The sequence below is a fragment of the Sphingomonas rhamnosi genome (assembly GCF_036663615.1).
Lineage (GTDB): Bacteria > Pseudomonadota > Alphaproteobacteria > Sphingomonadales > Sphingomonadaceae > Sphingomonas.
This window is the reverse complement of record NZ_JAXOJJ010000001.1, coordinates 957,107-1,010,750: the sequence shown is the minus strand read 5'-3', so window position 1 is coordinate 1,010,750 and position 53,644 is coordinate 957,107. Positions and strand designations below refer to the sequence as shown.

Sequence of the window (53,644 nt, the reverse complement as noted above, 5' to 3'; positions counted from 1 at the left end):
GCGTTCATTCTGAGCCATGATCAAACTCTCAAGTTTATGTCACGATAAAGCCGCAGCGGAATTCCACGACCAAACCGCTCATCTCAAGGAGCCGCTCTGCACAATATTCTTCAGACGACCACCGAAGCGCGAACACCACAATGACCGTCCATTACGTATGGATACGTGAAGGACATATGAGAACGACTTAGCTTTAAACGATTACCCGATGCCTTGAAGCCACCGAGAACCGCAAGCCGCCGCCCACATGTCCCTTCATCTAAACCTACAATGTCAAAGAGCCGACAAAAATACCCGACGCTCGGTCAACCTCCCTTTCAGAAGGTCTTGAGCGCCGATGATGTTTGCGACTGCAGCGAAGAAACCGTGAGGCCGTCCGCTGCGGTGACACCCATCTAGGTGGGGTAGCCCGGTCGGTCAACGGCTTTTTTGCAGTTCCGTTGCATTTTTTGGTCAAACCCGCGGACCGGCGTTCTTAAGCGCTTGTGAAGCGCCCCTGCGCTACAGGCGTCGCCCATGGATAGCCCCGCTCCCATCGCGCCCTCTCCCGTTATGCCTGATCCGGTGGCGCCCGCCGGGGATACGCTGGCTACGCAGGTCCGCAGCGCCGTAATCTGGCGCTCGGGCAGCCAGATCCTGTCGCAGCTCGTACAATGGGCCGCCACCTTCCTGGTGATCCGCATCCTGGCGCCGTCCGACTACGGCCTGTTCGCGATGTGCCAGGTGGTGCTGACCTTCATGGCGATGCTCAACGGCTATGGGCTGGCGAGCGGACTGATCCAGCAGAAGGAGATCAGCGCGCGCGAGGTGCGGCAGCTGTTCGGGATGCTGATCGTGCTCAACGGTGGGCTCGCGCTCGCGCAGTTGCTGGTGCTCGCGCCCCTGGCCTCAGCCTATTACCGGCAACCGATCGTCGGCGATATGCTGCGGGTGCAGGCGTTGCTGTACCTCACGACTCCGTTCATTGCGCTGCCCTATGCGCTGCTGTCGCGCGCGATGGATTTCCGCCACCAGGCCAAGGCGAACATCGTCGCGTCGATCGCCAGCGCGAGTACGGCGCTCGGCGGCGCGCTCTATGGGCTCGGGGTGTGGACGCTGGTTATCGCGCCGATCGTGCTGTTCGGCGTGCGCGGTGCGATGATGACGTGGAGCGCGCGATCGCTGGTATGGCCAAGCTTTGACTTTCGCGGCGCGGGAGGAATCGCGCGCTATGGCGGCGTGATGGCCGCGGGGCAGCTGTTCTGGTTCCTGCAGAGCCAGGTCGACGTGTTCATCGCCGGGCGCAGCTTTTCGCCGCACATGCTGGGGATCTACACGACCAGCCTGTTCCTGACGCAGATCTTCGTCGCCAAGTTCGTGCCGCCGCTCAACGAGGTCGCCTTCTCCGCCTATGCTCGGATGCAGGCCGATACCGATGCGATCGCGCGCGCGTTCGTCCGCGCGGTGCGGATCGTGATGGTGGTGGCGATGCCCTTCTATCTCGGGCTCGCGGCGACCGCCGAGCCGCTGGTGCTGACCGTGCTCGGCGAGAAGTGGCGCGAGACCGCGCAGGTCGTGCACCTGCTCGCGCTGGCGATGCCGTTCATGACGCTGCAGGTGCTGTTGACCCCGGCGTGCGATGCGCGCGGGCGGCCGGGGATCGGCGTGCGCAACGGTGCCTATGGCGCCGCGATCCTCGGCACCGCGTTCCTGGTCGGCGTGCAATGGGGCCCGACCGGTATGGGGCTCGCGTGGATCGCGGCCTACCCGCTGTATCTGGCCATCAGCGCTTGGCGATCCCTCCCGGTGATCGGCGCAGGCCTTCGCGACGTGGTCGATGCGGTCGCGTCGCCGACGCTGGCGGCGATCGGCATGGCGCTGGTGGTGGGGCTGGTCGACGATGCGCTGCCGCCGATCGCGGTGGGGGTGCGGCTCGGGGTGCTCGTGATCGTGGGCGCGCTGGTCTATGGCGGCTGGATGCTGGTCTTCTCACGCCCGGCGGTGCGCGAACTGATCGCGATCGTGCGCAAGCGTCCGGTGCCAGCCTAAGCCGGCTAGACCGACTGGATATAGTCGCGCATCGCAGCGGCATCGGCCTCGATCCGGTCGATCCGGTATTTGACGAGATCGCCGATCGAGACGAAGCCGATCAGCCGCTCGCCATCTATCACCGGCAGATGCCGGATGCGCTGCCGCGACATCAGCGAGAGCGCGCCGATCACCGGTTCGTCGCGGCCGACCGAGCGGACCGGAGCGGTCATCACCGCCCGCACCGGCTGGTCGAGCGCCGCGGCACCATCGGCCTTCAGGCAGTGGATGACGTCGCGTTCGGAGAAGATCCCGATGACCGCGCCATGCTCGACCACCGGCGCCGCACCGATGCGGTTTTCCGCGAGCAACGCCACCGCCTGCATCAGCGTGTCGTCGGGCGCGAGCGACAGCACGTCGCCGCCCTTGGTCTGCAAGATCGCCGCGATCGTCATCTCCGCTCTCCGCTCTGCCTGGCGTCTATCGCGCCGAGGGGAGACAATCATGTTTGGCGGGCGAAGGGAAGCGGTCACGAAAAAGCCCGGCATCGCGCAGGGCGACACCGGGCTTTTGGACCATTCAGGCGGTGCGGTCAGCCGGCCTGAACGTCGCTCGACGCGGCGCGGAGGCGACGGCGGCGGGGCTTTTCCTCGCCTTCGTCGTTGGTCGCCGCGGGCGCAGGTGCGGGTGCAGACGACGCGCTGATCCCGAGCGACGCCGGCAACCGGTCGGCGTCGGCGCCGGCGGAAACCGGTGCGGCCTCCTCGGCGCTGCGATCGCGCGGCGGGCGGCCCCGGCGGCGCGGCTTTTCCTCGACCGGCGCGGTGGCGGCTTCGACCAGATCGGGCTGGTCGTTGGCGGGTCCGGCGGTCAGGGGGAGCGACGGCTCAGCGGCTTCCGCGTCAGCGCGCGCGGGCGTTCGCGGTGCGCGCGGCGCCCGGGGCTGTGCATCGCGATATTCGCCACGTGGCTCACGCACCTGCGTATCGCGCTGCGAATTGCCTTGCGGATCGCCCTGCGTGTCGCGCGTGTTGTCGCGGGGCTGCTCGTCGCGGCCCTCGTTACGCGCTTCGTTGCGCGGCTGCTCATCGCGATTCTGGCGGGGCTCGCCGCGCGGACGGTCATCACGCGGACGGTCGTCACGCTGGCGGTCGTCGCGCTTCTCGCCGCGCTGCGAATCGTAGCGCGGACGCTCGTCGCGATCCTGGCGCGGCTGATGGCCGTTGGCCTCGCCGCCTTGCTGCTCGCCGGCGCGGATCGGTTCGCCCTCGTCGGCGTAATCGTCGTCGCCGTTGATATCGAAGGGCTGCTGGATGCGCGGCCGCGGCGCGTGCTGCGGCTGGCTCTCCTCGAGCCGGGTGCGCTGCTCGCTCAGCACGCGGAAATAATGATCCGCGAACTGGAGATAATATTCGATGTTGACGCGATCGCCCTGCATCTGCGCGTCGCGCGCCAGATTCTTGTACTTCTCGTACAATTGGGTCGCATTGCCGCGCGCGCGGCTGTCGATACGGTTGCCGGTATCGCGCTGGCCGCCACCGCCGCCCTGACGCGGGCCACCGCCACCCCCGCCGCCATTACCGCCGCCGCCATTGTTGTTGCCACGACCGCGACGGCGGCCGGCTTGCCGGTTGTTGATCAAGCTGGTGTTCCTGTGTTCAAGAAAACTTCGGTCCTCAAACCAAATTTCGGGTCTCGCCCCCCGGTCTCCCGACCGGATGCGAACCCTAGCCGCGCCCAAAAAGGGGCGTCGGACCTGCCATGGCCGCCGGACTCGAACGACTTCATGGCAAAGGATGCGAGCCAACGCTCACGATCAACAAACTGTCGAGATTGCGTGCCCCTCCCCGCTTGATAGCGGCCGGCATGCCTGTCCGACAAGCGAAATGTGGCGTGCATGGTCGATTGTTCAAGTGGCGGTGATCGCACGCGGATTGCCGCCCAGGTCATGGTGAAGCGCGGTCGTCAGCCGCTGCGCCGCGAACAGCGCAGCGACCGCGTCGCCCTGCGTCGCGCCGATCTCGACCACCACGAGACCGCCGGGCGCGATCAACGCCGGCAGCTGGCGCGCGAGGATGCGGTAATCGTCAAGGCCGTCCGCACCGGCGTACAGCGCGGCGTGCGGTTCGTGATCTTGCACCTCGCGCGGGAGCGGTTCGGCGGTGCCGATATAGGGGGGATTGGCGAGGATCAGGTCGAACCGGCCGGCGATTGCCGAAGCCCAGTCGCCACGGATGAAGTGGGCGCGGTCGGCCATGGCGAGGCTGGCGGCGTTGGCTCGGGCGTACGCGAGCGCGTCGGCGGAATATTCGACCCCCAGGCCCTGCGCGGGCCATTCGGCGAGCGCGGCGAGCAGCAATGTACCGGGGCCGGTGCCGAGATCCAGGATGGTTGCAGGCGCGCAGGTGCCGAAATGCGCCTGCGCGGCGAGCAGCAGTGTCTCGCTGTCGGCGCGAGGCACGAGCGCGCCGGGACCGACGGCGAGGTCGATCGACCAGAAGCCGCGGGTGCCGGTGATATAGGCGATCGGTTCGTGCCGCGCGCGCCGGTCGACGAGCGCGGCAAAGGTGTCGGGAACGGTGTAGCGGTCGGGGTCGATGAGGATCGCGCTGCGGTCCACGCCCAGCGCGTGGGCGAGGAGGAGTTCGGCGTCGAGGCGCGCGGTGGGGGAGAAGGCGAAGCGCGAAGCCGCCGCTGCGATCGCAGATTTCACCTCACCCGTCATGCCGGACGTGTTCCGGCATCCATCCATCCTCTCGGACGATCGCTCCTGAGGCACGATGGACCCCGGAACAAGTCCGGGCTGACGGAGGGTCTTGCCGTGCCAGCCCGTGTCACGAGTCCAGCTGCGCCAAGCGATCCGCCTCGTCCTGCGCGCTGAGCGCGCCGAGCAGTTCGCCCATGTCGCCGGTGATGATCTCGGGCAGGCGGTGGAGCGTCAGGTTGATCCGGTGATCCGTCACCCGACCTTGCGGGAAATTGTAGGTGCGGATGCGCTCCGAGCGATCGCCCGAACCGACCATCGATTTGCGCGCGCCTGCCCGCTCCGCGTGAAGCCGGTCGCGTTCCTGTTCGTAGAGCCGGGTGCGCAGCACGCGGAGTGCCTTGGCCTTGTTCTTGTGCTGCGACTTCTCGTCCTGCTGGATCACGGTGAGCCCGGTCGGGATATGGACGATCCGCACCGCGCTGTCGGTGGTGTTGACCGACTGGCCGCCGGGACCGGACGAGCGATAGACATCGATCCGCAGATCCTTGTCCTCGATCTTGACGTCGACCTCCTCCGCCTCGGGCAGCACCGCGACGGTGGCGGCGGAGGTGTGGATGCGGCCGCCGGCTTCGGTGGCGGGGACGCGCTGGACGCGGTGGACGCCGCTCTCGAACTTGAGCTTCGCGAACACGCCCTGCCCGGTGACGCTGGCGACGACTTCCTTGAAGCCGCCCGCGTCGGACGAGGAGCCCGAGATCATCTCGACGCGCCAGCCCTGCGATTCGGCATAGCGCTGGTACATGCGGAACAGGTCGCCCGCGAACAGCGCCGCCTCGTCGCCGCCGGTGCCAGCGCGGATTTCGAGCATCGCCGCGCGCTCGTCGGCTGCATCGCGCGGCAGCAGCGCGAGCGCGAGCTTGCGGTCGGCGGCTTCGAGCAGCTGGCCGTTGGCGTGGAGTTCCTCGGCGGCCATTGCGCGCATCTCGTCGTCGGCGTCGCCGGTCATGAAGGTCAGGCTCTCAGCCTCGGCGCGCAGGCGACGGACTTCGGTCGCGGCCTGCGCGACGGGTTCGAGCTCGGCATATTCCTTCGACACCGCGACGAAGCGGTCGGAGGGGAGGTCGCCGGTCGACATCTGCGCCTGGAGTTCGTCGCGACGCGCCTCGATCGCGCGGATCCGGTCGGGGGAGATGGTCATGCCCTGCCCCCATCTGCGAACGCCGCCACATTCGTCATGCCAGCGAAGGCTGGCATCTTTGTGGGGCGGGTGCTGCGCGCACCAACAGGGAGATCCCGGCCTTCGCTGGGATGACGGGACATGGGTGTGCTCATCGCACCGCCGCCGCAAGGTCGGCGAACGCTACCTCCGTCTGCGTACCCGTATCGAGCGCCTTGACCGCTGCGACACCCTTGGCGAGCTCGTCGTTGCCGAGGATCACCGCAAAGCGCGCGCCCAGCGCGTCGGCCTTCGCCATCCGCGCCTTCATCTTGCCCTTGTACGCCATCTCGACCGCGACGCCCGCACGGCGAAGATCGGCGACGATACCGGTAGCGCGAACTTCGGCATCGGCCCCCATCGGGACCACGACCGCGTCGATCCCAGCCACCGCCGGTTCGTCGAGCAGCATGGCCAGCCGCTCGACCCCAGCCGCCCAGCCCACGCCCGCCGTCTCCGGCCCACCCAACGAGCCGATCAGCCCATCATACCGCCCGCCGGCTAGCACCGTGCCCTGCGCGCCGAGCCGGTCGGTGACGAACTCGAACGCGGTGTGGCGGTAGTAATCGAGGCCGCGTACGAGCCGCGCGTTGCGTTCCCACGCCACGCCCGCGGCATCGAGCCCTGCCGTCACAGCGTCGAAGAACGCACGGGCGTCGGGCGTCAGATACGCGTCGATATCGGGCGCGCTATCCGCGATCGGGCGGTCGCGCGGATCCTTCGAATCGAGGATGCGCATCGGGTTCTTGTCGAGGCGGGTCAGGCTGTCCTCGGACAGCTCGCCACGGTGCGCCTCGAAATGCGCGACCAGCGCCGCGCGCCAGGCGTCGCGCGTCTCGGCGTCGCCCAGCGTGTTGAGCTGCAGCGTGACGCCGTCCGAAATGCCGAGCTCGCGCAGCAGCTGGTCGGCGAGCACGAGCAGCTCGACATCGGCGGCAGGCTCGGGCGCGCCGATCACCTCGGCATCGATCTGGTGGAACTGACGGAAGCGCCCCTTTTGCGGACGTTCGTAGCGGAACACCGGGCCGCTGGTGGTGAGCTTCAGCGGTGCATATTGCTGCCAGCCTTCGGTCAGATAGGCGCGCGCGATGCCGGCGGTGAATTCGGGGCGCAGCGTCAGCGAATCGCCGCCGCGATCCTCGAACGTATACATCTCCTTTGACACGACATCGGTGGTCTCGCCGAGCGAGCGCGCGAACACCGCGGTGCTCTCGAACACCGGGATGTCGATGCGCTGGAAGCAGTAGAGTGCGCGGACGCGTTCGAAGGTCGACAGGACGTGTGCGAAGCGGCGCTGTTCGTCGCCGAAAATGTCCTGGGTGCCGCGGATGCGGCGCGGTGTTTCTGTTCTTGCCATGGTGCGCGCGTATCTAGGCGACGCCACCGCGAAGCGCTAGCACCCGGCCATGGCAGGCATTTATCAATCGCTCGGCCGGCGCATCGCGCCGCCCCGTTTCGTGCTGTTCGTCCTGGTGATGATCGCAGGGCTCGCGCTGGCGGTGCCGGCTTTCGGCTTCGGCCGTGGCACGATGATCGCGTTCGACGTCGCCGCGGTCGTCTTCCTGGGATCGGTCGCGACTCTGCTGGGCAGCGAAGCGGAGGGGATGCGCAAGGCGGCAGAAGCCAATGATGCCAACCGCGCGCTGCTGCTGGGGCTAAGCGTCACCGTCAGCATCGTCGTGCTCGTCGCGGTGGCGAAGGAACTGCAGGGCAAGACCGACACGCTGTCGGTCGTGCTGGTGATCGCGACGCTTGCGCTGGCGTGGCTGTTCTCGAACACGGTGTACGCGCTGCATTACGCCCACACCTTTTATATGCGCGGCGACGACGGCACGGATCGCGGCGGCATCGACGTGCCCAAATGCGACAAGCCCGATTATTGGGACTTCCTGTACTTCAGCTTCACGCTGGGGATGACGTTCCAGACCTCCGACGTCGAAATCACCTCGGCCTATGTCCGCCGTGTCGTCACCGGCCAGTGCCTGGCGGCGTTCGTGTTCAACCTGGGCGTGGTCGCGTTCACGATCAACGTGCTGGGCGGCGGCTAATCTTATCACTCCCGCGCAAGGGCGGGGGACCAGGAACTGCGTGCGCTACCCGGCCTAATTCTGGACTCCTGCCTTCGCGGGAGAACGGTTGGCCGCAGACTCCGCCGCTGCATAGGACTGGACGCCTGCCCTTTCGCGCGCTTACACTTTCCGCATCGTCTCTCTGCCGAAAGTCCCGCCCTTGATCCGCAAGCTCATTACCGCGACCCTGCTCGCGTCCGCCGCCCCGATTTTCGCCCAGGTTCCCGCCGGTAATACCGCGCCGCAGCCGGTGCCGTTCGTCGACACCATTCCCGACGCGGTCGACACGCCCTATCCTGGCACGCTGCTGCTCGATGTCGATGCGACCGATACCCAGCGCGGCATCTTCCGGGTCAAGGAAACCATCCCGGTCGCCAAGTCGGGGCCGATGGCGCTGCTGTTCCCGAAATGGCTGCCCGGCGCGCATAGCCCGCGCGGCGAGATCGAGAAGCTCGCCGGTTTGGTGATCCGCGCCAACGGCAAGGTCGTGCCGTGGACGCGCGACCCGGTCGACGTCTTTGCCTTCCACATCGACGTGCCCGCGGGTGCCAAGACCGTGGTGGCTGAGTTCCAGTTCGTCTCCGCGACCAAGCCCGACCAGGGCCGCGTGATGATGACGCCGACGATGATCAGCCTCGAGCCCAATCTCGTCAGCCTCTATCCGGCCGGCTATTTCACCCGCCAGATCCCGATCAAGATGACCGTGACCTATCCGACCGGCTGGACCGCGGCCGGCGCAGTACCGGCCAAGGTTGCTGGCTCGGTCTACAGCTACGACACGACCAACTACGAGATCCTGGTCGATTCGCCGACGCTGGCGGGCAAGTATGGCAAGGTCTGGCCGCTGAGCCCCAAGGTCGATCTCAACGTCTTCGCCGACAGCATGGGCCAGCTCGCCGCCACCCCGGCGCAGATCGACGCGCACAAGCGCCTCGTCGACCAGGCCGCCAAGACCTTCGGCGCGCAGCATTATGATCATTACGAGTTCCTGCTGTCGATCACCGACCAGCTCGGCGGGATCGGCCTGGAGCATCACCGGTCGTCCGAGAACGGCGTGCGTCCCGGCTATTTCACCGAATGGGAAACCGGGGCCGCTGCGCGCAACCTGCTGCCGCACGAGTTCTCGCACAGCTGGGACGGCAAGTTCCGCCGCGGCGCCGACCTGTGGACGCCTGATTTCCGCATGCCGATGCGCGATTCGCTGCTGTGGGTCTATGAGGGCCAGACGCAGTTCTGGGGCTATGTGCTGCAGGCGCGCTCGGGTCTGGTCAGCAAGCAGGACACGCTCGACGGCTATGCATCGATCCTCGGCTATTACGACGCGTCGCAGGGCCGCCAGTGGCGTCCGCTGATCGACACCACCAACGATCCCGTCATCTCCGCACGCCGTCCGAAGGGCTGGACCAGCTGGCAGCGTTCGGAGGACTATTACAACGAAGGCCTGATGGTCTGGATGGAGGTCGACGCGATGCTCCGCCAGAAGTCCGGCGGAACCAAGTCGATCGACGATTTCGCCAAAGCCTTCTTCGGCGTGCGCGACGGCGATTATGGCGAGCTGACCTACACGTTCCAGGATGTCGCCGCGACGCTCAACGGCATCGTTCCCTATGACTGGGCAACGTTCCTCAACACCCGCCTGACCGAGACCGGCCAGCCCGCACCGATCAACGGCTTCGCGATGAACGGCTACAAGCTGGTCTACACGCCCGAGATCACCGGCTACATGAAGCAGGCGGAGAAGACGCGCGGTACCGACCTGTCCTATTCGATCGGGCTGGTGATCAACAAGGAAGGCGCGGTGACCTCGTCGATCTGGGGCAGCCCAGCGTTCAAGGCGGGCGTCGACGTCGGCAGCGAGATCGTCGCGGTCAATGGCGAGGTCTATTCGTCCGACCGTATCAAGGCCGCCATCCTCGCCGCCAAGGGAACAAAAGAGCCGATCCGGCTTAGTGTAAAGAGCAGCGACCGGCTGCGCGACGTCATGGTCGACTACCATGATGGCCCGCGCTATCCGCGCTTGCAGAAGGTCGGTACGGGCGAAGGCGGGCTGGACCGGCTGCTGACCCCGCGCTGATCCAGAGGCTCATCTCGCGGTGCCGGTCGCTCCCTCGAACGGAGCGCCGGCATCGTCACATTCGGAAAGGACCACCATGCGTATCGACCTGATCCCGACGGGAAAGAATCCCCCGGAAGACCTGAACGTCATCATCGAGGTCCCGACCGGCGGCGAGCCGGTGAAGTACGAGTTTGACAAGGCGTCGGGCGCGCTGTTCGTCGACCGCATCCTGCACACGCCGATGCGCTACCCCGCGAACTACGGGTTCGTGCCCCACACGCTGTCGCCCGACGGCGATCCGCTCGACGCGCTGGTGATCGCACGCTCGCCGTTCATCCCGGGCTGCGTCGTGCGCGCGCGGCCGATCGCGGTGCTGAACCTCGAGGACGAGGCTGGCGGCGACGAGAAGCTGGTCTGCGTGCCGGTGGACGCGGTGTTCCCATATTACGCGAACATCGGCGAGCGCGGCGACATGCCGGAGATCGTGTTCGAGCAGATCGAGCATTTCTTCACCCACTATAAGGACCTGGAGAAGAAGAAATGGGTCCGCGTCGGCAAGTGGGGCGACGCCGAAGAGGCCAAGCGCGTCACCGTCGAGGCGATCGAGCGCTACGAGGCCGAAAAGGCCAAGGGCGAAGAGCCGATGGACGCGGACGACGCCGCAGGGCGCTGATCGGGTGACGGCGTCTCGGCCCTTCGACGGCATCCGCGTCCGCGCGGAACAGGTCGGACTGTTCGAGACGCCGATCCTGCACGGGCGGCTGGCCGACGCCGACGCGATGACCGCCGCGCTGCGCGATGCGATCCGCGCGCGGCATGCCGCCGTGCCGAGCCTGTCGCGCTCCAATATCGGTGGCTGGCATTCGGCCACCGACATGCTCGACTGGGGCGGCCCCGCCGCCGCCGCGCTAGCCGACACCGCGGTGAAGATGGCCAAGCGCTGTTCGCATTTCGAAGGGCGCGACGCGAACGCGCTCGAATGGACCGTCAAGATGTGGGCGAACGTCTCGCCGCCCGGCGCGCTCAACATGAGCCACGCGCATCCCGGGGTGCTGTGGGCCGCCGTCTATTATGTCGACATGGGCGAACCCGGATCGGAAGGCGGCGAGCTGTTCTTCGAGGATCCGCGCTTCCCGGTCCCGTTCATGCGGATGCCGGGCTTTCGCCTCCGCGGGATCGACGGGCAGCCGCAGCCGGTCGAGCACCGGATGCCGACCAGAGCGGGCGACCTGGTGCTGTTTCCCGCCTGGCTGCGCCACGGCGTACGACCGCATGGCGGGACCGGCGACCGCATAGCGATTGCGATGAACATCGACGTGACCGGCTGATACTAATCAGTCACCCCGGCGCAGGCTGGGGTCTCACGCGGCTCCTGACCCGCGCCTGCCTCGGGAGATCCCAGCCTTCGCTGGGATGACGGATGGATAGGATACCGCGTATCACCGCCCCGCGAGCGCGTGCAGCGCGTCACCATCGACGCGCTGCACGGTCCATTCCTCCTGCCCGACCGCGCCCAGCGCCCGATAGAATCGGATCGCGCCCTCGTTCCAGTCGAGCACCGACCATTCGAACCGCGCACAGCCGCGATCGAGCGCCAGCCCCGCCAGATGCCGCAGCAACGCCGCGCCGACACCGGCCCCGCGCGCCTCGGGCGTCACGTACAGATCCTCCAGATACAGCCCACGCCGCCCCTTCCACGTCGAGAAATTATGGAAGAACAGCGCGAAGCCGACCGGGCCCTGCGGTCCGTCGGCGATCACCGCCTCGGCGGCGGGGGTCGCGCCGAACAGCGCGTCGGTCAGCATCGCCTCGGTCGCCTCCACGGCATCCGGCTCGCGTTCGAATTCGGCGAGGTCGCGGACGAAGCGCAGGATCGTCGGCACGTCGGCCGCGGTCGCGGATCGGATCAGGGTCATGCAGCCGCCTCGGTCGGGGGAATCGGCATCGGCTTGCCGCGCAGGGCGGCCAGCGATCCGGTGATGATGAGCAGAGCGCCGCCGACCGTCCAGCCCGACACGCGTTCGTCGAACACCAGCCAGCCGAGCAGCGCCGACCAGACGAACGCGGTATATTCGACCGGCGCCAGCACCTGCGCCTCGGCGCGGCCATAGGCCCAGGCGAGCAGCACCGCGGACACCGAGCCGAGCGCGGCCGCGCCAAAAATTTCGGGCAGGCGCGCGACATCGGGCACGGCGGCGAACCACGGCGCGCCGATCAGCAGCAGCGCGGACAGCACGATGCTGGTGAACAGCGCGACCTCGAGCGGGTCCGCGACCTGCGCCTGGCGCCGCAGCAGGATCAGGCTGCCGGCATAGAGGATCGAGGCGACGACGATCGCGACCGAGCCGAGCACGGTGTCGGTCGAGGCCTGCGCCTGGACCTGTCCCGCGGCGATCGCCAGCACGCCCAGGCTGGCGACCAGCGACCCGAGAATCGCGCCGCGCGCGATCGTCTCGCCGAGCACCACCGCGGCGAGGAACAGCGCGATCAGCGGCGCGAGGAAGGTCAGCGCGACGCCCTGCGCCATCGGCACGCGCACCAGCCCCCAGAAGAACAGCAGCACCGACAGCCCGCCGACGACCCCGCGCGCAATATGCAGACTCATCGCCGCGCGACCCGGGAGCGCTTTGCCGCGTGCCACGAAGATCGGCGCGAGCAGCACGACGCCTGCCAGCGACCGCCACAGCACCGCGCTGTACGCGCCGCTGACGATCGCCATGCCCTTCATCAGCGCGTCCATCGCCGAATAGCTGGCGATGCCGATCGCAGCGATAGTGAAGGCGGTGGCGGGACGGGTCACGCGAGCCGCTTAGCCGGACGCGGACCGGGCGTCACGCCCGGCCGTCGCCAGGACGAGGCTTCAACCGCTTGCGGGCAATGGCCCCAGCCGGGCAGCATAGATGGTCAGCAACGCCGCGCTCGCCACCGCATTCCACAACGCGTCCAGGCCGAACAACGGATAGACCGTCGCGCCCGCGACCGCGCCGACCATCAGGCCCAGCCACAGCAGGAGATAGGGCACCCACCCCAGCCGCGGTCCTCCGGAACAGGCGACGGCGAGATGCTGGCCGATCTTGACCAGCGTTCCCGTCATATAGGTCACCCCCACGCTCACCTCGCCGTCGCGCTGGAACACCGCGTTCGCCGCGCCCATCGCGGACGCCATCAGCAAGGTCGCTGCCGCAGACTGCGCAATCACCGTCTCGACCAGGCTCGCAAGCGTCAGCAAAACGGAGACGAGCGCGAGCACGGCGGGCTTGCGCCAACGCCCGCCGATCGCACCCGCCCCGGTTCCCGCCATTACGCCGATGACGAACGCCGCGATCAGCCCGCCGGCGAAGAGGCTGCCGTGCACCGAGGTCGCGGCGCCGACCGCCATCCGCGTCGAATTGCCGCTCATGAACGACACGAACATGCCGCGTAGTTCGAGGAAGCCGAGCGCATCGACGAATCCGGCGAGGATCGCGAGACCGATCGCGAGCAACCGGTGCGGCTGTTGGTAGCGGCGCATCGCCGGAAGCTTAAGCGGTGACCGCGAAACCGACAGCGTTATTCCGGCGGCGATCGAAAATGGATTGGCAGCCCCCGCCTAACCCGGATATTCCGCCATCGTCCCCGATCTGAACTCCGCGCACGCCGGGGGCGTTGGAAGCGCATGACACAAGACCTGTTGCCAGCCGCGTTGGCGCACCCGCCGGTCCACCGGGCCAAGGCCGCGATCCGGTTCGGACGCCGCGGCGGAATGTCCGCGTCCGTCAAGATCACGAGCGGTGGGATCCTGTCGATCGGGGCGCTGGTGTCGGGGATATTGCTGTCGACCGCGGTGCTGGTTCACACCTCGGGCCGCGCGCGGCGGGCGCGGTCCGAGGACTGATCAGGCGGCGACCGCCGCCAGCGCTACCGCGTCCGCCGCTTCGATCTCGGCGGCCTTTGCCTCGACCAGCTGGACGATGTGGTCGACCATGCCGGCGTCGGCGATGTGGTGGTCGGTGACGCCCGCCAGATAGACCATGTGCTTGCCCGCGCCGCCGCCGGTGATGCCGATATCGGTCTCGCGCGCTTCGCCGGGGCCGTTGACGACGCAGCCGAGCACGCTGAGGCTCATCGGCGTGCGGATGTGCTGGAGGCGTTCCTCCAGCGCCTGGACGGTGCGGATCACGTCGAAGCCCTGGCGCGCGCAGCTCGGGCAGCTGACGACGCGGACGCCGCGATTGCGGATGCCGAGCGCCTTGAGGATCTCGAAGCCGACGCGGACCTCGTCCTCGGGCTCGGCCGACAGCGACACGCGGATGGTGTCGCCGATGCCGTACCAGAGCAGGCTGCCCATGCCGATCGCTGACTTCACCGTGCCGCCGACGAACCCGCCGGCTTCGGTGATGCCCAGGTGCAGCGGGCAATCGACCTGTTCGGCGAGCTGCTGATAGGCGGCGACCGCGAGGAACAGGTCGGACGCCTTCACCGCGACCTTGAACTCGTGGAAGTCATGGTCCTGCAACAGCTTGATATGATCCATCGCGGATTCGACCAGCGCGTCGGGGCATGGCTCGCCGTATTTTTCGAGCAGGTGGCGCTCTAGGCTGCCGCCGTTGACGCCGATGCGGATCGCGCAGCCATTCGCCTTGGCGGCGTCGACGACTTCCTTCACGCGGCTTGCCGAGCCGATATTGCCGGGGTTGATGCGCAGGCAGGCGGCACCGGCGTCGGCAGCTTCGAGGGCGCGCTTGTAGTGGAAATGGATGTCGGCGACGATCGGCACGCGGCTCGCGCGGACGATCTGCTTCAGCGCCGCGGTGGATTCGATGTCGGGGCAGGACACCCGGATGATGTCGACACCCGCGTCTTCGCAGCGACGGATCTGGTCGACCGTCGCCTTGACGTCGTCGGTCGGGGTGTTGGTCATCGTCTGCACGGTGACCGGCGCGTCGCCGCCGACGGGGACGTTCCCCACCATGATCTGGCGGCTCTTGCGGCGGACGATGTCGCGCCAGGGACGAATGGACATGGCCGCCATATAGCAGTCGCGGGTTGCGGTTCAAAGTCAGGACGCTACCGATCGCGCGATGATTGCGGCCCCCGTCCCCCTCCGCCCGGCGCGCCACCGGCATTTCGGCATGGACTGGCTGCGGATCGGCGCGTTCGCGCTGCTGATCGTCTATCATGTCGGGATGGTGTTCGTGCCGTGGAATTTCCACGTGAAGTCGCTCCATGTCGAGGACTGGGCGACGCTGCCGATGCTCGCGACCAATGCGTGGCGGCTGACGTTGCTGTTCGTGGTGTCGGGCTATGCGAGCCGCGCGCTGTTGGCGCGATCGAGCGTCGCGCGGTTCTTCGGCAACCGCTGTTACCGGCTGCTGGTGCCGCTGGCGTTCGGAATCGTGGTGATCGTACCGCCGCAGCCCTGGGTCGAGCTGGTCACCAAGCACGGCTATACCGCCGATTACTGGACGTTCTGGACGCGCGACTATTTCCGCTTCGGAACGCTCGGCGGGCTGGCGCTGCCGAGCTGGAACCATCTGTGGTTCGTGGTCTATCTGTGGGTCTACACGGTCGCGCTGACGATCGGCGTGGCGGTGGTGCGCGGGCCCTGGCTGCAGCGCGCGTTCGACCGGGTGTTCGGCGGCGTCCTGGTGCTGGTGCTGCCCGCCGCGTGGCTCGTGTTCGTCCATGGCTGGTGGTTCCGGATGGTCGGCGAGAGCCAGGCGCTGTTCGGCGACTGGGTCGCGCACGTCACCTATTTCCCCGCCTTCCTGTTCGGCTTCGGCCTCGCGCGGTCGGAACCGGCGATGGCGGCGATCGCGCGCTGGTGGAAGGTCGCGGCGGTGGTCGCGGTGCTCGGCTATGGCGTCGTCATCGGGGTCGAGCTGTACTGGCCCGCCGACAGCGGCCCGCCGCGCTGGGCCTATGCGCCCTACGGCGTCGCGCATGCGCTGGAGCAATGGGGCGCGATCGTCGCACTGATCGGGATCGCCGAGATCTACTGGAACCGCGACCACCGGCTGCGACCGATGCTGACCGAGGCGGTGTTTCCCTTCTACATCGTCCACCAGACGATCATCGTGCTGGCGATGTACGCGCTGCTCGGCGCCGGGCTGCCGGGGTGGGCGGAGTTCGCGCTGATCCTGGCAACGACGGTGATCGGCTGCGTCCTGTTCTATCGGATCGGCCGACGGATCCCGCTGGGCCGCCCGCTGATCGGGTTGCGGCGGCATCTGCGCCGATCCCCCACCATCCTGTGAAAGCATGACCATGACCTGGACGCTGATGATCCATGGCGGCGCCGGCCGCCTGACGCGCGAGACGCTAACCCCGGCGCAACATGCCGGCGCATGCGAAGGCCTTGCGCGGGCGCTCGATGCGGGGTCGGCAGTGCTTGCCGCGGGGGGCTCCGCGGTGGACGCGGTCGAGGCGGCGGTGAAGACGCTGGAGGACGATCCGCACTTCAATTCGGGGCGCGGCGCGGTGTTCACGCATGACGGCGGAATCGAGCTCGACGCCGCGATCATGGACGGCGCGACGCGCGCGGCGGGCGCGGTGGCGCAGGTCAGCGCTACGCGCAATCCGGTGGCGCTCGCCCGCGCGGTGATGGAGGACGGGCGGCACGTGCTGCTCGCGGGCAAGGGCGCGGATGCGTTTTCGCTGGAGCGGGGTGTCGAACAGGCGGACCAGGACTGGTTCGCGACCGACGAGCGCCGCCGCCAGTTCGCCGAGCTGCAGGCGAGCGGCGACACGTTCGACGTCGGCATGAAATACGGCACGGTCGGCGCGGTGGCCTGCGACGCCGACGGCCATGTCGCCGCCGCGACCTCGACCGGTGGCGTAACCGGCAAGCGCTGGGGCCGGATCGGCGATTCGCCGATGATCGGTGCGGGGACCTGGGCGGACGAGGCCTGCGCGGTGTCGTGCACCGGGTCGGGCGAGTTCTTCCTGCGCGTCGGCGTCGGCCATGCGATCGCGGCACAGGTGCGGTTGCTGGGCGAGGACATCGCCACCGCGGCGGCGGCGGTGATGGCGGAGGTGACCGACCTCGGCGGTACCGGCGGGGTGATCGTCGCAGGCACGGACGGGAGCGCGGCGTGGCACTTCACGACGCCGGGGATGAACCGTGGGCGGGCCGATTCGCGCGGCGTGCGCGAGGTCGCGATCTACGGAGACGATTAGTGACGTACACCGTCACCCCGGACTTGTTCCGGGGTCCATCGTGCCGCGTAATCGAACGCTGGGGATTCGCGGCACCATGGATGCCGGAACAAGTCCGGCATGACGTAGAGATATTAGCACGCTAGGGCCCACCCATGCTCCGTATCGTTTTGCCCGCCGCGCTGCTCGCGCTCGTCGCCACCAGCCCGGCCCGGGCCTATTGGGAATATGGCCACCAGACGATCGCGCAGATCGCCTATGCCAACGTCACGCCGCGCACCAAGACCGCGATCCGGCGGATCCTGGCAAAACAGGCGCTGCTCGAAACCCCCGAATGCCCCGCCGGCACCATCGAGGACGCCAGCGTCTGGGCCGACTGCATCAAGCCGCTGAAGAACGCCGCGGGCAAGCCGCGCTTCGGCTATGCGTATAACTGGCACTTCCAGGACGCCGACGTCTGCGCGCCGTTCGACCTGACGCCGAGTTGCAAGGACGGCGACTGCGTGTCGGTGCAGATCGAGCGCGACGTAAAGCTGCTGCGCAACAAGGCCACGGCCCCCAAGGCGCGCGTCGAGGCGCTGGCGTTCCTGATCCACTTCGTCGGCGATCTGCACCAGCCGCTCCACGCCGGGGACCGCAACGACAAGGGCGGCAACGACCTGAAGGCGGATTACGGCATCTATGGCCCGCCGCGGTTCAACCTGCATTCGATCTGGGACGGGCCGCTCGCCGAGCGCGCGATCTCGACGCCGCCGTCGTTGGTGCGACGCTATCCCGCGGCCGAGCGCGCGCGGGTCGGCAAGGGGAATGTCACCGACTGGAGCCGCGAAGGCTGGCAGGTCTCGCGCACCGCCTATGCGGCGGCGATCGGCGGCGACGGCTGCGGGCCGGTGCCGGCGCGCGCGAAGCTGGACGAGACGACGATCGCGAAGATGGCGCCGGTGTCGCGCGAAGAGGTCCGTCGCGGCGGGATTCGGCTGGCGAAGCTGCTCGACGAAGCGCTGGGGTAACGCGGCGCCGTCCTCCCACGAAAGCGGGAGCCCGGGGCCACATGCGATATCGCGCGTGACTCCTGGACCCGCGCCTGCGCGGGGGAACGGCGACGACGAACTAGTTCAGCACCACCGTCACGGCGCGGCGGTTCGCCGCCCAGCTCTGATCGTCCGAGCCCATCGCCACCGGGCGTTCCTTGCCGTAGCTGATCGTCGTCATCCGCTCCGACGGCACGCCCTTGGCGGCGAGATAGTTCTTGGTCGCATTGGCACGGCGGTCGCCCAAAGCGAGGTTGTATTCGCGCGTGCCGCGCTCGTCGGCATGGCCCTCGATCGTGATCCGCACGTTCGGATAGCGCGCCAGCCACTGCGCCTGGCTGTCGAGGATCGCGCGGGCGGTCGAATCGATGTCGTACATGTCGAGCGCGAAATTGACCGTGTTCGACTGGACCGAGCGCTGGAAGTCGGCGTTCGAGCCCGGCACGACCGCACCGTTCGCCGAATCGCCCATACCGCTACCGTTGCCCTGATCCGTCGCGCCGCTGTCGACGGGTGCCGGCGGCAGCACCGGCGGGCGCTTCTTGGCGCAGCCGGCAACCGCGAGCAGCGCAGTCGCCGCGAGCAGCGTGTTGGTAAATCTGGACATTCGCATTCTCCCGTAGTGATGGCCCCGTTCGCACCCCCGGTAACAGATTTACGGGCGCAGCGGACCCCAGGCCGGATCCGATCCGTCGAGCGGGGTCGGAATCTTGCGTTCGTTGACCCCGGTCAGATCGACCGACCAGAGATCCGCCTTGCCGCCGCTGCCGCGACCCGAACGGTAGAAGTTGATCACGCGGCCATTGGGCGACCAGCTCGGCCCCTCGTCCTGCCAGTCGTCGGTCAGCAGCTTCTCGCCGCCGCCGCTGGGGCTCATGATGCCGATGCGGAAGCCGCCGCCGAGCTTGGTGAACGCGATCAGATCGCCGCGCGGGCTCCACACCGGGGTCGCATAGCGGCCGCCGCCGAAGCTGATCCGCTGCTGGTTCGAGCCGTCGGCGTTCATCACATACAGCTGCTGCCCGCCCGAGCGATCGCTCTCGAACACGATTCTGGAGCCGTCGGGCGAATAGCTGCCGCCAGTGTCGATGCCGGGCGAGTTGGTCAGGCGCTGCGGCGCGCCCCCTTGCGACGACACGCGGTAGACATCGGTGTTGCCGCCCTGCGCCATCGAGAACAGGATGTTGCGCCCGTCGGGCGAGAAGCGCGGCGCGAAGGTCAGGCTCGCATTGGCGACGACGAGCCGCTGCTTGCCCGAGCCGATGTCGTAGACATAGATCGCCGGGCGATCGTTGACGTAGCTCATGTACACGATCGACTGCTGGTTCGGCGCGAAGCGCGGGGTCAGCACGATCGACTGGCCGTTGGTCAGGAAGCGGTGGTTGGCCGCGTCCTGGTCCATGATCGCGAGCCGCTTGATCCGGCGTCCCTTGGGGCCGGTTTCGGAGACGTAGACCACGCGGCTGTCGAAATAGGCGCCCTCGCCGGTCAGCCGCGTATAGACCATGTCGGCGCATTTATGCCCGGCGCGGCGCCAGTCGGACGGCGAGACGACGAAGCCCTGGCGGGTCAGTTCGACCTTCGAGAACACGTCGTACAGATAGCAGCCGACGGTGAGGTTGCCGTCGCCATTGGCGCGGACGAATCCCTGGACCAGCGCCTGCGCGCCGGTGCCGCCCCAATAGTCGAACCCGGGGGCGGTGACTTCGGGATAGGCGATCGGGCGCAGCTGCCCGGGGCTGAGCGGCGTGAACAACCCGGAATTGCGCAGGTCGGTGTTGACGATCTCGGCGAGCTGGCGCCCGAGAACGTCGGTCGACCCGGCGGGGGTCGAGACCACTGCCGTGGTCGGCATCGCCGGGATCGCGATCGGCATCGGCGCGGAGATGCCGCCGGTGACCGACACTTCGAGCGGCGCCGAACCTTGCGCGGCGGCGGCATCGGTGGGTGCGGCTTGCGGGTCGAGCGGCGGCGGCGCGGCGTCCTGCGCGAAGGCGGGCGCCGAGAGCGAGAGACCCGCGAGGGCGGCGATCATGCTGAAACGAATCATACGCATCCCTTTATCATACCGTTCGACCACGTGCGTCGCTGCACGCTTAGCAAGCACCACCCCGGCGTAGGCCAGGGCCCAAATGGGAAGGTCGAAGTAACGTTACGCAGGCTCCGTTACAAACGTCACCCAATTGGGCCCCGGCCTCCGCCGGGGTGGTGGCCGTGTCCGGCGCCGCCATCATCACCGCAGCTGCCAGCTGTAATTGATGTTGTTCCACCCGCCATTCGCGGTCGAGTAGAACTCCGCCGGCAGCTTCAGCGGCGAACAGCCCTTGAACGCGGCGACGCCGAGATCGGCGACGCGCTGCGCATAGCGACGGTTCTCGTCGTCGACGCCCGTTTGCCCCACCTGCCGCGGTGTCGCGGCGAGCGTGCCGTCCTTGTTCAGGCGCAGGTTGAGCTTGGTCACGATCTGGTTCGCGCCGGGGCCCGGATTGACCTGGCGATCCGCGCAGGGCTGGATCTGCCGCGCGATCGCCTGGACGATCGAGGCCATCGCGCGCGCGTCGATCTTGGCCGCGCGCGGCGCCTCGGATTTGCTCGGCGACGGCTGGTCTGACAGCCCTTTCAGGAAATTGTCGCCGAGCCGCGATCCGCGTGGCCGCGCATTGGTGGCGGTCGCGGTCGATCCGCTGCCCTTGGCCGCGGCGGGCTTGGCCTTGGACGACGATGCGGATGTCGACGCCTTGCCGGTCGCCGACGTGGACGCCGACGGCTTCGCCGCCGATTTGGACGTCGCGGACTTGGCCGGCGTGGCCGCTTTGGTCGGCGCCGATTTGGCCGGCGTCGGTTTTGCCGGTGCAGCCTTGGCGGGCTCGGGCTTGCGGACCGGCTTGGGCTTGGCGGCGGGCGCCGGTTTCGGCACGGGCTTGGGCTCCGGTTTCGGCGGCGTGGGCTTGGCCGGCTTCGCAGGCGCAGGCTTGGGCGGCGCCGGCTTGGGTTTTGGCTGGGGCTCGGGGGCCGGCGCAGGCGGCGGCGCCTGCGGGGTCGGCTCGGGCTCGGCCTCCTGCGGCTCGGGTGGCGCGGCGTCCTCGGGCGCGCCGACGTCGGGCGCGACTGATTCGGCGGGCGGGCTCACGCTCTGCGGTGCGGTCGCCTCCAGCGCGACGTCGGGCACCAGGCTGATCTCGATCGGCTGCTGCTGCAGCTTGGCGGGGTTGGGCGTCGCCAGGAAGCCGACCGACAACAGCCCGAACAGCACCGCATGGCCGACGATCGCGACGCCAAGGCCGATCTTTTCGGTACGGTCCATCAGCGCACGACCATTAGTTTGCGGCGTCCCCGCCGCCTTCGACCGTCACCAGCGCGACGCGGTTGAGCCCGGCGCGGTTGAGCTCGCCCATCACGCGCATCACGCGGCCGTAATCGAGTTTCCGATCGGCGCGCAGGAACACCTGCGGCTCCTGCCCGACCGCACGGCTGGCGGCGATCGCGGCGAGCCGGACCGGCAGGACATCCTCGCCGATCTCGTCCTTGTCGATGAACACGCGGCCGCTCTCGTCGAGCGAGATCTCGACCGGTTTCTGCTCCTGATCGAGCGCCTTCGCGCGAGCATCGGGCAGGTTCACCGGCACGCCGGCGGTCAGCAGCGGCGCGGTGACCATGAAGATGATCAGCAGCACCAGCATGACGTCGACCAAGGGCGTGACGTTGATGTCCGCCATCGGCGCGCGCCGTCCCCGACCCCGGTTGGAGGGAAGGTTCATCGCCATCAGCAATCCTCCCCGGCACGGGGAGCGGGACCAGCGAAGCTGGTAGAGGGGGCGGTCGGCAGGCGGAGCGCTACGTGGAGAGCCCCCTCCACCCCGCCGCTACGCGTCGCGGTCCCCCTCCCCGTACCGGGGAGGATTTCCAGGCCCCTCACCGGCTGCCATCCAGCTGGCGCGAGAGCGTGGTGTGGAAACCGTCGGCGAAGCGGTTGAGCGCGGCTTCGATGCGGTTGATGCCGTGGCTGAAGCGGTTGTACGCGATCACCGCGGGAATTGCGGCGAACAGGCCGATCGCGGTCGCGAACAGCGCTTCGGCGATCCCCGGTGCGACCACCGCCAGCGACGAATTCTGCGCCGATGCGATGCTCGTGAAGCTGCGCATGATGCCCCAGACGGTCCCGAACAGCCCGACGAACGGTGCCACCGAGCCGACCGTCGCCAGGATGTTGAGCCGATCGGACAATTTGTCGATCTCGCCCGCGGCCGCGGCGCCCATCGTCGTTGCGAGCCGTTCGCGCGTGCCGTTCTTGTCGATCGTGCCGCCCGCGGTCGAGCGCCGCCATTCGGTGACACCAGCGGCGAAGACGCGCGCCGATGGCAGATCGTTCTCGCCTTCGGCCTTGTAGAAGGCGTCGATGTCCTCGGCCTTCCAGAAGTCGCGCTCGAACCGGACCATCGCCTTGCGCGTCCGGCCGATCCGCCGCCAGAACGCGATGATCAGCGCCCAGGTCCAGATGCTGGCGAGCAACAGCCCCGCCATGACGAACTTCACCACCCAGTCGGCCTGGAGGAACAGCGCGACCGGCGACAGCGTCGCCCCGTCCATATTGAACACCGGATTCATGATTCCCCCTGCCAAACGAGGCGTTCGTAGATGTCGGTCCAGGCGCGCGGTTGCCGTTTCGGACGACCGCCGGGCGCAACCAGCGCCACGACGATGTCCGCTTCGGCGAGAAGAAGCGCCTCGCGCATGACTCGTTGATGAATGGCGACGCTGGCCGCGCGCGATTGCGTCAGCCGGGTGATGACGACGAGGTCATCGTCGAGCCTGGCCGGCGCCGCATAGCGGATGTTGAGGCTGGCGACGGCATAGGCGCCCTCGCCTGCTTCATGGGTGGCGCGCTGGTCGATGCCCGCGACGCGCAGCATGTCGGAGCGCGCGCGCTCCATGTAGCGCAGATAATTGGCGTGATAGACCACGCCCGACAGGTCGGTATCCTCGAAATACACGCGCACTGGAAAGCGGTGCTCGCGTCCGTCGAAGCGGCCTCCCGTCGGCATGTCCTGTCCCATCGGCGACCCGTTAACCGAACCGCGCCGCGGATCAAAGCGATTGGGCAGGATTTCGCGCGGTGTCGTGCCCCTGCGACGGCAGGAGCCCGGTGGCTTATTGAAACACGCTCGGATCGAGCTTCAGCTGCGGACGCGGCGCGGCTGGCACGCTCGGCTGCGAGACCGGCTGCAGGCGTGCCTGGGTGACCGTCAGTGTTGAGGTGTTCGCCGCATATTGGCGCGCCGCCACCAGCGGAGCGGGCACCGGCCGCGCCGGCGCTGCCCGACCACGCCATGCATCATAGGCGCGGTAGAAGTCGGTGAACGGCGCCTCCAGCTGCGGCAGCCGCTCGGCCGCGAAGGCGGGCATCCGGTCGGGCGTCACGCTGGCGCCGTCGGCGAGTACGCCGCTGGCCGCCGTGCAGAAGGCATCGCGCGCCGGGCTCTGCGAGAAGAAATTGTAGAGCCGCGTCATCGAATCGTCGTAGCGATCCTGCCAGTCGCCGCCGCCCGCCTTGTATTCCTTGGAATAGGTCGCCTCGGCGGTGGTGAGCACCGGCTTCTGCGCGGCCAGCATCGCATTGTAACCGGCGACGATCACCGCCTCCTGCGGCCCGCGGCAGGCCAGCGCGGCAACGTTGAGCGCGGCGCGCAGGTGCCAGATCTTGGCCGCGGAGGTCAGATTGCGGTTGGGGGTCGGATACGAGCCATCGGGAAGCGCGACGGGAATGACCATCCCCGGGAACGCGCCCTTGGGCATCGCCGGCGCGGGAACCGGGACCATGATCGGCGGCGGCGTGACCAGCGCGACTTCACGTGGCGAACATCCCGCGAGGAGCGCAGCGGCGGTCGCGGTGACGGAAACGGACAGCACAACACGATTCATCGACATCACCTCACTGGCCCCCCGGCCCGATACTGGTGACAGGACAAGGTTAACAGCGGGTAAGCCCGCAGAACAACGGCACGATTTTACCAGCCGCCCGTTGTGCGCGAAGCCGCCTTCACCGTCCGTGGAGCAAGCCCCCGGATTGGAGCCACCGTTCATCATGTCCGAAGCCACGACCCTCGCCGCGCAGGCACCTGTGCTGCAGGAGCATTATTTCGGGATTCTGTTCGGGCTGGGCACGATGATCCTGCTCGTCGCCTGGGCGCCGATCGCGCTCAAGAAGCTGCCCTTGTCGCTGCCGATCATCTGCGTGCTGATCGGATACGCGGTGTTCTCGGTCGCGCCGTTCTCGGCCTGGGCGCCGCATCCCGACAAGATGCCGGGGCTGGTCGAACGCGCCACCGAGCTGATCGTAATCGTCTCGCTGATGGGCGGCGGCCTCAAGATCGAACGCGTGATGGCGTGGAAAAGCTGGAACGTCACCTGGCGGCTGCTGGGGATCGCCATGCCGCTGACAATCGTGCTGGTGATGTGGCTCGGGCACGAACTCCTGGGACTCGGACTGGCGACCGCGCTGCTGTTCGCAGGGTCGCTGGCACCGACCGACCCGGTGCTCGCGGGCGACGTGCAGATCGCGCATGACGAGAACGAGGAGCAGGCCGAGGCGAAGTTCGCGCTGACCAGCGAGGCGGGGCTGAACGACGCGCTCGCCTTTCCCTTCATCCATCTCGCGATCGCGATCTCGGCGGCGGGCGGCCTGACGAGCGCGGTGCTGTCCGACTGGGTGGTCAGCGACGTGCTGTGGAAGCTATCCGCCGGTCTTGTCGTCGGCGGTGCGCTCGGCTGGGTGGTCGGCTTCATCCTGTACCATTTGCCGTCGGGTACGCGGCTGTCGAAGACGGGCGATGGCTTCATTGCGCTTGGCGCGACGCTGTTCGTCTACACCGCGACCGAATTCGCGCACGGATACGGCTTTCTCGCGGTGTTCGTCGCCGGTCTGATGATCCGCCGCGCCGCCCAGGGGCATGATTTCAACAAGCGATTGCACGATTTCGCCGACGAATCGGAGCGGCTGCTGATGATGCTGTTGCTGCTGATGTTCGGCGGGATGCTGGCGGCGGGGCTGCTCGACGGGCTCGGCTGGCGCGAAATGCTGTTCGCGGCGATCATGCTGCTGGTGATCCGGCCGCTCGCGGGGTGGATCAGCCTGATCGGGGTCGAGCGCCCCAGGCTCGAGCGCGCGATCATCGCGTTCTTCGGGATCCGCGGGCTGGGGTCGGTCTATTATCTCAGCTACGGGTTCAACCATGCCGAGTTCGCGTACGAGTTCAGCCTGTGGGGTACGTTGGGGTTGATCATCGCGGGGTCGATCCTGATGCACGGCGTGCTGGTGACGCCGGCGCTGAACCGGCTTCACCTCCACTATCGCGCGCTGGGGATCGTCAAGAAGACGCCAGTCTAGTCAGGCGGCGCGCGCCTCCAGCGCGCTGGCGGCTTCGGCCATCAGCGTCGCAATGATGTCGGCGACCGGCTCTTCCTTCTTGACCATGCCGACCGACTGGCCGGCCATCACCGAGCCATGTTCGATATCGCCGTCGATCACCGCGCGGCGCAGCGCGCCGGCCCAGTAATGCTCGATCTGCAGCTGCGCCTCCATCATCTCGACGCGGCCGGCATCGAGATGCCCGGCGACCTCGCGCTGCTTGGCAGTGAAGAGTTCGCCGCCGGCATTCTTGAGGGCGCGCACCGGGATCACGGGCAGGCGCGGATCGAGCTGGACGCTGGCCACCGCATCGCGCGCTGAGGCGCTGATGAACGCCTTCTTGAAATTGGGGTGCGCGATCGATTCGGTGCCGCAGACGAACCGCGTGCCGAGCTGTACACCCGCCGCGCCCTGATCGAGATAGCCGGCGATCGCCTCGCCACGGCCGATCCCGCCGGCGACGAACACCGGAACCTGCTCGGCGATCTCGGGCAGCATCTCCTGCACCAGCACGCTGGTCGAGACCGGGCCGATATGGCCGCCGGCCTCCATCCCCTCGATCACCAGCGCGTCGACGCCGCTGCGGATGAGCTTCTTGGCGAGCGCCAGCGCGGGGGCGAAGGCGATGACTTTCGCGCCCGTCGCCTTGATCGCATCGATGCTGCCCTTGGGCGGCAGGCCGCCGGCGAGGACGGTATGCGTGACCTGGTGCTTCGCGCAGACATCGATCAGCGCGAACAGATCGGGGTGCATGGTGATCAGGTTCACGCCGAACGGCTTGTCCGTAAGCGCTTTCGTGGCGGCGATCTCGGTGTCGAGCAACGCCGGGGTCATCGCGCCGCACGCGATCACGCCGAAGCCGCCTGCGTTGGAGATGGCGGAGACTAGGTTGCGCTCGCTGACCCACGACATCGCGCCGCCGAGGATCGCGACCTCGGACCCGAGGAACGCGGCGCCGCGCGCCATCCGGCGGGCGAGGCGATCGGTGCCGATGCTCATGCGCACAATCCTGACTGATAAAATTCCGTCATCCCAGCGAAGGCTGGGATCTCCCGGTAACATAGCGCGCCCTCGCCGCACGAGATCCCAGCCTTCGCTGGGGTGACGGAGGGGGCTGGGGTAACGAGGGAGGCGGACGTCAAGCCGCATCCTCTGCATCGAGACCGTACGCCGTATGCAGCACGCGGACGGCGAGTTCGGTGTAATCCTCTTCGATCAGCACGCTGACCTTGATCTCCGACGTCGCGATCGCCTGGATGTTGATGCCGCGCTCGCCGAGCGTGGTGAACATCGTCGCGGCGACGCCGGCGTGGCTGCGCATGCCGACGCCGACCACCGAGACCTTCGCCACGCGCGTGTCGTGGACCACGGTGGCATAGCCGATCGAGTCCTTGGCCTTGTCGAGCACGTCGAGCGAGCGCGCCAGGTCCGCCGCAGGGACGGTAAAGGTCACGTCGGTCGACTTGGCCCCGCCGGTCGCATGCGCGACGTTCTGCACGATCATGTCGACGTTGATGCCGGCATCGGCGAGCGGCGCGAAGATCGCGGCGACCGATCCGGGCCGGTCGCTGACCTGCGTCAGCGTGATCTTCGCCTCGTTCTTGTCGTGCGCGATGCCGGTGATGAGCTGGCGTTCCATGTCGTCGATTTCCTCTTCGCTCACGATCAATGTGCCGCGATGACCGTCGGTCGTATCGCCATCCTCGAACGAGGACAGCACGCGCACGCGCACGTTTTCCTTCATCGCCAGGCCGACAGAGCGGGTCTGCAGCACCTTGGCGCCGACGCTGGCGAGTTCCAGCATCTCTTCGTACGTCACCTTCGACAATTTGCGCGCCCGCGGCACGATGCGCGGGTCGGTGGTGTAGACGCCGTCGACGTCGGTATAGATGTCGCAGCGATCGGCCTTCATCGCCGCGGCCATCGCGACGGCCGAGGTGTCGGAGCCGCCGCGGCCGAGCGTGGTGACGCGCTGGCCGTCGGCGACGCCCTGGAAACCCGGGATTACCGCGACCACGCCGTCGGCGAGGCTGGCGTCGAGCGCGGCGGTGTCGATCTCGCCGATACGCGCAGAGGCGTGGGCGTCGGACGTGTTGATCGGGAGCTGCCAGCCGAGCCAGCTGCGCGCGGGCACGCCGGCGGCCTGCAAGGCGATCGCGAGCAGGCCACTCGTCACCTGTTCGCCCGCCGAGACGACAACGTCATATTCCTTGGCATCGTACAGCGACGAGGCTTCGCGGCAGAAATTGACGAGCCGGTCGGTCTCGCCGGCCATCGCCGAGACGACGACGGCGACCTGGTTGCCCGCATCGACCTCGCGCTTGACGCGCGCGGCGACGTTGCGGATCCGTTCGATCCCGGCCATCGACGTGCCGCCGAACTTCATCACGATACGGGCCATGGACAGCGCAAATCCCTTTGGGTCGAAGCGGCGGCCCTGATAGGAAGCGGGCATGACGGTGGCAAGTACGACGATCGACGCGCGGGAAGCCGCGCATTTCGGCGCGATGGCGCAGGACTGGTGGGACCCCAAGGGCTCGTCGGCGATGCTGCACAAGCTGAACCCGGCGCGGCTGCGCTATATCCGCGAGCAGGTGGACGCGCATTGGGGCGGCGATGCGGTCGGCTTCACGCCGCTTGCTGGGCGTCGCGCACTGGATGTCGGATGTGGTGCGGGGTTGCTGTGCGAGCCGCTGGCGCGGCTGGGGGCGGCGGTCACCGGGATCGATGCGGCGCCCGAGAATATCGCGGTGGCGGAGGCGCATGCGGCGCAGAGCGGGCTCGCGATCGACTATCGCGCCTGCGGGGTCGAGACGATGACCGGCCAGTTCGACCTGGTCACCAGCCTGGAGGTTATCGAGCATGTCAGCGATCCGGCGGGGTTCGTGCGCGGACTGGCAGGAACGATCGCGCCGGGCGGGCTGCTGATCCTGTCGACGCCGAACCGGACGCCGCTGTCGCGGCTGGCGCTGATATCGGTGGCGGAGGGAACCGGGCGGATCCCGCGCGGCACGCATGACTGGAACCGGTTCCTGACGCCCGACGAGCTGACCGCGTTGCTGGCGGATGCCGGGCTGCGGGTGACGGATACGCGCGGGCTGGTGTTTTCGCCGGCGACCGGGTTTGCGTTGGGCGCGTCGACCGCGCTCGATTACTTTATCACGGCGGTGAAGGCGTAGGCTCCGGCTGTGCTTCACCGTCGGCCCCACCCCGGCGAAGGCCGGGGCCCAATTGGGGAACGTTGCCAACGGAGCGCTGCGCTTCATTGCACAGGCCTTGCCAATTGGGCCCCGGCCTTCGCCGGGGTGGCATGATGCAGCCCCGCGTTTGCCAAGATTGTTCCCCCGCGAAGGCGGGGGTCCAGTCTGGGTCCCCGCCTTTGCGGGGACACATGGCGGGGTGGGCAGCACTCGCGGTCCTTTTCATCGCGTTCGCGTTGCTCCGCCCGGTCGACCATGACGAGAGCCAATATGTCGCCGCCACGGTCCTGACCGCACACGGGCTGCTGCCGTACCGCGACTTCGCCTATCTGCAGACGCCGCTGCAGCCGTTCCTGTTCGCGCCGATCGCGTGGGCTGCGGGGCCGTGGACTTGGCCTGCATTGCGGATCGCCAACGCATTGCTCGGCCTCGCAGCGGTCGGCTTCGTCCACACCGCGCTGCGCGCTGCTGGCGTCCGCCCTGCCACAGCGCTTGCGGTCGCCGCGTTGTTCGCGAGCTGCGACATCCTGCTGTTCGGGATCGGCACCGCGCGCAACGACGCGCTGCCCGCCGCGCTTCTGGCCGCGGCGATCTGGGGACACGCGCGGGGGAACGCACCGCTGCTGATCGGCGCCTGCCTAGCGGCGGCGGCGGCGGCGAAGATCTCTTATGCGCTCCCGGCCGCAGCCTATGGTTTGTACGCGCTGACGCACCGCGGGCATCGCTGGCCGCTGGTCGCGCTAGGCGCGGCGCCGGTGCTCGCGTTCGTCGCCGGGACCTATGCGCTCAGCGCCGAGGGATTCCTGTTCGGCACGGTGCACTTTCCCGCACGCGCGCCCGCCGAATTCTACGCGTCGCGCCCGTGGAAACTGTCCTGGGCGGCCAAGGCCGTCGATACGCTCAAATTCCTCGCGCTCGGCACCGCATTACCGGCGCTGTTCGTCGTCGCGCGCGCGGCATGGGCACGGCGAAAGGCTGGGGTGTATGACTGGCTGATCGTCGCGGGGGCGGTCGCCGCGCTGCTGCCGTTCCCGACTTGGCGGCAATATCTGCTGCCCGTGCTTTCGCCGCTGTTCGTCGGCTTGGGGTTAGCCTGGGCGGAGCGGCCACCGACCCGCCGTACCGCCATGCTGTTCGCAACGTTCGCTCTCATCGGCGTGATCCCGTCGATCGTGGCGGTCGCGGAGTCCGGTCGGCTCTCGCTCGCCGCGGCGCTGCGCGAAGGCCGCGCGGTGAAGCGTACGCTCGACGCCAATGCCCTGCCCGGCCCGATCGCGACGCTCTCGCCCGAGATCTTGCCGATGACCGGGCGGCTGCCCGATCCCCGCTTCGCCGCCGGTCCGTTCTACTTCCGCAGCCACGGCCTGCTCGATCCGGCTGCCGAACGCCGCCTGCACCTGATGTCGCGCGACCGTGCGGGGTTCGCGCCCGGAACCGTCATCCTCACCGGCGGCGAATCCGAAGCGACCGCAGGCGACCCTGCGCTCGACGCGGCGATGGCGCGCGGTCGACGAATCCGCGTGTCGGACCGGTTCAGCCTGTACGTGACGTCCGCTTCGCCGCCACCAGTCCGGCATAATAGTCCATGAGCTCGACGGCGTGTTCGCGGTCGCTGCGCACCTTGCCCGCCGCGACGCATGCCGCGCGGCGCAGCATCACCGAATCGCGCGCGTACAGCCGCCCGATCGCGTCCGCCGCCGCACCGGCATCGCGCGCCGCGTAGAGTTCGCTGGTCAGCGGATCGGCGACCTCGGCGCAACCGCCGCTGTCGGGGACGATCAGCGGCAGGCCCGACGCCATCGCCTCCGACGCGACCAGCCCGAACGGCTCGGCCTCCGATCCGTGGATCAGCGCGTCGCAGCTCGCCATGATCCGCGCGAGCCGTTCGCGGTCATAGACCGGCGCGAACATGCGGATGTGCGGCGATCCGCCGATCCGCCGCTCGATCGCGCGGCTCTGCGCGCCGGTGCCGATCAGGATCAGCCCGATCGGCAGCGTCGTTCCCGCGCGCGTCGCGGCGTCGACCACCAGCGGCCAACGCTTCTCGCCGTGGTGCCGGCCGAGCCCGAGCAGAAGCATCGCATCCTCGGGCAACCCGCATTGCGCGAGCAGCGAGCGGCGCAGACGGGGATCGCGCAAGGTCGGCGAGAAATGGCCGCGCTCGATCCCCAGCGGCATCGCCGCGTCGATCCGCAGCCCACGCGCGCGGAGCCGTTTCTCCAGCGCGGGGCCGTTGGTGACCACCGCATCGTATTTGGCGAGGAAGCGGCTCATGTAGCGGCTGTACCAGGCGAAACCCTGTTCGATCCGGTCGTGGCTGGCGATTCCCGAGAACCAGCGCTGGGCGTATGCCGCGATATTGTCGTTGTGCATGAAGAAGACCTTCACGGCGTTACGGTCCCAGCCGCCCTGCCAGTCGCCGACGAACCAGGCGGGGCGCCACGGCGAACAGCATTCGACGACGTCGGGGTCGAGATCGTCGAGCACGTCGTGGATCGCACCGGCATCCCAGAACAGGCCGTAATTGCTGTCGAACGGCATCGCCGGTGACTTGAGGTAGATGATCCGCCCGCCGCCGGGCCTGTCCTCGATCCGGTCCTCGCGGCCCGGCGCGACGACGATCAGCTCGTGCCCCAGATCGGCCAGGATCCCCATCTTGCGGTCGATATAGGTCCGCACCCCGCCGCCGGCGGGCGAGTAGAATTCGTTGACGTCGACGATCCGCATCGCCGTTCAACCCGGATCGACCGGGCCGAAACCGCCCAGTCCGCGCAGATATTGCAACCGGATATGCGTGACGGTGATCCCCGACCCGACATCGATCAGCGCCTGCCCGACCTTCGGGCGCGCGCGACCGAGCTTCACGTTGCCGGGGAAGCCCGCGCCGTCGCTCCAGAAGCTGAACTTGTTCTTGCCGTCGCGATTGTGGACCAGCAGCAACGCATAGCGACCGGGCCGCGGCACCCGCAGGCATAGCGCGATCGCGCCCGCGGCCGGCGTCGTTACGCTGATCCGTCGAAACGTCTTGCCGGCGGCCAGCAGATCCTTGTCGGGTTTCAGGAAATCGGTTTCGTTGGCGGGATAGAGCTCGAGCTTCAGGTCGCCGGTGCGGTCCTTCAACCCGGTCGCATCGACCTGGATCGCGGGCCCTTCGCTGGCGCGACAGGCCGCGGCGTCGGGACCGAGGATACCTTGAGTCGCGGCCGGTCCGGACGCCAGCAATAGACACAGACCGAGGCGCTTCATGCGGACTTCCGGGTGGCGAGCGCGTGGAGGCTGAACAGCGCGATCAGCACGACATGGACGAGCAAGGTCAGCGCGGCGGTGAACGCGATCAATTCGGACAACGTCCGGTCCTGCCCGATCAGCAGGATCGCAAAATTGGCGAACAACAGGTCCTTGTTGGGCACCAGTGGCAGGCGCGACACCAGCAGGCGGCCGGCCGCGAGGAACAGCCACATCCCCACCGACACCCCCGGCAGCGCGAAATGCCAGGCCAGCGCAATCAGCACCGATCCCACCACCAGCCGGACGCAGTGCACGCCGAACACCCACCACAGGCTGGTCCGCGGCAGCGAGAAGACGCGGCGCGAGAACAGCAGGAAGGGCAGCGACATCCCCAGCGTGATCGCCGCCGACCCGAGCACGATGCGGAACTGGTCGGGGTTGAGCAGGCTGCGGCCGAGCGGGAGCGCGACCGCGATCATCGCCAGTGTGATCGCGTTGCCGGCGATCGCCGAGAGGATGCTGACGTCCTTCACCGCGCCGAACGGCGCCGCCACCATCCGCGCGCGCGACCGCGCCCAGGAATAGAAATAGGCCTCGCCCGAATAGCCGAACACGACTTCGTTCGCGATCCGCTTCTTGATCAGCGCGACCAAGCCGCCGATCGGGATTCCCCAGAGCCGCCGGAAGATGATGTAGTCGCCGGTCGGCAGCGACATGTAGAGCGCGGCGAAGCAGAGATAGAAGCGCGGATCGTGCGGCAGCGAACGGCTGAGCCCGGCCAGCCCCTGCCCGAACAGCTCGCGCGCCAGCCCCGCGATCATCGCGAGCGTCAGCACGCCGCCGATGATGGCGGGCCAGCGGCTGCGAATCGTCTTGAGCGGCTCGAGCCCGGCAATGTCCGCCGGTCCCCGTCCAGTGTCCGCCACGCGGCTAGCCAATCGTTCGTCCTCGTTCGCCCGGGCGGCCAGCTGCGCCGCCCGGCCCTTAAGCACGCAGTTTATGGCACCCGCATGAACATAGTTCCAATCGGTCGCATTCTCGGCTCTACCCGCCTTGCGATGCCGACCGCCGATCACATCCTGAGCTATGCGGAGGACCTGCGCGGCGGCGGGGTCGAGCGCGCGCAATTGCGCCTGATCCGCGCCTGGATCGCCGCCGGACGGCACGTCACGCTGCTGCTCGGGTCGGACGCGGGGCCGCTCGCCGCGGAACTGCCGCCTGGCGTTGCGGTGGTGACGGGCATGACCTGGCGGACACTGCCCGGCATGGTCCGCGATGCGGCGCCTGACATCATCTTCTGTCCGGGCAATCACTATACCGGGCTTGCCGCCTGGACCCGGCTGCGGCTGGGTGCGGCGTGTCCGCCGATCGTTGGCAAGATGTCCAACGCGCCGGTCCGCGGCGATCATGGCCGGGCGATGCGCCGGGTCCATGCCGCCTGGCTCGCGACCCATGGGCTGTTCCTCGATCACCTGGTCGCGATGACGCCCAACACGGCGGCACAAGCAGCCGCCGCGTTACGGATGACGGGACGGGTCAGCGTCATTCCGAACCCGCCCGCCGCGGCGATCGCCGGCAGCGCGCAGCCGGCGCTTCCCGACCGCTACATCCTAGGCGTCGGACGGCTCGAACCCCAGAAGCGCTGGGACCGGCTGATCGCGGCGATGCCGGCGCTGGCGGCGCCGATTCCGCTCGTCATCCTCGGCGAAGGGACCGCGCGGTCGGCTCTGACCGCGCACGTCGCGGCGCTCGGTCTTGGCGACCGCGTGCACCTGCTCGGTCACGTCGCCGACCCGTTTCCGGCGATGGCGGGCGCCGCAGTGCTCGCGCTGACCTCCGACTTCGAAGGCGTGCCGGGGGTGCTGCGCGAGGCGTTGTCGGTGGGTACGCCGGTGGTCTCGACCGCATCGAGCCGCGCGGTCGCGGAGATCGTCGAGGACGCCGCGCTCGGTACGATCGTGCCGCTGGAGGATCGGCGGGCTTTGGTGGCCGCGCTCGACCACTGGCTGGTCACCCCGCGCCCCGTCCCAGTGCCGCAGCCCGGCGCCGACTCCGCCGCTAGCTATCTGGCGCTGTTCGACCGCCTCGTCAGCTAGTCGCGCGCTCTTCCTCGCGTTCGGACCGACGCTCGAGCGCGGTCTTGATCATCGCGGTCATCGGATCGGCCAGCGCCAGCCCGAGAATCCCGAACAGCGCGCTCGCGAGGATCTGCGCGCCGAGAGTCAGCGCGGGCGGCAAATCGACCGTCTTCTTGGCGACGATCGGCAGCAGCACGTAGCCGTCGAAGGTCTGCACCACCAGATAGGTGCCGATCGCCCACAACCCGGTATCCGCGCCGGCCGAATAGCCCACCGCTACCATCAGCGCGCCCGACACGAACGCGCCGATATTGGGGATGAAGGCGAGCAGGCCGGTCAGGATGCCGAGGATCATCGCCATCGGCACGCCGCCGATCATCAGCACGAACCAGGTCAGGATTCCTTCCGCCAGCATGCCGAGCAGGCGTCCGGCGAGCAGGCGCCGCAGCGTGTCGCCCATCGTGTCGAGCGTCCTGGCGAATTCGCCGCGGAGATCGGTCGGCACCAGCCACGTCAGGCCGCGCGCGTAGATGCCGGGCTCCATCGCGATGAAGAGGCCGATGACCATGATCATGAACAGGCTGGTGATCGCGCCGACCGCGCCGCTGACCCAGGTGGTCAGCTTGCCGACCGATCCCATCGCTTGGCGAACAAGCCCGTTCATGTCCGACGCACCGGGCATCAGCCCCAGCCCGGTCAGCCAGCCGCTGAAGCGGGTCGCCTGGGTTTCCAGCGTCGAGCGGAGCTGGTTGAACTGGTCGGCGACCTGGACGCCCGTGAGGTAGAAGGTCCCCATCAGGAACGCGATGGTCAGCACCACCACGATCAGCAGCCGCCAGCCGCGACCGATCGGCAACACCCGCCCCAGCAGCCGCACTCCGCCGTCGAGCAACGCGGCGAAGACGATCCCGGCGAAGATGATCAGCAGTGGCTGGACCAGCACGACCGCCAGCGCGATTCCGCAGGCGAGGCCCAGCCAGATCGACGCGCGCTTCAGCTCCGCGCGCACCAGCGGATCGCGCATTTCGTTGGGGCTCGCCTCCTGCTCGACGAAGCCGGGGTCGCTCACGTCACTTGTCCGTTGCAGGATGGAGCGACGTGCCGGCGCGGCCGCCGCGCAGCGATCCCCACCAGGTCAGCGGGTTGTAGGTCGCGTCGCCGTCGAGGCTGAAGGTGATGAACTCCGCACGTCCACCGAGATTCTCATACGGCACCGGCCCGCCGAGCCCGAGCTGCGTCAAGGCGAAGCGGCTGTCGGCGCTGCGATCGCGGTTATCGCCCATCAAAAACACATGGTTCGCCGGAATGGTGATCGGGCCGTAATCGTCGCCGGGGCTCCAGCCGAGTTCGACCGTCTCGTAATGGCGGCCGTTCGGTAGCGTCTCGGTGATCGTCGGCAGGCGGCATATCATCCGCCCATCGCCCAGCGTCTCGCGCGCGCCGGGATAGTCGATCTCGGCGCACGGACTGTTGGTATCGACCGGGATCAGCGTGTCGTGGACGGGCCCGCGCTGCACCGGCTTGCCGTTGAGGATCACGACCCCGCCGCGCACCTCGAGCCGGTCGCCAGGCAGGCCGATGACGCGCTTGATATAGTCGTTGTGCGTGCCCGGCGGCGTCACGATCACGACATCACCCCGCGTCGGCAGCGAGCCGAGCAGACGCCCCTTCATGAACGGCACCGCGACGCTCCAGCTCTCCTCGGGCTGGTGCAGCACGAGCCCCTTGAAGATCGCGACCGGGTTGGGGATCGTCGGCGAGACGAACGACCAGCCATAGGCGAACTTCGTCACCACCAGCCGGTCGCCGATGCGCAAGCCGGGCAGCATCGATTCGGAGGGTATGTAGAACGGCTTGGCGATGAAGCTGTGGAAGCCAAGCACGACCAGGATCAGCCAGAAGATGCCCTTGACCTCGCCCCACCAGTCGGTGCCGCGGCGCTTGGCGGGCGATGCCGCGTCGGCCTGGGGCGTTTCGGTGCCGTCCAACAGCGCGTCCTTCATCGAGTCTCGTCCGGTGCAGCGATGGCCTCGATGATCACGAAGGCCTGGGCCCAAGGATGATCGTCGGTCATGGTCAAATGTACGCGGGCGACGTGGCCCGGCGGTACCAACGCGTCAAGCCTCGCCTTCGCCCCGCCGGTCAACGCGAGCGTGGGCGCGCCGGACGCTGCGTTGACGACGCCGATGTCCTTCATGAACACGCCGTCGCGAAAACCGGTGCCGACGGCCTTGGAAAAGGCTTCCTTGGCAGCGAAGCGCTTGGCGAGGGTGCCCGCCTTCGTGAACGGGCGCCGGGCGGCCTTGGCGCGCTCGACCGCCGTGAAGACGCGGGTTTCGAAACGGTCGCCGAAGCGGTCGAGCGAGGACTGGATCCGCTCGATGTTGCAGAGGTCGGAACCGAGGCCGAGGATCATGACCGATGGTGTCCGTCACCCCAGCGAAGGCTGGGGTCTCGTGCGGCAAGCGCGCGCTCGATACCCGGGAGACCCCAGTCTTCGCTGGGGTGACGGACCGGCAGGATCACCGCGCGGCGTCCATCGCGTCGCGCATCTGGCGCACCGCTTCGCCGAGGCCGACGAACAGCGCTTCGCCGACCAGGAAATGGCCGATGTTCAGTTCGCGGACCTGCGGGATGGCGGCGATCGGCGCGACGTTGGCATAGGTCAGACCGTGGCCAGCATGCACTTCGATCCCGTTCTTCGCGGCGAGCGCTGCCGCGTCGGCCAGCCGGCGCAGTTCCGTCGCCTGCGCGTCGCCGTCGAGCTCGGCATAACGCCCGGTGTGCAGTTCGACGACCGGCGCACCAAGCCGGATCGCGGCTTCGATCTGCTGCGCGGACGGCTCGACGAACAACGATACGCGTATTCCCGCCGCGGCCAGTGCCGCCACCATCGGCGCGAGCCGGTCATACAGGCCCGCCGCGTCGAGCCCGCCCTCGGTGGTCAGCTCCTCGCGCTTTTCGGGAACGATGCACGCGGCGTGGGGGCGATGGCGCAGCGCGATCGCGAGCATCTCGTCGGTCGCCGCCATTTCGAGGTTGAGCGGGATGGTAAGCTGATCCGACAGCCGCGCGATGTCGTCGTCGGTGATGTGCCGACGGTCCTCGCGCAGATGGGCGGTGATGCCGTCGGCGCCCGCCGCCGCCGCGATCATCGCCGCGCGGACCGGATCGGGATAGCCGACGCCGCGCGCGTTGCGTACCGTCGCGACGTGATCGATGTTGACGCCGAGCCGCAAGGTAGCGCTCATGCCGCCCGACTCCCCGGCTTGATTGCGGGGATCGCCGCGAGTTCGGGCGGCAGCGCGTCGGCGGCATAGGTCGGCACGTCGAGCCGGATCAGCGGGAAGAACGGCACGCCCAGATCAGCCGACCCGTTCGACCGGTCGACCAGCGCCGCGGCGGCCACGGTCACCCCGCCGGCGCGGCCGATCGCTGCGATCGCCTCGCGCGAGCTGAGCCCGGTGGTGACGACGTCCTCCATCATCAACACGTGCTGCCCCGGTTCGAGCCGGAACCCGCGGCGGAGTTCGAACACGCCGTCCGGCCGTTCGAGGAACATCGCCTCGACCCCCAGCGCGCGCGCCATTTCATGGCCCGCGATCACCCCGCCCATCGCCGGCGACACGACCGCGGCGATCCGGGTGCGCAGCTCGGCCGGGATTTGCGCGGCCAGCGCTTCAGACAGCCGCGCGCCGCGCGCCGGGTCCATCAGGACGCGGGCGCATTGCAGGTAGCGCGAACTGCGCAAGCCCGACGACAGGATGAAATGCCCCTCCAGCAACGCATCCGCGGCGCGGAACTCGGCCAGCACGGCGTCTTCGGTCATCATCGGATCGGTCATCGGGAACTCCCAAGCGCAACGCGCCGCTGATAGGAGCGCCCCGTCCCCTGTGCAACGCGAGCGGGGACGGCGCGGTAAAATTCGTCGGCGACGGCGCTTGAGGCTGGTGCCCCCCCCGCGTATAGGCCACGGTCAAAGGGCATGTAGGTGCCGGCCAACCCATGGCAAATGGGTTTTCTGCCATCGCAAACGGGATCAAGGATAACGATGCGCATATCGGGGATGAGAGGAATTGCGATGGTTGCGGGGCTCGCACTAGCGGGTCTGGGCAGCGTCGCGGGCCAGGCGGCCCAGCCGACACCACAGCCGGCACCGACCGCCGCCGCAGGGCCGGCCGGTGTATCCGCCGCGGCCCCCACCACGGCGGCGGCACCCGCGACGGCGAATCCGGCCAGCCCGGACCTGGCGATGGACGGCGCGCCCGCCATGTCCCCGATCGCGCATGTCGGCCAGCCGACCGCCGGCCGCATCGGCCTGCAGACGCAGGTGACCAAGAACGGCGTGTTCGCGCACTGGATGCACGATTCGATCCTGATGCCGACGATCACCGCGGTGTGCCTGCTGGTGCTGGTGCTGCTGTTCTGGGTGATGTTCCGCTATCGCCGCGCGGCGAACCCGGTGCCGTCGAAGACCAGCCACAACACGCTGATCGAGATCATCTGGACGCTGGCTCCGGTGGTCATCCTGGTGCTGATCGCGGTGCCGTCGATCGGGCTGCTGCAGGCGCAGTTCAAACCGGCGCCCGCCGGCGCGGTGACGCTGAAGGCGATCGGCAATCAATGGTATTGGACGTACCAATATCCGGATAACGGTGGCTTCGAAGTCACCGCCAACATGCTGAAGGAAAAGGATCAGGTCGGCCCCGGCGAGCGTGCGCGCACCGACGCCGACGGTCCCCGCCTGCTCGCCGCGGACAACCGCATCGTGCTGCCGGTGGGCGTGCCGATTCGGCTGATCACCACCGCCAACGACGTGATCCACAGCTGGGCGGTTCCTGCCTTCTGGATCAAGCTCGATGCGATCCCTGGCCGCCTCAACGAGACGAGCTTCACGATCGACAAGCCGGGCCTCTATTTCGGCCAGTGCTCCGAGCTGTGCGGCGCGCGTCACGCGTTTATGCCGATCGCAGTCGAGGCGGTCCCGCCGGCGCAGTTCGCCGCCTGGGTCCGCGCCAAGGGCGGCACGATGCCGACCCCGGGCAAGGCCTCTGACAAGGTCATTCCGCAGCCGGGTGCCGACGGCTCCGCGGCCAAGGTGAGCGAGGCGGATGCCGCCGCGAACGCCACCGGCCCGGTCGAGAACGTGACGACTGCAGCACCCGCGACGACGCAGGGTGCGACCTCCAACCCGGCCGGCGCCGGCACAGCTGGACAGTGATATGACCGATACGGCCCTCCACCCCTCCGCGTTCGTCGCCCATGACCATGGGCACGCGCACGACGCCGATCACAAGCCGGCGTTCTTCGCGCGCTGGTTCATGTCGACCAACCACAAGGACATCGGCACGCTGTACCTGATCTTCGCGATCGTCGCGGGGATCATCGGGGGCGGCATTTCCGGCCTGATGCGCGCGGAGCTCGCGCAGCCCGGGATCCAGTATCTCGGCACCTGGGCGTCGCTGCTCCACGGCGGGCCGCAGAGCCTCGACCAGTCGCTTCACCTCTGGAACGTGCTGATCACCGCGCACGGGCTGATCATGGTGTTCTTCATGGTCATGCCGGCGATGGTCGGCGGGTTCGGCAACTGGTTCGTGCCGCTGATGATCGGCGCGCCCGACATGGCGTTCCCGCGGATGAACAACGTGTCGTTCTGGTTGCTGATTCCGGCCTTCACGCTGCTGCTCGCCTCGCCCTTCTTCGGCGGCGCGGGCAATGGCTGGACGCTGTACGCGCCGCTCTCGACCTATGGTGAGCCGGGGCCGTCGACCGACATGGCGATCCTCGCGCTCCATCTGGCGGGCGCATCGTCGATCCTGGGCGCGATCAACTTCATCACCACGATCTTCAACATGCGCGCGCCGGGCATGACGCTGCACAAGATGCCGCTGTTCGTGTGGTCGATGCTCGTCACCGCGTTCCTTCTGCTACTGGCGCTGCCGGTGCTCGCGGCCGCGATCACGATGCTGCTGACCGACCGTAATTTCGGGACGACCTTCTTCGATCCGGCGGGCGGCGGCGATCCTGTGCTGTACCAGCATCTGTTCTGGTTCTTCGGCCACCCCGAAGTGTACATCATGATCTTGCCGGGCTTCGGCATCGTCAGCCAGATCATCTCGACGTTCAGCCGCAAGCCGGTGTTCGGCTATCTCGGCATGGCCTATGCGATGGTCGCGATCGGCGTGGTCGGGTTCGTGGTGTGGGCGCACCACATGTTCACGACCGGCCTCAGCGTGAACACCAAGATGTACTTCACCGCGGCGACGATGATCATCGCGGTGCCGACCGGCATCAAGATCTTCTCGTGGATCGCGACGATGTGGGGCGGATCGATGACGTTCAAGACCCCGATGGTCTGGGCGATCGGCTTCATCTTCATGTTCACCGTCGGTGGCGTGACCGGCGTGGTGCTCGCGAACGGCGGCATCGACGATTACATGCAGGACACCTATTATGTGGTGGCGCATTTCCACTATGTGCTGAGCCTCGGTGCGGTGTTCTCGCTGTTCGCAGGGTTCTATTATTGGTTCCCGAAGATGTCGGGGAAGATGTACAACGAGTTCCTGGGGCAGTTGCACTTTTGGATCTTCTTCATCGGTGTGAACGTGATGTTCTTCCCGATGCACTTCCTGGGCCTGCAGGGCATGCCGCGGCGTTACCCGGATTATCCGGACGCGTACGCGATGTGGAATGCGGTCGCGACGCACGGCTATGAGATCATGGCCGCGTCGATGGTGGTATTCTTCATCAACCTGATCTGGAGCCTGGCGGCCGGCAAGCCCGCTGGCGACAGCCCTTGGGGCGACGGTGCGACGACGCTGGAGTGGACGCTGTCCTCGCCGCCGCCGTATCACCAGTTCGAGACGTTGCCGAAGATCGACTAAGCGAAGCGCCCCGGGGAAACCCGGGGCGTTTTTCGTTGCCGTCCACCCCGTGTTCCTGCGGAGCAGGAGACCAGGGTTACAAGAGACCGCGTTTGTGAGTCCTGGGCTCCTGCTTTCAGGAGAACGGTGGCTTACAGGTCGATGATGCGGCAAACCCCGCCTTTCCCCCGCCCCTTGCGAAGCGTATAGCCCCGCGATCATGACATCCGCTGCCCCCCTGCTCCCCCCGGCCGAATGGCGCGACTTCCTGGCGTTGACCAAGCCGCGCGTGATGACTTTGGTCGTCTTCACCGGACTGTGCGGGATGCTGGCGGCGCCGGTGGCGATCCACCCGGTGATCGGCTTTGCGGCGATTCTGTGCATCGCGCTGGGTGCCGGCGCGGCAGGCGCGCTGAACCAATGGTATGAGGCGGACATCGATGCGATCATGCGGCGGACGCAGAAGCGACCGCTGCCCGGTGGCCGGATGGACCGCCAGTCGGCGCTGCATTTCGGCGTGGGGCTCAGCGCCTTCTCCGTGCTGTTCATGGGCTTTGCGGTAAACCTGATCGCCGCTGCCATCCTGGCGGTGTCGATCCTGTTCTACGTGTTCGTCTACACCGTGTGGCTGAAGCGTCGGACCCCGCAGAACATCGTCATCGGCGGTGCCGCGGGCGCGTTTCCGCCGCTGATCGGCTGGGCGGCGGCGACCGGCGACGTCGCGCTGTTGCCGGTAATGTTGTTCATGCTTGTGTTCCTATGGACCCCCCCGCATTTCTGGGCGCTCGCGCTGTTCGTGAAGATCGATTACGCCAATGCCGGCGTGCCGATGCTGCCGGTGGTGGCGGGCGAGCGCGTCACGCGGACGCAGATCGGGCTCTACACCATTCCCATGGCGGCGGCCGCCGTTCTGCCGTGGCCGCTGGGCCTGACGGGGCCGATCTACGGCGTCGCGGCGACCGCGCTGACCGCCTGGTTCGGATGGCTCGCGTTTCGCGTCGCGACCCGCACCACCCATATCGACGACGCGATGAAGCCGGAGAAGGCCTTGTTCAAATATTCGATCCTGTATCTGTTCGCGACCTTCGGCGCGCTCGTGCTCGACCGGTGGCTCGCATGATCGATCCCGACGCCGATGAGATCCGCCGCCGCCAGCGCGGCCGTGCGCGTGTCATGGCCGTGCTGCTCGGCGCGTTCGTGCTACTGACCTTCGCGGTCTCGATCGCCAAGATCCAGGCGGGGATGCCGCACTGATGGCGATCTCGCGGACCAACCGGACCGCGTTGTTCGCGGTGCTCTTCATCTGTTTCATGACCGGGCTCGCCTGGGCCAGCGTGCCGCTGTATCGGCTGTTCTGTCAGGTGACCGGGTTGAATGGTACCACGCAGCGCGGGCTCGTCGCGCCGGGCGCGGTCGACCGCAAGATCCGGATCGATTTCGACACCAACGTCAGCGCCAAGCTGCCGTGGAAATTCGCGCCCGAGAATCCGTCGGAGACGATCGACGTCGGTGCGCGCGACATGGTGTTCTTCACCGCGACCAACACGTCGGACAAGCCGCTGACCGGCACCGCGACGTTCAACGTCACGCCCGCGCAGGCCGGCAAATATTTCACCAAGATCCAGTGTTTCTGCTTCACGCAGCAGACGCTCAAAGCACGCGAGACGGTGCGGATGCCGGTGATCTTCTTCGTCGACCCGAAGATCCTGACCGACTCCGACGCGGCGGATATCCAGACGATCACGCTCAGCTACACGTTTTACCCGGTGGATTCGGCGAAGGTCGCGAGCTAGGACAATCGCAGGATAGAGGAACAGGGACACACGATGGCCGGCGCGAAGAACCACGACTATCATATTCTACCACCGAGCATCTGGCCGTTCATCGGATCGATGTCGGCGCTGGCGATGGCATCCGGCGGAATCATGTGGATGCACGAGGCGGCGAACGGCGGCTGGCTGTTCTTCACGGGCCTCGCGGGGGTGCTGTTCACGATGTACAGCTGGTGGGCCGATGTCGTGCGCGAGGCGCATCACGGTGATCACACCCCGGTGGTGCAGCTGCATTTCCGCTATGGCATGATCCTGTTCATCGCCTCCGAAGTGATGTTCTTCGTCGGCTGGTTCTGGGCGTTCTTCGACTTTTCGCTGTTCCCGACCGCGATGACCTTCGCCGATGGCCAGGTCGAACGCGCGGTCGAGGGCGCAGCGGCGGTCGCCGCGCAGTGGCCGCCCAAGGGGCTGACGGTCATCAACCCGTTCGAGCTGCCGCTGCTCAACACGCTGATCCTGCTGACCAGCGGCACCACGGTGACCTGGGCGCACCACGCGCTGATCCATAACGAGCGCGGCGGCGCGAAGACCGGCCTGTGGGGCCTGATCGGCGTCGGCAATCGCGACGGCGTGCTCAAGGGGCTGTGGCTCACCGTGATCCTGGGGCTGCTGTTCAGCTCGATCCAGGCGTACGAGTATGTCCACGCGCCGTTCCCGTTCAAGGGGATCAACTATGGCGCGTCGTTCTTCATGGCGACCGGCTTCCACGGCTTCCACGTGCTGATCGGGACGATTTTCCTGATCGTCTGCCTCGTCCGTGCGTACCGCGGCGACTTCACCCCGCGCCAGCATTTCGGGTTCGAGGCGGCGGCCTGGTATTGGCATTTCGTCGACGTCGTGTGGCTGTTCCTTTTCGTCACCGTCTATGTCTGGGGCGGCTGGGGCGCGCCCGTCCACGGGGGGTGATAGCGTCGTCATCCCGGGTTTGTCCCGGGATCCAGGGTTACAGGGCACAGCGTGTTTGGCCCTGGATCCCGGGACAAGCCCGGGATGACGAAAAGGTGAGACGATGACCGACACCCCCGATCCCCTGGCCAACGCGCCTTCGATCGTCGATGTCGCGTTGAAGGGGCTCTGCCCGCGCTGCGGGAAGAAGACGCTCTTCGCGGGCTATGCCCGCTTTGCCGATCGCTGTTCGGCCTGCGCGCTCGATTTCAGCAGCTTCAACGTCGGCGACGGGCCGGCGGCGTTCCTGACGCTTATCCTGGGCACGATCGTCGTCGCGGCGGCGATCACGCTCGAGCTGACCCTGCATCCGCCGCTCTGGCTGCACATGCTGATCTGGATTCCGGTCACCGCCGCGGGCGTCGTCGTGATGCTCCGTGGCGCCAAGGGCGCGCTGATCGCCGCCGAGTTCCGCAACGCGGCGCGCGAGGGGCGGATCCAGCCGTGAAGCGCGTCCCCGTCGTGCCCACCATCATCGTAGCGCTCGCGATCGCGATCATGATCGCACTCGGAGTCTGGCAGCTGGTCGACCGGATGCCCAAGAAGGAGGCGTTCCTGGCGCAACTCGCCGCCAACCCGGCGCGGTCGCCGATCGCCTTTCCGCGCATTCCCGACGACACATTGCTGTTTCGGCGGACGCGCGGCGACTGCCAGCCACCGGTCAGCGTCAAACTCGCTGGTGCGGGGGCTTCGGGCTACCGCGCGATCGCCTCTTGCCGCGCGGGAACCGAGGCGCCGGGGATGATCGTCCAGCTCGGCACCACCCGGGATCCCAACGCGAAGGTCGCGTGGACCGGCGGCGCGGTCAGCGGCTTCATCAGCCACGCGCCCGACGGCCGTTCACTGATCGGGTCGCTGTTCGACCACCGCGCGCAAGCCATGATGCTCGTCGCCGACACCCCGCCCCCCGGCCTTGCGCCCAATGGCCGACCGGACATCAGCTCGGTCCCGAACAACCACCTCGCCTATGGCGTGCAATGGTTCCTGTTCGCGGCGATTGCCGGCGTGATCTACGTCCTCGCGGTTGTGCGGCGGAGCCCGCGCGGGTAACCGCGTCACCCATGCGCTATGTCAGTACCCGCGGAAACGCGCCCGTTCTCGGATTCGAAGCGGTTACGCTCGCCGGCCTCGCTTCGGACGGCGGGCTCTACATCCCCGAGACGTGGCCAACCTTGTCGCGCGACGCGATCGCGGGGCTCGCCGGCCTTTCCTATGTCGACACCGCGGTCGCGGTGATGCTGCCGTTCGTCGGCGACGCGATGACGCGCGAGGAACTGCATGCGCTGTGCGAGCAGGCCTATGGCCGTTTCTCGCACGCCGCAGTGACTCCGCTGGTCCAGCTCGATCACGACCAGTGGCTGCTGGAGCTGTTCCACGGCCCGACGCTCGCGTTCAAGGACGTCGCGTTGCAGCTGCTTGGGCTGTTGTTCGAGCGGTTCCTGACCGGCAGCACCAAGCATGTGACGATCGTCGGCGCGACCAGCGGCGACACCGGATCCGCCGCGATCGACGCGTTGGCGGGACGCGCCGGGATCGACGTGTTCATGCTTCATCCGGCGGGTCGCATCTCCGAGGTGCAGCGCCGGCAGATGACGACGGTGCTGAGCCCCAACATCCACAACATCGCGATCGATGGCAGCTTCGACCAGGCGCAGGCGCTGGTGAAGGCGATGTTCAACGATCGCGACTTCGCCGGCCGGTTCACGCTGTCGGCGGTCAACTCGATCAACTGGGCCCGGCTGATGGCGCAGGTGGTGTATTTCTTCTACGCCGCCGTGCGGCTGGGCGCGCCCGAACGCGAAGTCGCCTTCTCGGTGCCGACGGGCAATTTCGGCGACGTGTTCGCCGGCTATGTCGCGGCCAAGATGGGGCTGCCGGTCGCCAAGCTGATCGTCGCGACCAACGTCAACGACATCCTCCACCGCGCGCTGTCGTCCGGCGACTATTCGCAGAAAGGCGTGACGCACACGCCGACGCCGTCGATGGATATCCAGGTGAGTTCGAACTTCGAACGGCTGCTGTTCGACCTGGGCGGGCGCGACGGCACGGCGCAGGCGGCGCAGATGGCGGGCTTCGAATCATCGGGCGCGATGCGGCTGAGCAATGCGCAGTCGCAGGGCGCCGCGGCGCTGTTCGCGAGCGACCGGGTCGATTTCGACGACATGGCGCTGGCGATGCGCTGGGCGCATGAGAATGCCGGTCAGGTGATCGACCCGCACACCGCGATCGCGCTGGCGGCGGCGCGGCGGGCGCCGGCCGACGTACCGATGGTGACTCTGGCCACCGCGCACCCGGCGAAATTCGGCGATGCGGTCGAGCGCGCGATCGGGTTGCGCCCCTCCCTGCCCTCGCGCCTCGGCGACCTGTTCGAGCGCGAGGAACGGCTTGCGACGCTGCCGGCGACGTTCGAGGCGGTGACGGCATACATTGCAGAACGCGCGACGCCAGCGCGTGCGGGGGCAGCATGAAGCTCGACACGCTGATCGGCGAACCCTGGGCGGATTACGGGCTGGTCGATTCGGGGCACGGCAAGAAGCTGGAGCGATACGGCCGCTTCCGCTTCATCCGGCCCGAGCCGCAGGCGATGTGGGCGCCCGCCTCCGACGACTGGCAGGCGCATGGCGAGTTCGTGCCCGGGTCCGACGAGGACGGCGGCGGGCGCTGGGAATTCAACGAGGCTGTTCCGCGCGAAGGCTGGCCGCTGCGCTGGAACGAGGTGCAGTTCACCGCGCAGACCACGCCGTTCCGCCATCTGGGGTTCTTCCCCGACATGGCGCCGGTGTGGAGCTGGATGCGGGCGCAGACGGCGGGGCTTGAGACGCCGGACTGCATGAACCTGTTCGGCTATACCGGCGTCGGCACGCTGGCGATGGCGGCGAGCGGTGCAAAGATGGTGCATGTCGATGCCTCGAAGAAGTCGGTCGAGGCGGCCAAGGCGAACGCGAAGCTGTCGGGGATGGCCGACTCGCCGGTGCGCTGGATCGTCGACGATGCCGCCAAGTTCGTCGCACGCGAGGTTCGCCGCGCACGGCGCTATGACGGCATCCTGCTGGACCCGCCCAAATATGGCCGTGGCCCCGAGGGCGAGGTGTGGCGGCTCGAGGAGGACCTGCCGAAGCTGATCGCCAATTGCCGGCAGCTGCTCGACGCGGAGTCGCGGTTCCTGTTCCTGACGGTCTATGCGGTGAGAATGTCGGCGCTGGCGATCGGCGAGATGCTCGCGCAGTTGTTCGCCGATCTGCCGGGGACGGTGGAGGCCGGAGAGCTCGGCGTGCGCGAGGAAGCGCGCGGGCTGGTGCTGCCGACCGCGATCTGGGCGCGCTGGAGCCGGTAGCGCCGACGCAGAACGTTATGACGGTCGGACTATACCCCATCCGTTCGTCCTGAGTAGCTGCTGAGCGAAGTCGAAGCGGCGTATCGAAGGACAGCTTCACGCGCGGAACCTGTGCTTCGATACGAGACCTCGATACGCCCCTTCGGGGCTACTCGGTCTCTACTCAGCACGAACGGCGGAGGGGAAAAGCGTTACGCCCCCCCACCCCCAGAACGGGTGGGGACGGCAGGGCCATTGGATCTGCCTAGACCCGCTCCACCATGTTCACCGCATCCGCCGCGCGGAGCGCGGCCATGAGGCGCATGAGTTGCTGGACGTCATGCACTTCGACGTCAATTTCGTTGGTGTGGAAATTGGTATCGCGCGTGTCGAGGCGCAGGTTGATGATGTTGGCCTTGTGCCCGCCGATGATCGTCGAGACCACGCCAAGCGAACCGGGCTCGTTCCTCACCATCACCGAGATTCGCGCGACCGCACCCTCAGTCTTGTCGCCCCAGGACACGTCGACCCAGTCGGTTTCATTCTCCGAGCGTTCGGCGAGGTCGGTCAGCACGCTGCAGTCGATCGCGTGGACTTCGATCCCCGCGTCGGGCCGGCGCAGGCCGACGATCCGGTCGCCGGGCACCGGGTGGCAGCAGGTCGCCAGGTCGTAGGCAACACCCGGCGTCAGCCCGCGGATCGAGATCGCGCTCGACTGCGGGGCCAGCGCGTGGACCTCGTCGGCGCCGGCGGAGCCGGGCATCAGCGCTTCCATCACCGCGCGGTCGGACAGCGTCCGCCGGGCGATTGCGACCATCAGCGCCGATTCGTCGGACAGCTTCAGTCGCTTCAGCGCGTGGCCCAGCGCCTCGCCGCCGATCGGCGCGGGCAGGCGCGTGACGATGTCTTCATAGAGTTTGCGGCCGAGCTTTTCCTGCTCGACCCGCTCGGTATGCCGCAGATGCCGCCGGATCGCCGCGAGCGCCTTGCCCGTGGTCGCGACGTTCAGCCATTGCGCCTGCGGGCTCTGTCCCTTGGAGCGCAGGATCTGCACCTGATCGCCATTCTCGATCACCGTCGACAGCGGCACGACGCGGCCGTTGACCTTCGCACCGACCGCCTGGTCGCCGAGATCGGTGTGGACCGCATAGGCGAAGTCGATCGGCGTCGCGCCCTTGGGCAGCTGGATCAGCTCGCCCTTCGGCGTGAACGCGAAGATGCGGTCGGCATACATCGCCATCCGGGTGTGTTCGAGCAGCTCCTCCGGGCTTTCCGCCGTGTCGAGGATCTCGACCAGGTCACGGATCCAGCTGACCTGGCTGTCGGTGCCGATGGTCTGCTTGTACGCCCAGTGCGCGGCGAGCCCGTATTCGGCCTGCGCGTGCATCGCCGCGGTGCGGATCTGGATCTCGATGCGCATGTTCTCGGCATGGATCACGCTGGTGTGCAGCGAGCGATAGCCGTTGCGCTTGGGCGTCGAGATATAGTCCTTGAACCGCCCCGGGACCATCGGCCAGCGGCGGTGGATGATGCCGAGCGCGCGGTAGCAGTCCTCCTCGGTCGGGACGATCGCGCGGAACGCCATCACGTCCGACAATTGCTCGAAGCTGATGTGGCGCTCGGCCATCTTGCGGAAGATCGAATAGGGGTGCTTCTCGCGCCCCGAAATCTCGGCGTCGACGCCGGCGCGCGAGAGCACCAGCTTCAGCCCCGACGCGATCTTGGCGATGCGGTCGCCGTCGCCGCTCTTGAGCTGTTCCAGGCGGCGACCGATCGACTCTGCCGCCTCGGGTTCGAGCTGTTCGAACGCGAGAGTCTGCATCTCGCGCATGAACTCGTACATGCCGATCCGCTCGGCGAGCGGCGCGTAAATGTCCATCGTCTCCTTGGCGATGCGACGGCGCTTCTCGGGCTTGGCGATGTGATGCAGCGTGCGCATGTTGTGTAGCCGGTCGGCCAGCTTCACGAGCAGCACGCGGATGTCGTCGGACATCGCCAGCAGGAACTTGCGGAGGTTTTCGGCGGCGCGCTCGTTCTCGGTCTGCGCCTCGATCTTGCTGAGCTTGGTGACGCCGTCGACGAGGCGCGCGACCGACGGGCCGAAGAGGCGCGTGATCTCCTCGGGGGTGGCGACGGTGTCCTCGATCGTGTCGTGGAGGATCGCGGTGGCGATCGTCTCGGCATCGAGGTGGAGGTCGGTCAGGATCCCCGCGACTTCGATCGGGTGGCTGAAATAGGGATCGCCGCTCGCGCGTTTCTGCGAGCCGTGCGCCTGCATCGAGAAGACATAGGCGCGGTTGAGCAACGCCTCATCGGCATCGGGATCGTAGTCGAGGACGCGATCGACCAGTTCATATTGACGCAACACGCGACCCTGATGGGGCCGCGTGCTGCCATATTGCAATAGCTTGTTGGCGTTCAGCGCGCAGCCGCGGTCGCGACCGGCCTGGCGTGGGCGTTACACTGCGCCAGCGCATCGGCGTCATACGCCTGGCCGCGGACGGTGAAGCTGCCGAGCTGGCCGACCTGATCCGCCAGCTGACGGCATAGCAGCTGATGCCGATCCGCCGCGCGCGGCGCCACATAGGCGGCGCCGTCGAGCTTCCAGGTGGTGAGGTGCGTGACCAGGGTCGGTGCGCTCGGCGGCGTGACGGGGACGGCGACGTAATAGCCGGTCTGCGCCGCGGCAGACGCCGCGATCGCCATGCCGATGGTCGCGAAAGTCACACGGAAAATACGGGTCATGACGGCCTCCCTTTTTAGTTGCAGATCGATACGTATCGAAAAGATTTCGAGTTGCAACTGAAAATCTATTGTGCTGTGCGAACCGATCGTTCTGCGATAGGTTCGCGCCACAAGAGGATGCGATCATGGCAGAAACGCGCGAACCATTGAGGGAATGCAGCCTGGCCGCGGCGCTGGAGGCGATGGGCGAGCGCTGGTCGTTCCTGATCCTGCGCGGGTCGTTCAACGGGTTGCACCATTTCGAGGAATTCCAGTCGCAGCTGGGCATCGCGCGCAACATCCTGGCGAACCGGCTGGCGCGGCTGGTCGATCACGGAATCCTGGCGCGGCAACCGATCCCGGAAGATCGCCGCAAGATCGCCTATCGCCTGACCGACAAGGGGCATGCCCTGCTGCCGACGATGGTCGCGCTCCGGCAATGGGGCGAGCGCTGGGAGACGGGGGTAACGGCGTTCCCGATCCTGGTCGACGCGCGCGATCGCCGGCCGCTGCTGCCGGTGTCGGTGCAGGCGCATGACGGGCGGGTGCTCGGCAAGGGGGACCTGATCTGGGCGCTGCCGGACGAGGTGGCGGGGGGGCTGGACGAGGCAGCGGAGTAGCTTCTCCCCTCCCTGGAAGGGAGGGGGCGGGGGTGGGTCGGCCTGGGGCACTAACGGCGTTCCCGCGTGGACCAACCCACCCCCAACCCCTCCCTTCCAGGGAGGGGAGAAAAGGCGCCGTTGCGCCTGATCGCTGCACTGCTATGCTCGGCTATAACACCGCAAGGAACACGCGCCATATGTCGTTGAAACTGCTCGCTCTATCCGGGGTCGCCACCGCTGCGCTCGTCGCACCCGCGTTCGCACAGGACGCCAGGCCCGCCCCTGTCGCGGCGCTCGTGAAGTCCGTCGACATCCCGTACCAGCAGTTCACGCTGAAGAACGGGCTGCGCGTGGTCGTCACCACCGACCGGAAGGCGCCGATCGTCGCGGTGTCGGTGTGGTACGACGTCGGATCGAAGCACGAACCCAAGGGCAAGACGGGCTTCGCGCATCTGTTCGAGCATCTGATGTTCAACGGATCGGAGAACGCGCCGGGCGATTTCTTCGAGCCGCTGAAACAGGTCGGCGCGACCGACTTCAACGGCACCACCTATTTCGACCGTACCAATTATTTCGAGACGGTGCCGACCGCCGCGCTCGACCGCGCGCTGTTCCTCGAATCCGACCGGATGGGCTATCTGACCGGCGCGATCACGCAGAGCGTGCTCGACGAGCAGCGCGGCGTCGTCCAGAACGAGAAGCGTCAGGGCGACACCCAGCCTTACGGCCTGGTCCGCTACAAGATCACCGAGGGGCTGTTCGCGCCCGAGCATCCGTACGGCCACACCACGATCGGATCGATGGCCGATCTCGATGCGGCGAGCCTCGACACCGTGAAGGGCTGGTTCAAGGACCATTATGGCCCCAACAACGCGGTGCTGGTGCTGGCGGGCGACATCGACGTCGGGCGCGCGAAGACGCTGGCGGAGAAGTATTTCGGCGGCATTCCGCGCGGCGCGCAGGGGACTCTGCCCAACGCGCCGATCCCGACGCTGAAGGCGCCGGTCAACGAGACGATGCAGGACCGCGTCGCCGCCGTCATGATCAGCAAGAACTGGGTCGTGCCGGGGCTGAACGACAAGGACGGTACCGCGCTGGACGTGGCGGCCGGGGTGCTGGGCGGGCTGGCCAGCAGCCGGCTCGACACCGCGTTGGTCAAGAAGGAAAAGCTGGCGGTCAACGTCTCCGCCAACAACGGCAGCTTCAGTCAGCTGGGCATGTTCGGGATCCGCGCGATCGTGCGGCCGGGGGTCGACCCCGCGATCGTGTCGCGGCGGATCGACGAGATCCTCGCCGAGTTCCTGAAGACCGGCCCGACCGCGGACGAGGTGACGCGAGTCGCCACGACCAGCGCGGCGGCGACGATCGCGGGGCTCGAATCGGTCGGCGGATTCGGCGGCAAGGCGGTGACCTTGGCCGAGGGCGCGCTCTATTCGAACGATCCGGGCTTCTACAAGAAGCAGCTGGTCGCGCTCGCCGCGCAGACCCCCGCGAGCGTCAAGGCGGCGGCGGACAAGTGGCTGACGCGCCCCGCCTATACGCTGACCGTCGTGCCGGGCCCGCGTGGCGCCTATGCCGAGGCGGTGGTGCCGCCGAAGACGGTTGTGCCCCCTGCTCCCGAGGTGGCGCCCAAGGGCACGCGCGGGCCGCTGCCGGGCGTCGGGACCGTCGCGGGGCTGACCTTCCCGGCGGTCGAGCGCGCGACTCTCTCCAACGGGATCCGTCTGGTCTATGCGCAGCGCACCGCGGTGCCGGTGACGCAGATGGTGATGAGCTTCGATGCCGGCATCGCTGCCGACGTGCCGACCAAGCTCGGTACGCAGGGCATCGCGCTGGCCATGCTCGACGAGGGCACGACGACACGCGATTCGATCGCGATCGCCGAGGCGCGCGAACGGCTCGGTGCGCAGATCGGTGGCGGGTCGAGCGCCGACCGCTCCTATGTGTCGTTCCAGCTGCCGAGCGTGAACCTGGCGCCGGGGATAGACCTGCTCGCCGACGTCGTGCGCAACCCGGCCTATGCGGAGGCGGAAGTGGCGCGGGTCAAGAACCAGCAGCTCGCGCAGATCCAGCAGGAGCTGACCAACCCGCAGGGGCTGGCGGGGCGGGTGATGCCCAAGCTCGTCTATGGTCCGAGTTCGCCCTATGCCAAGGCGATCGGCGGCGGCGACCCGAAGGCGGTCGCGGCGCTGACCCGTGCCGATCTGGTGGCGTACCAGCAGGCCTGGTTCCGCCCCGACAAGGCGACGATCTTCATCACCTCGGATCGTCCGCTAGCCGACGTGCGCGCCGCACTGGACCGTGGGTTCGGCGACTGGAAGCCGGTCGGCCCGGCCGGCACCAAGAGCTTCGTCAGCGGCACGCCGTCGACCGCTAAGATCCTGCTGATCGACCGCCCGGATTCGCCGCAGTCGCTGATCTCGGTCGGCTTCCCCACCGCGCTGAAGGGCACGCAGGACCTCTTGCCGGTGGCGACCGCGAACGATGCGCTCGGCGGCAGCTTCCTGGGCCGGATCAACATGGACCTGCGCGAGAGCAAGCATTGGTCCTACGGCGTGCAGGGACGGCTGGCGCAAAGCGAATTCGCCGCGCCGTACCTGATCAACGCACCCGTCCAGGCCGACAAGACCGGCCCGTCGGTGGTGGCGCTGCGCGACGATGTGAAGGCGTTCCTGTCGACGCAGCCGATGACCCAGCCCGAATTCGACCGCGCGATCACCGGCGCGATCCGGGCTTTGCCGGGGCAGTTCGAAACGTCGGACGCGGTGCTGGCGGCGATGCAGCAGAACGACCTGCTCAAGCGGCCTGACGACTACTATGCCAAGATCACGCAGCGCTACCAGGGCATGACCTTGCCGCAGCTGAACACCGCGATCCAGGCGGCGATCGATCCGGCCAAGGCGATCTGGGTCGTGGTGGGCGATGCGAAGTCGGTGCGGCCGCAGCTTGACAGCCTGGGCCTGCCGGTCGAGGTGATCCCAGCCGCGTCGGTAGCCGGCGAGAACTGATTCAGGAGAGACATGATGGCAAACATCGATGGCAGCTGGGATTGCGTGGTCAAGTCGCCGCTGGGTGACCAGAAGACCGTGCTGACGATCAAGACCGACGGCACGACTTTTACCGGCACCAATTCGGGCGCGATGGGCTCGATGGACGTGCATGGCGACGTCGATGGCGAGACGATCAGCTGGAAGCAGAGCATGACCGTGCCGATGCCGATGACGCTCGACT

54 protein-coding genes (1 of these 54 only partly in view) are annotated in these 53,644 nt (G+C 67.8%); 26 read left to right on the top strand and 28 right to left on the bottom strand.

Annotated elements, in window-relative coordinates:
- Positions 1–552 precede the first annotated feature (552 nt).
- Complete coding sequence (locus U1701_RS05010; RefSeq protein ID WP_332781410.1) at positions 553–2,028, top strand: lipopolysaccharide biosynthesis protein; 1,476 nt, start codon at positions 553–555, stop codon at positions 2,026–2,028.
- 5 nt (positions 2,029–2,033) lie between these two features.
- Here U1701_RS05010 and U1701_RS05005 read toward each other — a convergent pair whose 3' ends face one another.
- From U1701_RS05005 to hisS, 5 genes are all read right to left on the bottom strand, one after another.
- Entirely contained in the window at positions 2,034–2,462 is a 429-nt protein-coding gene (locus tag U1701_RS05005) for a CBS domain-containing protein (RefSeq protein ID WP_332781409.1), read from the bottom strand.
- A gap of 137 nt (positions 2,463–2,599) precedes the next feature.
- On the bottom strand, positions 2,600–3,649 hold the full coding sequence (locus U1701_RS05000; protein ID WP_332781408.1) for a DUF4167 domain-containing protein: 1,050 nt from the start codon (positions 3,647–3,649) through the stop codon (positions 2,600–2,602).
- Between the two features lie 267 nt (positions 3,650–3,916).
- Entirely contained in the window at positions 3,917–4,732 is an 816-nt protein-coding gene (prmC, locus tag U1701_RS04995; protein ID WP_332781407.1) for a peptide chain release factor N(5)-glutamine methyltransferase, read from the bottom strand.
- A gap of 109 nt (positions 4,733–4,841) precedes the next feature.
- Positions 4,842–5,912 (bottom strand): peptide chain release factor 1, encoded by a 1,071-nt coding sequence (prfA, locus tag U1701_RS04990; RefSeq protein WP_332781406.1) that lies wholly within the window; start codon positions 5,910–5,912, stop codon positions 4,842–4,844.
- Between the two features lie 130 nt (positions 5,913–6,042).
- Entirely contained in the window at positions 6,043–7,287 is a 1,245-nt protein-coding gene (hisS, locus tag U1701_RS04985) for a histidine--tRNA ligase (RefSeq protein WP_332781405.1), read from the bottom strand.
- Between the two features lie 49 nt (positions 7,288–7,336).
- Here hisS and U1701_RS04980 point away from each other — a divergent pair, with 49 nt between their 5' ends.
- The 4 genes from U1701_RS04980 to U1701_RS04965 all read left to right on the top strand — a co-directional run bounded on the left by U1701_RS04980 (position 7,337) and on the right by U1701_RS04965 (position 11,383).
- Positions 7,337–7,978: a DUF1345 domain-containing protein gene (locus tag U1701_RS04980; protein ID WP_332781404.1), complete on the top strand. Its 642-nt coding sequence runs from the start codon at positions 7,337–7,339 to the stop codon at positions 7,976–7,978.
- A 181-nt stretch (positions 7,979–8,159) separates the two neighbouring features.
- Entirely contained in the window at positions 8,160–10,073 is a 1,914-nt protein-coding gene (locus U1701_RS04975; protein WP_332781403.1) for a M61 family metallopeptidase, read from the top strand.
- Positions 10,074–10,149: 76 nt separating this feature from the next.
- The gene (gene ppa, locus U1701_RS04970; RefSeq protein WP_332781402.1) at positions 10,150–10,728 is read left to right on the top strand and encodes an inorganic diphosphatase; all 579 of its coding nucleotides are present in this window, start codon (positions 10,150–10,152) and stop codon (positions 10,726–10,728) included.
- A 4-nt stretch (positions 10,729–10,732) separates the two neighbouring features.
- The gene (locus U1701_RS04965) at positions 10,733–11,383 is read left to right on the top strand and encodes a TIGR02466 family protein (RefSeq protein ID WP_332781401.1); all 651 of its coding nucleotides are present in this window, start codon (positions 10,733–10,735) and stop codon (positions 11,381–11,383) included.
- Between the two features lie 111 nt (positions 11,384–11,494).
- Here U1701_RS04965 and U1701_RS04960 read toward each other — a convergent pair whose 3' ends face one another.
- Genes U1701_RS04960 through U1701_RS04950 form a run of 3 tightly spaced genes read right to left on the bottom strand, consistent with a single transcriptional unit; the run spans position 11,495 to position 13,566 of the window.
- Complete coding sequence (locus U1701_RS04960) at positions 11,495–11,971, bottom strand: GNAT family N-acetyltransferase (protein WP_332781400.1); 477 nt, start codon at positions 11,969–11,971, stop codon at positions 11,495–11,497.
- Entirely contained in the window at positions 11,968–12,855 is an 888-nt protein-coding gene (locus U1701_RS04955; protein ID WP_332781399.1) for a DMT family transporter, read from the bottom strand. Before U1701_RS04955 ends, U1701_RS04960 begins: the two co-directional genes overlap by 4 nt.
- Positions 12,856–12,915: 60 nt before the next feature.
- Positions 12,916–13,566 carry a YoaK family protein gene (locus U1701_RS04950; RefSeq protein WP_332781398.1) on the bottom strand — a complete coding sequence of 217 codons (651 nt, stop codon included), beginning with the start codon at positions 13,564–13,566 and terminating at the stop codon, positions 12,916–12,918.
- A 144-nt stretch (positions 13,567–13,710) separates the two neighbouring features.
- Between U1701_RS04950 and U1701_RS04945 the strand changes: the two genes are divergently transcribed.
- On the top strand, positions 13,711–13,929 hold the full coding sequence (locus tag U1701_RS04945; protein WP_332781397.1) for a hypothetical protein: 219 nt from the start codon (positions 13,711–13,713) through the stop codon (positions 13,927–13,929).
- Here the strand turns inward: U1701_RS04945 and ispG are convergent, their stop codons facing one another.
- Positions 13,930–15,057 carry a flavodoxin-dependent (E)-4-hydroxy-3-methylbut-2-enyl-diphosphate synthase gene (ispG, locus tag U1701_RS04940; protein ID WP_332781396.1) on the bottom strand — a complete coding sequence of 376 codons (1,128 nt, stop codon included), beginning with the start codon at positions 15,055–15,057 and terminating at the stop codon, positions 13,930–13,932.
- 58 nt (positions 15,058–15,115) lie between these two features.
- Between ispG and U1701_RS04935 the strand changes: the two genes are divergently transcribed.
- From U1701_RS04935 to U1701_RS04925, 3 genes are all read left to right on the top strand, one after another.
- Positions 15,116–16,291 carry an acyltransferase family protein gene (locus U1701_RS04935; RefSeq protein ID WP_332781395.1) on the top strand — a complete coding sequence of 392 codons (1,176 nt, stop codon included), beginning with the start codon at positions 15,116–15,118 and terminating at the stop codon, positions 16,289–16,291.
- 10 nt (positions 16,292–16,301) lie between these two features.
- Positions 16,302–17,213, top strand: a complete 912-nt coding sequence (locus tag U1701_RS04930) for an isoaspartyl peptidase/L-asparaginase family protein (RefSeq protein ID WP_332781453.1) — start codon at positions 16,302–16,304, stop codon at positions 17,211–17,213.
- 134 nt (positions 17,214–17,347) lie between these two features.
- Positions 17,348–18,202, top strand: a complete 855-nt coding sequence (locus tag U1701_RS04925; protein ID WP_332781394.1) for a S1/P1 nuclease — start codon at positions 17,348–17,350, stop codon at positions 18,200–18,202.
- A 100-nt stretch (positions 18,203–18,302) separates the two neighbouring features.
- Here the strand turns inward: U1701_RS04925 and pal are convergent, their stop codons facing one another.
- The 7 genes from pal to U1701_RS04890 form a co-directional block, all read right to left on the bottom strand.
- Positions 18,303–18,830, bottom strand: a complete 528-nt coding sequence (gene pal, locus U1701_RS04920; RefSeq protein WP_332781393.1) for a peptidoglycan-associated lipoprotein Pal — start codon at positions 18,828–18,830, stop codon at positions 18,303–18,305.
- A 48-nt stretch (positions 18,831–18,878) separates the two neighbouring features.
- On the bottom strand, positions 18,879–20,273 hold the full coding sequence (gene tolB, locus U1701_RS04915; RefSeq protein ID WP_332781452.1) for a Tol-Pal system beta propeller repeat protein TolB: 1,395 nt from the start codon (positions 20,271–20,273) through the stop codon (positions 18,879–18,881).
- 183 nt (positions 20,274–20,456) lie between these two features.
- The gene (tolA, locus tag U1701_RS04910) at positions 20,457–21,527 is read right to left on the bottom strand and encodes a cell envelope integrity protein TolA (protein ID WP_332781392.1); all 1,071 of its coding nucleotides are present in this window, start codon (positions 21,525–21,527) and stop codon (positions 20,457–20,459) included.
- A 13-nt stretch (positions 21,528–21,540) separates the two neighbouring features.
- Complete coding sequence (gene tolR / locus U1701_RS04905) at positions 21,541–21,987, bottom strand: protein TolR (RefSeq protein WP_332781391.1); 447 nt, start codon at positions 21,985–21,987, stop codon at positions 21,541–21,543.
- A gap of 148 nt (positions 21,988–22,135) precedes the next feature.
- Entirely contained in the window at positions 22,136–22,828 is a 693-nt protein-coding gene (gene tolQ, locus U1701_RS04900; RefSeq protein WP_332781390.1) for a protein TolQ, read from the bottom strand.
- Positions 22,825–23,265 carry a YbgC/FadM family acyl-CoA thioesterase gene (locus U1701_RS04895; protein WP_332781389.1) on the bottom strand — a complete coding sequence of 147 codons (441 nt, stop codon included), beginning with the start codon at positions 23,263–23,265 and terminating at the stop codon, positions 22,825–22,827. The genes tolQ and U1701_RS04895 overlap by 4 nt, the downstream gene beginning before the upstream one ends.
- 106 nt (positions 23,266–23,371) lie before the next feature.
- Positions 23,372–24,142, bottom strand: coding sequence for a hypothetical protein (locus U1701_RS04890; RefSeq protein WP_332781388.1), 771 nt, complete (start codon positions 24,140–24,142; stop codon positions 23,372–23,374).
- Between the two features lie 163 nt (positions 24,143–24,305).
- On the opposite strand from U1701_RS04890, the gene U1701_RS04885 reads away from it, so the two are divergent.
- Positions 24,306–25,607, top strand: a complete 1,302-nt coding sequence (locus tag U1701_RS04885; protein ID WP_332781387.1) for a cation:proton antiporter — start codon at positions 24,306–24,308, stop codon at positions 25,605–25,607.
- On the opposite strand, the gene U1701_RS04880 is transcribed toward U1701_RS04885, so the two are convergent.
- Together U1701_RS04880 and U1701_RS04875 are read right to left on the bottom strand one after the other, a co-directional pair.
- Positions 25,608–26,627, bottom strand: coding sequence for an NAD(P)H-dependent flavin oxidoreductase (locus tag U1701_RS04880; protein ID WP_332781386.1), 1,020 nt, complete (start codon positions 26,625–26,627; stop codon positions 25,608–25,610).
- Positions 26,628–26,766: 139 nt separating this feature from the next.
- A complete protein-coding gene (locus tag U1701_RS04875) occupies positions 26,767–28,029 on the bottom strand; it encodes an aspartate kinase (protein WP_332781385.1) in 1,263 nt (420 codons plus the stop codon).
- Between the two features lie 52 nt (positions 28,030–28,081).
- Here U1701_RS04875 and ubiG point away from each other — a divergent pair, with 52 nt between their 5' ends.
- Positions 28,082–28,807: a bifunctional 2-polyprenyl-6-hydroxyphenol methylase/3-demethylubiquinol 3-O-methyltransferase UbiG gene (ubiG, locus tag U1701_RS04870; RefSeq protein WP_332781384.1), complete on the top strand. Its 726-nt coding sequence runs from the start codon at positions 28,082–28,084 to the stop codon at positions 28,805–28,807.
- A 212-nt stretch (positions 28,808–29,019) separates the two neighbouring features.
- A complete protein-coding gene (locus U1701_RS04865) occupies positions 29,020–30,417 on the top strand; it encodes a DUF2029 domain-containing protein (RefSeq protein WP_332781383.1) in 1,398 nt (465 codons plus the stop codon).
- On the opposite strand, the gene U1701_RS04860 is transcribed toward U1701_RS04865, so the two are convergent.
- The 3 genes from U1701_RS04860 to U1701_RS04850 are packed head-to-tail and all read right to left on the bottom strand — an operon-like array spanning position 30,362 to position 32,994.
- Positions 30,362–31,555, bottom strand: a complete 1,194-nt coding sequence (locus U1701_RS04860; protein ID WP_332781382.1) for a glycosyltransferase — start codon at positions 31,553–31,555, stop codon at positions 30,362–30,364. The two genes, U1701_RS04865 and U1701_RS04860, sit on opposite strands and share 56 nt — an antisense overlap.
- 6 nt (positions 31,556–31,561) lie before the next feature.
- Entirely contained in the window at positions 31,562–32,074 is a 513-nt protein-coding gene (locus U1701_RS04855) for a DUF2141 domain-containing protein (protein WP_332781381.1), read from the bottom strand.
- The gene (locus tag U1701_RS04850) at positions 32,071–32,994 is read right to left on the bottom strand and encodes a hypothetical protein (RefSeq protein ID WP_332781380.1); all 924 of its coding nucleotides are present in this window, start codon (positions 32,992–32,994) and stop codon (positions 32,071–32,073) included. The genes U1701_RS04855 and U1701_RS04850 overlap by 4 nt, the downstream gene beginning before the upstream one ends.
- Before the next feature lie 72 nt (positions 32,995–33,066).
- Here U1701_RS04850 and U1701_RS04845 point away from each other — a divergent pair, with 72 nt between their 5' ends.
- Entirely contained in the window at positions 33,067–34,152 is a 1,086-nt protein-coding gene (locus U1701_RS04845; protein ID WP_332781379.1) for a glycosyltransferase, read from the top strand.
- Here U1701_RS04845 and U1701_RS04840 read toward each other — a convergent pair.
- The 5 genes from U1701_RS04840 to pyrE form a co-directional block, all read right to left on the bottom strand.
- Complete coding sequence (locus U1701_RS04840; protein ID WP_443025995.1) at positions 34,145–35,158, bottom strand: AI-2E family transporter; 1,014 nt, start codon at positions 35,156–35,158, stop codon at positions 34,145–34,147. The genes U1701_RS04845 and U1701_RS04840 overlap by 8 nt on opposite strands.
- A gap of 46 nt (positions 35,159–35,204) precedes the next feature.
- Positions 35,205–36,137 (bottom strand): signal peptidase I, encoded by a 933-nt coding sequence (gene lepB / locus U1701_RS04835; protein ID WP_332781377.1) that lies wholly within the window; start codon positions 36,135–36,137, stop codon positions 35,205–35,207.
- A complete protein-coding gene (gene acpS, locus U1701_RS04830) occupies positions 36,134–36,550 on the bottom strand; it encodes a holo-ACP synthase (RefSeq protein ID WP_332781376.1) in 417 nt (138 codons plus the stop codon). The genes lepB and acpS overlap by 4 nt, the downstream gene beginning before the upstream one ends.
- A gap of 106 nt (positions 36,551–36,656) precedes the next feature.
- Positions 36,657–37,385: a pyridoxine 5'-phosphate synthase gene (locus U1701_RS04825; RefSeq protein WP_332781375.1), complete on the bottom strand. Its 729-nt coding sequence runs from the start codon at positions 37,383–37,385 to the stop codon at positions 36,657–36,659.
- Positions 37,382–37,963 carry an orotate phosphoribosyltransferase gene (gene pyrE / locus U1701_RS04820; protein ID WP_332781451.1) on the bottom strand — a complete coding sequence of 194 codons (582 nt, stop codon included), beginning with the start codon at positions 37,961–37,963 and terminating at the stop codon, positions 37,382–37,384. Before pyrE ends, U1701_RS04825 begins: the two co-directional genes overlap by 4 nt.
- A gap of 252 nt (positions 37,964–38,215) precedes the next feature.
- On the opposite strand from pyrE, the gene coxB reads away from it, so the two are divergent.
- The 10 genes from coxB (at position 38,216) to U1701_RS04770 (ending at position 47,108) form a co-directional block, all read left to right on the top strand.
- The gene (gene coxB, locus U1701_RS04815; protein WP_332781374.1) at positions 38,216–39,355 is read left to right on the top strand and encodes a cytochrome c oxidase subunit II; all 1,140 of its coding nucleotides are present in this window, start codon (positions 38,216–38,218) and stop codon (positions 39,353–39,355) included.
- A 1-nt stretch (position 39,356) separates the two neighbouring features.
- A complete protein-coding gene (gene ctaD / locus U1701_RS04810; protein WP_332781373.1) occupies positions 39,357–41,018 on the top strand; it encodes a cytochrome c oxidase subunit I in 1,662 nt (553 codons plus the stop codon).
- Between the two features lie 199 nt (positions 41,019–41,217).
- A complete protein-coding gene (locus tag U1701_RS04805; RefSeq protein WP_332781372.1) occupies positions 41,218–42,117 on the top strand; it encodes a heme o synthase in 900 nt (299 codons plus the stop codon).
- On the top strand, positions 42,114–42,251 hold the full coding sequence (locus tag U1701_RS04800; RefSeq protein ID WP_332781371.1) for a cytochrome c oxidase system small membrane protein: 138 nt from the start codon (positions 42,114–42,116) through the stop codon (positions 42,249–42,251). The genes U1701_RS04805 and U1701_RS04800 overlap by 4 nt, the downstream gene beginning before the upstream one ends.
- Complete coding sequence (locus U1701_RS04795; RefSeq protein ID WP_332781370.1) at positions 42,251–42,790, top strand: cytochrome c oxidase assembly protein; 540 nt, start codon at positions 42,251–42,253, stop codon at positions 42,788–42,790. Before U1701_RS04800 ends, U1701_RS04795 begins: the two co-directional genes overlap by 1 nt.
- 33 nt (positions 42,791–42,823) lie before the next feature.
- The gene (locus U1701_RS04790) at positions 42,824–43,735 is read left to right on the top strand and encodes a cytochrome c oxidase subunit 3 (protein ID WP_332781369.1); all 912 of its coding nucleotides are present in this window, start codon (positions 42,824–42,826) and stop codon (positions 43,733–43,735) included.
- A gap of 103 nt (positions 43,736–43,838) precedes the next feature.
- Entirely contained in the window at positions 43,839–44,222 is a 384-nt protein-coding gene (locus U1701_RS04785) for a DUF983 domain-containing protein (protein WP_332781368.1), read from the top strand.
- Complete coding sequence (locus tag U1701_RS04780; RefSeq protein ID WP_332781367.1) at positions 44,219–44,824, top strand: SURF1 family cytochrome oxidase biogenesis protein; 606 nt, start codon at positions 44,219–44,221, stop codon at positions 44,822–44,824. Before U1701_RS04785 ends, U1701_RS04780 begins: the two co-directional genes overlap by 4 nt.
- 11 nt (positions 44,825–44,835) lie before the next feature.
- Positions 44,836–46,242: a threonine synthase gene (thrC, locus tag U1701_RS04775; protein ID WP_332781366.1), complete on the top strand. Its 1,407-nt coding sequence runs from the start codon at positions 44,836–44,838 to the stop codon at positions 46,240–46,242.
- Complete coding sequence (locus tag U1701_RS04770) at positions 46,239–47,108, top strand: class I SAM-dependent methyltransferase (RefSeq protein WP_332781365.1); 870 nt, start codon at positions 46,239–46,241, stop codon at positions 47,106–47,108. The genes thrC and U1701_RS04770 overlap by 4 nt, the downstream gene beginning before the upstream one ends.
- 244 nt (positions 47,109–47,352) lie before the next feature.
- Here the strand turns inward: U1701_RS04770 and U1701_RS04765 are convergent, their stop codons facing one another.
- Both U1701_RS04765 and U1701_RS04760 read right to left on the bottom strand, forming a co-directional pair.
- Positions 47,353–49,455, bottom strand: coding sequence for a RelA/SpoT family protein (locus U1701_RS04765; RefSeq protein ID WP_332781364.1), 2,103 nt, complete (start codon positions 49,453–49,455; stop codon positions 47,353–47,355).
- Positions 49,456–49,505: 50 nt separating this feature from the next.
- A complete protein-coding gene (locus U1701_RS04760; RefSeq protein WP_332781363.1) occupies positions 49,506–49,832 on the bottom strand; it encodes a CC_3452 family protein in 327 nt (108 codons plus the stop codon).
- Positions 49,833–49,957: 125 nt separating this feature from the next.
- On the opposite strand from U1701_RS04760, the gene U1701_RS04755 reads away from it, so the two are divergent.
- From U1701_RS04755 to U1701_RS04745, 3 genes are all read left to right on the top strand, one after another.
- On the top strand, positions 49,958–50,431 hold the full coding sequence (locus U1701_RS04755; RefSeq protein WP_332781362.1) for a winged helix-turn-helix transcriptional regulator: 474 nt from the start codon (positions 49,958–49,960) through the stop codon (positions 50,429–50,431).
- A gap of 179 nt (positions 50,432–50,610) precedes the next feature.
- Positions 50,611–53,421: a M16 family metallopeptidase gene (locus tag U1701_RS04750; RefSeq protein ID WP_332781361.1), complete on the top strand. Its 2,811-nt coding sequence runs from the start codon at positions 50,611–50,613 to the stop codon at positions 53,419–53,421.
- Positions 53,422–53,436: 15 nt separating this feature from the next.
- Positions 53,437–53,644: the 5' portion of a hypothetical protein gene (locus tag U1701_RS04745; RefSeq protein ID WP_332781360.1), read on the top strand. 92 nt of this gene lie beyond the right edge of the window; only the first 208 of its 300 coding nucleotides appear in the window; the start codon lies at positions 53,437–53,439; the stop codon falls past the right edge of the window.

What these genes read in the sequence shown, in the direction of transcription:
- U1701_RS04805 (WP_332781372.1), top strand. Translation starts at nt 41,218, where the DNA reads ATGACATCCGCTGCCCCCCTGCTCCCCCCGGCCGAATGGCGCGACTTC.
- U1701_RS04800 (WP_332781371.1), top strand. Translation starts at nt 42,114, where the DNA reads ATGATCGATCCCGACGCCGATGAGATCCGCCGCCGCCAGCGCGGCCGT.
- lepB (WP_332781377.1), bottom strand. Translation starts at nt 36,137, where the DNA reads ATGAAGGACGCGCTGTTGGACGGCACCGAAACGCCCCAGGCCGACGCG.
- U1701_RS04885 (WP_332781387.1), top strand. Translation starts at nt 24,306, where the DNA reads ATGTCCGAAGCCACGACCCTCGCCGCGCAGGCACCTGTGCTGCAGGAG.
- prfA (WP_332781406.1), bottom strand. Translation starts at nt 5,912, where the DNA reads ATGACCATCTCCCCCGACCGGATCCGCGCGATCGAGGCGCGTCGCGAC.
- U1701_RS04960 (WP_332781400.1), bottom strand. Translation starts at nt 11,971, where the DNA reads ATGACCCTGATCCGATCCGCGACCGCGGCCGACGTGCCGACGATCCTG.
- ispG (WP_332781396.1), bottom strand. Translation starts at nt 15,057, where the DNA reads ATGTCCATTCGTCCCTGGCGCGACATCGTCCGCCGCAAGAGCCGCCAG.
- U1701_RS04890 (WP_332781388.1), bottom strand. Translation starts at nt 24,142, where the DNA reads ATGAATCGTGTTGTGCTGTCCGTTTCCGTCACCGCGACCGCCGCTGCG.
- U1701_RS05005 (WP_332781409.1), bottom strand. Translation starts at nt 2,462, where the DNA reads ATGACGATCGCGGCGATCTTGCAGACCAAGGGCGGCGACGTGCTGTCG.
- prmC (WP_332781407.1), bottom strand. Translation starts at nt 4,732, where the DNA reads ATGACGGGTGAGGTGAAATCTGCGATCGCAGCGGCGGCTTCGCGCTTC.
- U1701_RS04860 (WP_332781382.1), bottom strand. Translation starts at nt 31,555, where the DNA reads ATGCGGATCGTCGACGTCAACGAATTCTACTCGCCCGCCGGCGGCGGG.
- coxB (WP_332781374.1), top strand. Translation starts at nt 38,216, where the DNA reads ATGGTTGCGGGGCTCGCACTAGCGGGTCTGGGCAGCGTCGCGGGCCAG.
- U1701_RS04760 (WP_332781363.1), bottom strand. Translation starts at nt 49,832, where the DNA reads ATGACCCGTATTTTCCGTGTGACTTTCGCGACCATCGGCATGGCGATC.
- ppa (WP_332781402.1), top strand. Translation starts at nt 10,150, where the DNA reads ATGCGTATCGACCTGATCCCGACGGGAAAGAATCCCCCGGAAGACCTG.
- tolB (WP_332781452.1), bottom strand. Translation starts at nt 20,273, where the DNA reads ATGATTCGTTTCAGCATGATCGCCGCCCTCGCGGGTCTCTCGCTCTCG.
- U1701_RS04880 (WP_332781386.1), bottom strand. Translation starts at nt 26,627, where the DNA reads ATGAGCATCGGCACCGATCGCCTCGCCCGCCGGATGGCGCGCGGCGCC.
- U1701_RS04865 (WP_332781383.1), top strand. Translation starts at nt 29,020, where the DNA reads ATGGCGGGGTGGGCAGCACTCGCGGTCCTTTTCATCGCGTTCGCGTTG.
- thrC (WP_332781366.1), top strand. Translation starts at nt 44,836, where the DNA reads ATGCGCTATGTCAGTACCCGCGGAAACGCGCCCGTTCTCGGATTCGAA.
- tolR (WP_332781391.1), bottom strand. Translation starts at nt 21,987, where the DNA reads ATGGCGATGAACCTTCCCTCCAACCGGGGTCGGGGACGGCGCGCGCCG.
- U1701_RS04785 (WP_332781368.1), top strand. Translation starts at nt 43,839, where the DNA reads ATGACCGACACCCCCGATCCCCTGGCCAACGCGCCTTCGATCGTCGAT.
- ubiG (WP_332781384.1), top strand. Translation starts at nt 28,082, where the DNA reads ATGACGGTGGCAAGTACGACGATCGACGCGCGGGAAGCCGCGCATTTC.
- U1701_RS04855 (WP_332781381.1), bottom strand. Translation starts at nt 32,074, where the DNA reads ATGAAGCGCCTCGGTCTGTGTCTATTGCTGGCGTCCGGACCGGCCGCG.
- U1701_RS04950 (WP_332781398.1), bottom strand. Translation starts at nt 13,566, where the DNA reads ATGCGCCGCTACCAACAGCCGCACCGGTTGCTCGCGATCGGTCTCGCG.
- U1701_RS05010 (WP_332781410.1), top strand. Translation starts at nt 553, where the DNA reads ATGCCTGATCCGGTGGCGCCCGCCGGGGATACGCTGGCTACGCAGGTC.
- hisS (WP_332781405.1), bottom strand. Translation starts at nt 7,287, where the DNA reads ATGGCAAGAACAGAAACACCGCGCCGCATCCGCGGCACCCAGGACATT.
- U1701_RS04895 (WP_332781389.1), bottom strand. Translation starts at nt 23,265, where the DNA reads ATGCCGACGGGAGGCCGCTTCGACGGACGCGAGCACCGCTTTCCAGTG.
- U1701_RS04980 (WP_332781404.1), top strand. Translation starts at nt 7,337, where the DNA reads ATGGCAGGCATTTATCAATCGCTCGGCCGGCGCATCGCGCCGCCCCGT.
- acpS (WP_332781376.1), bottom strand. Translation starts at nt 36,550, where the DNA reads ATGATCCTCGGCCTCGGTTCCGACCTCTGCAACATCGAGCGGATCCAG.
- pyrE (WP_332781451.1), bottom strand. Translation starts at nt 37,963, where the DNA reads ATGACCGAAGACGCCGTGCTGGCCGAGTTCCGCGCCGCGGATGCGTTG.
- U1701_RS04755 (WP_332781362.1), top strand. Translation starts at nt 49,958, where the DNA reads ATGGCAGAAACGCGCGAACCATTGAGGGAATGCAGCCTGGCCGCGGCG.
- U1701_RS04770 (WP_332781365.1), top strand. Translation starts at nt 46,239, where the DNA reads ATGAAGCTCGACACGCTGATCGGCGAACCCTGGGCGGATTACGGGCTG.
- ctaD (WP_332781373.1), top strand. Translation starts at nt 39,357, where the DNA reads ATGACCGATACGGCCCTCCACCCCTCCGCGTTCGTCGCCCATGACCAT.
- U1701_RS04875 (WP_332781385.1), bottom strand. Translation starts at nt 28,029, where the DNA reads ATGGCCCGTATCGTGATGAAGTTCGGCGGCACGTCGATGGCCGGGATC.
- U1701_RS04945 (WP_332781397.1), top strand. Translation starts at nt 13,711, where the DNA reads ATGACACAAGACCTGTTGCCAGCCGCGTTGGCGCACCCGCCGGTCCAC.
- pal (WP_332781393.1), bottom strand. Translation starts at nt 18,830, where the DNA reads ATGTCCAGATTTACCAACACGCTGCTCGCGGCGACTGCGCTGCTCGCG.
- U1701_RS04825 (WP_332781375.1), bottom strand. Translation starts at nt 37,385, where the DNA reads ATGAGCGCTACCTTGCGGCTCGGCGTCAACATCGATCACGTCGCGACG.
- U1701_RS04845 (WP_332781379.1), top strand. Translation starts at nt 33,067, where the DNA reads ATGAACATAGTTCCAATCGGTCGCATTCTCGGCTCTACCCGCCTTGCG.
- U1701_RS04750 (WP_332781361.1), top strand. Translation starts at nt 50,611, where the DNA reads ATGTCGTTGAAACTGCTCGCTCTATCCGGGGTCGCCACCGCTGCGCTC.
- tolQ (WP_332781390.1), bottom strand. Translation starts at nt 22,828, where the DNA reads ATGAATCCGGTGTTCAATATGGACGGGGCGACGCTGTCGCCGGTCGCG.
- U1701_RS04795 (WP_332781370.1), top strand. Translation starts at nt 42,251, where the DNA reads ATGGCGATCTCGCGGACCAACCGGACCGCGTTGTTCGCGGTGCTCTTC.
- U1701_RS04930 (WP_332781453.1), top strand. Translation starts at nt 16,302, where the DNA reads ATGACCTGGACGCTGATGATCCATGGCGGCGCCGGCCGCCTGACGCGC.
- U1701_RS04790 (WP_332781369.1), top strand. Translation starts at nt 42,824, where the DNA reads ATGGCCGGCGCGAAGAACCACGACTATCATATTCTACCACCGAGCATC.
- U1701_RS04935 (WP_332781395.1), top strand. Translation starts at nt 15,116, where the DNA reads ATGATTGCGGCCCCCGTCCCCCTCCGCCCGGCGCGCCACCGGCATTTC.
- U1701_RS04840 (WP_443025995.1), bottom strand. Translation starts at nt 35,158, where the DNA reads ATGCGCGATCCGCTGGTGCGCGCGGAGCTGAAGCGCGCGTCGATCTGG.
- U1701_RS04925 (WP_332781394.1), top strand. Translation starts at nt 17,348, where the DNA reads ATGCTCCGTATCGTTTTGCCCGCCGCGCTGCTCGCGCTCGTCGCCACC.
- tolA (WP_332781392.1), bottom strand. Translation starts at nt 21,527, where the DNA reads ATGGACCGTACCGAAAAGATCGGCCTTGGCGTCGCGATCGTCGGCCAT.